Source organism: Niallia sp. WK069_GA_01 (genome assembly GCF_983173855.1).
In genome coordinates, this window is the sequence record NZ_OZ470138.1 from 3690971 (window position 1) to 3748641 (window position 57671).

General features: G+C 35.3%; 50 protein-coding genes, 3 pseudogenes and 1 CRISPR repeat array (2 of these 54 running past the window's edge). Of the genes and pseudogenes, 16 read left to right on the forward strand and 37 right to left on the reverse strand.

From position 1 onward, the window contains the following. The 9 genes from AC5LWL_RS17270 to AC5LWL_RS17310 all read right to left on the reverse strand — a co-directional run. Positions 1-920, reverse strand: the 5' end (the start) of a protein-coding gene (locus AC5LWL_RS17270; RefSeq protein WP_493435465.1) for a DEAD/DEAH box helicase. 1771 nt of this gene lie to the left of the window's left edge; only the first 920 of its 2691 coding nucleotides appear in the window; its start codon is at positions 918-920; the stop codon falls past the left edge of the window. A 228-nt stretch (positions 921-1148) separates the two neighbouring features. Beyond that, a complete protein-coding gene (locus tag AC5LWL_RS17275) occupies positions 1149-2147 on the reverse strand; it encodes an HNH endonuclease (RefSeq protein ID WP_493435466.1) in 999 nt (332 codons plus the stop codon). A 38-nt stretch (positions 2148-2185) separates the two neighbouring features. After that, positions 2186-2509: a nucleoside triphosphate pyrophosphohydrolase gene (locus tag AC5LWL_RS17280; RefSeq protein WP_493435467.1), complete on the reverse strand. Its 324-nt coding sequence runs from the start codon at positions 2507-2509 to the stop codon at positions 2186-2188. A gap of 298 nt (positions 2510-2807) precedes the next feature. After that, positions 2808-3911, reverse strand: a complete 1104-nt coding sequence (locus AC5LWL_RS17285; protein WP_493435468.1) for a DUF4145 domain-containing protein — start codon at positions 3909-3911, stop codon at positions 2808-2810. A gap of 1032 nt (positions 3912-4943) precedes the next feature. Next, entirely contained in the window at positions 4944-6401 is a 1458-nt protein-coding gene (locus tag AC5LWL_RS17290; protein ID WP_493435469.1) for an LlaJI family restriction endonuclease, read from the reverse strand. Next, the gene (locus AC5LWL_RS17295) at positions 6401-8227 is read right to left on the reverse strand and encodes a hypothetical protein (protein ID WP_493435470.1); all 1827 of its coding nucleotides are present in this window, start codon (positions 8225-8227) and stop codon (positions 6401-6403) included. Before AC5LWL_RS17295 ends, AC5LWL_RS17290 begins: the two co-directional genes overlap by 1 nt. Position 8228: 1 nt before the next feature. Beyond that, positions 8229-10025 (reverse strand): DNA cytosine methyltransferase, encoded by a 1797-nt coding sequence (locus tag AC5LWL_RS17300; RefSeq protein WP_493435471.1) that lies wholly within the window; start codon positions 10023-10025, stop codon positions 8229-8231. Between the two features lie 24 nt (positions 10026-10049). Continuing rightward, positions 10050-10265 carry a helix-turn-helix domain-containing protein gene (locus AC5LWL_RS17305; RefSeq protein ID WP_493435472.1) on the reverse strand — a complete coding sequence of 72 codons (216 nt, stop codon included), beginning with the start codon at positions 10263-10265 and terminating at the stop codon, positions 10050-10052. 345 nt (positions 10266-10610) lie between these two features. Next, positions 10611-11731, reverse strand: a protein-coding gene (locus AC5LWL_RS17310; protein ID WP_493435473.1) for an IS3 family transposase whose coding sequence is annotated in 2 segments (ribosomal slippage) — positions 10611-11482 and positions 11482-11731 — 1122 coding nt in all. Because the reading frame shifts where the segments join, the coding sequence is not laid out codon by codon here. A 160-nt stretch (positions 11732-11891) separates the two neighbouring features. Here AC5LWL_RS17310 and AC5LWL_RS17315 point away from each other — a divergent pair. From AC5LWL_RS17315 to AC5LWL_RS17330, 4 genes and pseudogenes are all read left to right on the forward strand, one after another. After that, complete coding sequence (locus tag AC5LWL_RS17315; RefSeq protein WP_493435474.1) at positions 11892-12392, forward strand: hypothetical protein; 501 nt, start codon at positions 11892-11894, stop codon at positions 12390-12392. A 1064-nt stretch (positions 12393-13456) separates the two neighbouring features. Continuing rightward, on the forward strand, positions 13457-13627 hold the full coding sequence (locus AC5LWL_RS17320) for a transposase (protein WP_493435475.1): 171 nt from the start codon (positions 13457-13459) through the stop codon (positions 13625-13627). Between the two features lie 175 nt (positions 13628-13802). Next, on the forward strand, positions 13803-14054 hold the full coding sequence (locus AC5LWL_RS17325) for an IS3 family transposase (RefSeq protein WP_493435476.1): 252 nt from the start codon (positions 13803-13805) through the stop codon (positions 14052-14054). Positions 14055-14120: 66 nt separating this feature from the next. Then, positions 14121-14423, forward strand: a pseudogene (locus tag AC5LWL_RS17330) (transposase); the annotation flags it as partial. 117 nt (positions 14424-14540) lie between these two features. Here AC5LWL_RS17330 and AC5LWL_RS17335 read toward each other — a convergent pair. Then, the gene (locus AC5LWL_RS17335) at positions 14541-15095 is read right to left on the reverse strand and encodes a thioredoxin family protein (protein ID WP_493435477.1); all 555 of its coding nucleotides are present in this window, start codon (positions 15093-15095) and stop codon (positions 14541-14543) included. 370 nt (positions 15096-15465) lie between these two features. Between AC5LWL_RS17335 and AC5LWL_RS17340 the strand changes: the two genes are divergently transcribed. Continuing rightward, entirely contained in the window at positions 15466-15783 is a 318-nt protein-coding gene (locus tag AC5LWL_RS17340; protein WP_493435478.1) for a hypothetical protein, read from the forward strand. Continuing rightward, the gene (locus tag AC5LWL_RS17345; protein WP_493435479.1) at positions 15780-16109 is read left to right on the forward strand and encodes a hypothetical protein; all 330 of its coding nucleotides are present in this window, start codon (positions 15780-15782) and stop codon (positions 16107-16109) included. Before AC5LWL_RS17340 ends, AC5LWL_RS17345 begins: the two co-directional genes overlap by 4 nt. A 123-nt stretch (positions 16110-16232) precedes the next feature. Here the strand turns inward: AC5LWL_RS17345 and AC5LWL_RS17350 are convergent, their stop codons facing one another. The 6 genes from AC5LWL_RS17350 to AC5LWL_RS17375 all read right to left on the reverse strand — a co-directional run bounded on the left by AC5LWL_RS17350 (position 16233) and on the right by AC5LWL_RS17375 (position 21751). After that, a complete protein-coding gene (locus AC5LWL_RS17350) occupies positions 16233-16715 on the reverse strand; it encodes a hypothetical protein (RefSeq protein WP_493435480.1) in 483 nt (160 codons plus the stop codon). Positions 16716-16747: 32 nt separating this feature from the next. After that, positions 16748-17242 (reverse strand): hypothetical protein, encoded by a 495-nt coding sequence (locus AC5LWL_RS17355; RefSeq protein WP_493435481.1) that lies wholly within the window; start codon positions 17240-17242, stop codon positions 16748-16750. 45 nt (positions 17243-17287) lie between these two features. After that, positions 17288-17797 (reverse strand): hypothetical protein, encoded by a 510-nt coding sequence (locus AC5LWL_RS17360; RefSeq protein WP_493435482.1) that lies wholly within the window; start codon positions 17795-17797, stop codon positions 17288-17290. Between the two features lie 28 nt (positions 17798-17825). Beyond that, positions 17826-18329, reverse strand: a complete 504-nt coding sequence (locus AC5LWL_RS17365) for a hypothetical protein (protein ID WP_493435483.1) — start codon at positions 18327-18329, stop codon at positions 17826-17828. 250 nt (positions 18330-18579) lie between these two features. After that, a CRISPR array of direct repeats spans positions 18580-19872; the repeat unit is 32 nt; unit sequence ATTTCAATCCACGCACTCACGAAGAGTGCGAC. A 398-nt stretch (positions 19873-20270) separates the two neighbouring features. After that, entirely contained in the window at positions 20271-20570 is a 300-nt protein-coding gene (locus tag AC5LWL_RS17370) for a nucleotide pyrophosphohydrolase (protein WP_493435484.1), read from the reverse strand. 89 nt (positions 20571-20659) lie between these two features. Next, positions 20660-21751 (reverse strand): DUF4236 domain-containing protein, encoded by a 1092-nt coding sequence (locus AC5LWL_RS17375; protein WP_493435485.1) that lies wholly within the window; start codon positions 21749-21751, stop codon positions 20660-20662. Between the two features lie 216 nt (positions 21752-21967). Between AC5LWL_RS17375 and AC5LWL_RS17380 the strand changes: the two genes are divergently transcribed. Together AC5LWL_RS17380 and AC5LWL_RS17385 are read left to right on the forward strand one after the other, a co-directional pair. Continuing rightward, on the forward strand, positions 21968-22270 hold the full coding sequence (locus AC5LWL_RS17380) for a hypothetical protein (protein ID WP_493435486.1): 303 nt from the start codon (positions 21968-21970) through the stop codon (positions 22268-22270). A gap of 65 nt (positions 22271-22335) precedes the next feature. Continuing rightward, positions 22336-22716, forward strand: coding sequence for an SLAP domain-containing protein (locus tag AC5LWL_RS17385; protein WP_493435487.1), 381 nt, complete (start codon positions 22336-22338; stop codon positions 22714-22716). Between the two features lie 77 nt (positions 22717-22793). Here the strand turns inward: AC5LWL_RS17385 and AC5LWL_RS17390 are convergent. After that, positions 22794-23204: pseudogene (locus AC5LWL_RS17390) on the reverse strand (alkaline phosphatase); the annotation flags it as partial. 278 nt (positions 23205-23482) lie between these two features. Here AC5LWL_RS17390 and AC5LWL_RS17395 point away from each other — a divergent pair. Continuing rightward, entirely contained in the window at positions 23483-24625 is a 1143-nt protein-coding gene (locus AC5LWL_RS17395) for an IS110 family RNA-guided transposase (RefSeq protein ID WP_493432573.1), read from the forward strand. A 204-nt stretch (positions 24626-24829) separates the two neighbouring features. Here AC5LWL_RS17395 and AC5LWL_RS17400 read toward each other — a convergent pair. From AC5LWL_RS17400 to AC5LWL_RS17415, 4 genes and pseudogenes are all read right to left on the reverse strand, one after another. After that, positions 24830-25387, reverse strand: a pseudogene (locus AC5LWL_RS17400) (alkaline phosphatase); the annotation flags it as partial. Positions 25388-25538: 151 nt separating this feature from the next. Beyond that, entirely contained in the window at positions 25539-26417 is an 879-nt protein-coding gene (locus AC5LWL_RS17405; protein WP_493435488.1) for a radical SAM/SPASM domain-containing protein, read from the reverse strand. Between the two features lie 429 nt (positions 26418-26846). Further along, positions 26847-27335 (reverse strand): TOBE domain-containing protein, encoded by a 489-nt coding sequence (locus AC5LWL_RS17410; protein WP_493436644.1) that lies wholly within the window; start codon positions 27333-27335, stop codon positions 26847-26849. A 386-nt stretch (positions 27336-27721) separates the two neighbouring features. Further along, positions 27722-28549: a TetR/AcrR family transcriptional regulator gene (locus AC5LWL_RS17415; protein WP_493435489.1), complete on the reverse strand. Its 828-nt coding sequence runs from the start codon at positions 28547-28549 to the stop codon at positions 27722-27724. A 98-nt stretch (positions 28550-28647) separates the two neighbouring features. Between AC5LWL_RS17415 and AC5LWL_RS17420 the strand changes: the two genes are divergently transcribed. Together AC5LWL_RS17420 and AC5LWL_RS17425 are read left to right on the forward strand one after the other, a co-directional pair. After that, positions 28648-31731 (forward strand): efflux RND transporter permease subunit, encoded by a 3084-nt coding sequence (locus AC5LWL_RS17420; RefSeq protein ID WP_493435490.1) that lies wholly within the window; start codon positions 28648-28650, stop codon positions 31729-31731. A gap of 584 nt (positions 31732-32315) precedes the next feature. Further along, entirely contained in the window at positions 32316-33461 is a 1146-nt protein-coding gene (locus tag AC5LWL_RS17425) for a phytase (protein WP_493435491.1), read from the forward strand. Between the two features lie 325 nt (positions 33462-33786). On the opposite strand, the gene AC5LWL_RS17430 is transcribed toward AC5LWL_RS17425, so the two are convergent. The 6 genes from AC5LWL_RS17430 to AC5LWL_RS17455 form a co-directional block, all read right to left on the reverse strand. Continuing rightward, on the reverse strand, positions 33787-34473 hold the full coding sequence (locus AC5LWL_RS17430) for a cytidylyltransferase domain-containing protein (RefSeq protein WP_493436645.1): 687 nt from the start codon (positions 34471-34473) through the stop codon (positions 33787-33789). A gap of 2 nt (positions 34474-34475) precedes the next feature. Continuing rightward, positions 34476-35264, reverse strand: a complete 789-nt coding sequence (locus AC5LWL_RS17435) for an SDR family NAD(P)-dependent oxidoreductase (RefSeq protein WP_493435492.1) — start codon at positions 35262-35264, stop codon at positions 34476-34478. A gap of 5 nt (positions 35265-35269) precedes the next feature. Next, on the reverse strand, positions 35270-36145 hold the full coding sequence (locus AC5LWL_RS17440; RefSeq protein ID WP_493435493.1) for an aldo/keto reductase: 876 nt from the start codon (positions 36143-36145) through the stop codon (positions 35270-35272). Between the two features lie 848 nt (positions 36146-36993). Then, positions 36994-38415 carry an NCS1 family transporter gene (locus tag AC5LWL_RS17445; protein ID WP_493435494.1) on the reverse strand — a complete coding sequence of 474 codons (1422 nt, stop codon included), beginning with the start codon at positions 38413-38415 and terminating at the stop codon, positions 36994-36996. A 261-nt stretch (positions 38416-38676) separates the two neighbouring features. Then, a complete protein-coding gene (gene allB / locus AC5LWL_RS17450; protein WP_493435495.1) occupies positions 38677-40065 on the reverse strand; it encodes an allantoinase AllB in 1389 nt (462 codons plus the stop codon). A 181-nt stretch (positions 40066-40246) separates the two neighbouring features. Next, on the reverse strand, positions 40247-40915 hold the full coding sequence (locus AC5LWL_RS17455; protein WP_493435496.1) for a GntR family transcriptional regulator: 669 nt from the start codon (positions 40913-40915) through the stop codon (positions 40247-40249). A 1134-nt stretch (positions 40916-42049) separates the two neighbouring features. Here AC5LWL_RS17455 and AC5LWL_RS17460 point away from each other — a divergent pair. Together AC5LWL_RS17460 and AC5LWL_RS17465 are read left to right on the forward strand one after the other, a co-directional pair. Then, a complete protein-coding gene (locus AC5LWL_RS17460; protein ID WP_493435497.1) occupies positions 42050-42997 on the forward strand; it encodes an L-lactate dehydrogenase in 948 nt (315 codons plus the stop codon). Between the two features lie 397 nt (positions 42998-43394). Further along, on the forward strand, positions 43395-43889 hold the full coding sequence (locus AC5LWL_RS17465) for a L,D-transpeptidase family protein (RefSeq protein ID WP_493435498.1): 495 nt from the start codon (positions 43395-43397) through the stop codon (positions 43887-43889). 71 nt (positions 43890-43960) lie between these two features. Here the strand turns inward: AC5LWL_RS17465 and AC5LWL_RS17470 are convergent, their stop codons facing one another. From AC5LWL_RS17470 to AC5LWL_RS17485, 4 genes are all read right to left on the reverse strand, one after another. Further along, positions 43961-44737 carry a CBS domain-containing protein gene (locus AC5LWL_RS17470; protein ID WP_493435499.1) on the reverse strand — a complete coding sequence of 259 codons (777 nt, stop codon included), beginning with the start codon at positions 44735-44737 and terminating at the stop codon, positions 43961-43963. Between the two features lie 639 nt (positions 44738-45376). Next, positions 45377-46030 (reverse strand): hypothetical protein, encoded by a 654-nt coding sequence (locus tag AC5LWL_RS17475; protein ID WP_493435500.1) that lies wholly within the window; start codon positions 46028-46030, stop codon positions 45377-45379. A 1090-nt stretch (positions 46031-47120) separates the two neighbouring features. Next, positions 47121-48353, reverse strand: coding sequence for a Bcr/CflA family efflux MFS transporter (locus tag AC5LWL_RS17480; RefSeq protein WP_493435501.1), 1233 nt, complete (start codon positions 48351-48353; stop codon positions 47121-47123). 226 nt (positions 48354-48579) lie between these two features. Continuing rightward, complete coding sequence (locus AC5LWL_RS17485) at positions 48580-49224, reverse strand: spore coat protein (protein ID WP_493435502.1); 645 nt, start codon at positions 49222-49224, stop codon at positions 48580-48582. A 671-nt stretch (positions 49225-49895) separates the two neighbouring features. Here AC5LWL_RS17485 and AC5LWL_RS17490 point away from each other — a divergent pair. Continuing rightward, a complete protein-coding gene (locus tag AC5LWL_RS17490) occupies positions 49896-50744 on the forward strand; it encodes a dimethylarginine dimethylaminohydrolase family protein (protein ID WP_493435503.1) in 849 nt (282 codons plus the stop codon). A 161-nt stretch (positions 50745-50905) separates the two neighbouring features. Here the strand turns inward: AC5LWL_RS17490 and AC5LWL_RS17495 are convergent, their stop codons facing one another. From AC5LWL_RS17495 to AC5LWL_RS17505, 3 genes are all read right to left on the reverse strand, one after another. Next, complete coding sequence (locus AC5LWL_RS17495; protein ID WP_493435504.1) at positions 50906-51316, reverse strand: DoxX family protein; 411 nt, start codon at positions 51314-51316, stop codon at positions 50906-50908. Positions 51317-51403: 87 nt separating this feature from the next. Continuing rightward, the gene (locus tag AC5LWL_RS17500) at positions 51404-52186 is read right to left on the reverse strand and encodes a DODA-type extradiol aromatic ring-opening family dioxygenase (RefSeq protein ID WP_493435505.1); all 783 of its coding nucleotides are present in this window, start codon (positions 52184-52186) and stop codon (positions 51404-51406) included. A 26-nt stretch (positions 52187-52212) separates the two neighbouring features. After that, a complete protein-coding gene (locus tag AC5LWL_RS17505; RefSeq protein ID WP_493435506.1) occupies positions 52213-52854 on the reverse strand; it encodes an alpha/beta hydrolase in 642 nt (213 codons plus the stop codon). Positions 52855-53071: 217 nt separating this feature from the next. On the opposite strand from AC5LWL_RS17505, the gene AC5LWL_RS17510 reads away from it, so the two are divergent. After that, positions 53072-53605: a helix-turn-helix domain-containing protein gene (locus tag AC5LWL_RS17510; protein WP_493436646.1), complete on the forward strand. Its 534-nt coding sequence runs from the start codon at positions 53072-53074 to the stop codon at positions 53603-53605. Positions 53606-53720: 115 nt separating this feature from the next. Here AC5LWL_RS17510 and AC5LWL_RS17515 read toward each other — a convergent pair whose 3' ends face one another. After that, positions 53721-54305 (reverse strand): LysE family transporter, encoded by a 585-nt coding sequence (locus tag AC5LWL_RS17515; protein WP_493435507.1) that lies wholly within the window; start codon positions 54303-54305, stop codon positions 53721-53723. A gap of 110 nt (positions 54306-54415) precedes the next feature. Here AC5LWL_RS17515 and AC5LWL_RS17520 point away from each other — a divergent pair, with 110 nt between their 5' ends. Further along, positions 54416-54970: a helix-turn-helix domain-containing protein gene (locus AC5LWL_RS17520; protein WP_493435508.1), complete on the forward strand. Its 555-nt coding sequence runs from the start codon at positions 54416-54418 to the stop codon at positions 54968-54970. Positions 54971-55515: 545 nt separating this feature from the next. On the opposite strand, the gene AC5LWL_RS17525 is transcribed toward AC5LWL_RS17520, so the two are convergent. Then, positions 55516-56838, reverse strand: a complete 1323-nt coding sequence (locus tag AC5LWL_RS17525) for a gluconate:H+ symporter (protein ID WP_493435509.1) — start codon at positions 56836-56838, stop codon at positions 55516-55518. Between the two features lie 446 nt (positions 56839-57284). After that, positions 57285-57671, reverse strand: partial view of a pseudaminic acid synthase gene (gene pseI / locus AC5LWL_RS17530; protein ID WP_493435510.1) — the 3' end only. 663 nt of this gene lie beyond the right edge of the window; the window shows 387 of its 1050 coding nt (coding positions 664-1050); its start codon lies off the right edge, out of view; its stop codon occupies positions 57285-57287.

Below are 57671 nucleotides of genomic sequence, written 5' to 3' on the forward strand. Positions count from 1 at the left end.
AAATGCATTTCGTCTATGATAATATATTTAAGATTTTTTAATAGGTTAATAATATGTGAAGAAGATTTATTGCCTCCTTGTACTTGTTTTAACAAGGAGAAATGAATCATATCAGGGTTTGTAAATAAAATTTTTCCATCTCTTAGCAACCTTTTTCGTGAACCAGGTTGGGTGTCTCCATCCACCCTACCGTAAGTAATATAGTTTGAATCCAGCTTTATTGTTCGCTCAAACCATTCATCCTGTTCCAAATTTTCATCTTTAACCATTTCTTCAGTCCAACGATAAAGTTGTTCCACTTGATCATCGGCTAGTGCCTTTGTAGGAAATATGTATAACGCTCTAGCATTAGGATTCTCTAATAACCCTTGTAAAACAGGTAAATTGAAAGCTAGCGTTTTACCTGAAGCAGTTTGTGTGACTAGGACAACATCTTTCTTTTCTCTAACCGCATTATAGGTATCTGCTTGGTGAGTGAATAAAGAGAAGATACCCATTCTATCGAGTGATTTAGTTAAACATTCAGGTAACTCTTCACTAATCTCTCCATATGCGGGCTGTGATTCTGGTATGGAGTGGATAAATAATTCAGCACGCTCTTTTTTACTTAACTCCATTAACTTATCAATGATTTCAACAGAATTAAATTCACCTGAACTTACACCTGGAATTCTTTTATCTATCAAAACAGGAATTTCTTGAGAATCTAATGAAAGCTCAAGATGACATTTAGGACAATAAACACCCTCTGGTTTCTCTTTTAACCATCCTGTTAAGTAATCAATGTTCTGCCACTGACCTGGTGCTAAAGCTGCTCCCACCCTGTACTCAACAAGTCGATACTCACCTTTAGATAACACTCGCCTGCTTAATTGAAAACCCTTTAATAAAGAGCCACACTGACACTGTAAAAAAGCCATTAAAAATTCCTCCAATTACAATATAGAGATGATATTTCTCAAAAAATAGAATATTCTATCAAATAGGCATATAATTCTATTATAGCAGAATAGGAAATTTTTTCTTATAAAAATCTCATTTATTTCCTGAATACTTTGATTTTATAGTTAAAGGTGCACCTAAATTGGTGCACCTTTCCTTGTTATATTACATCCTTCTTATTGCAAATAAGATTCACTCACGTAGACTCATACAATGATATTCTTCGGTCGCCAAAAATCTGTATACCCATTATCTATAGAATACGTATATAATTCATTAAGCTTTTTCTTGCTATATACTTGCATATCCGTTCTTAAAATGATTTTCTTTTTCTCTAGAAGCTGTTCATTCCGATCAATTAATCTTGTTAAAAATTCCTGTTCAGCTAGCCTATCATTCTTAGACAAATTGCAGACTGAACAGGATATAACCAAATTCCATAATTGATCGGCCTGCACAAAACTCCATGGAATAAAATGATCTACATGTGCAGCATTCTTCCTTTTTATTTCCTTCCCACAATAAAAGCAACAACCATTATAAAAAGACGATAAGAGCCTATAGAATATATCTAATGAAGCCCTTTTAGAAACATTTTCAACCTTCATAAGCAGATTAGTAGTATCGCCTTTTTCATTAAACTTTTCCAAAAATAAAGCAAGCTGATAATTGGTCAAATACTTTAACACTCGCTGAAATCGCTGCATAAAGGAATAAAAAGCAGGGTTTAGTCGAATGATTTCTTTCTTATTATCAAAATCATAAATAGTCTGACCCGTATCCCCGTATAAAGCCCCCATAACATTGAGCTTACATCTCCGCTTAACTTTTGATATAATTTCCACTTGTAATTCAGGAGAAAGTTTATCAAAAACGAATGTGCTAGGAATTGTATAAGCGGATTGAATATCTAAGAGAATATTCTGCACTTCCGCTTTTTTTCCTGTCATATTTATTTGATTAAGCTTATGGTGTATAACTAAATTCCAGTATATTTTTGCAAAACTTCCAAACAAACTGCCATAAGAAAGCTCCAGCCGATCGTTGACATTATATAAATTTTCCAATAGTGATTTGACAAGCACAAACTTATAAGTAGTAGAGTTTCGTGACTTACCGGAAAAGATATAATTAAAATGTCCCCATATTTCCTTATCCGTTAAATATTCTGTTTGCATTTCACCGACTTGCAATTTAAAACTCATTCTTATTCCCCTGTTTTTCTGTCGTTAATATGATTCCATTAATCTTCCACTGCAATTAAGTAAACCTTCTCCTTAAAGCCGCCTCTTTCTTCTGACTTCTTCTTTCTAATTTGTTCTATCTCTTCCATACTGGACTGATGATAAACCGCAAAAGCATTTACTATTTCCAACACATCCGCCAATTCCTCTAATGCATTGTCTCGATCCGTAGCTTCCATATACTCTCTTAATTCCTCTAAACTTTTTTCTTTCAGCTCTTTTATGTATTCTTCATCTGATAGTATTCTAGTTTTAAAATTCTTACCTGTTTTCTCAATGATTTCTGGTATTTTATCCCGTACAAGCTTGTTGTGAACTGGCATTTTCGTTCTCCTAACTTAATAGAGTCATTTTTTTGAATGACTGCTCTTACTGGCTTTCGGTTCTTCCGTATCCGCTTTGTATAGTAGAATAAGACAAACTTGGAAAAAATTGTTTGCCCCGCAGTTTCTCCGGAATTTATTCTATATTATAGACATTTTATTTATTTAGTTTATCTAATAAGCTTTTCCTTTAAATAATAAGGAATCGATGGCACCTTCTTCTTCTTGGTTTAAATCGCAATATTCTTCCCAGTTAAACTTACCTTTTAATAAAAAAGCACCAAATCCTCTATGTTCCTTACACTTGTTGCTTCATTTTCAACTGCTCAAACAATTTTTCAACCGTTCCTATTCCAACATTATCGTATTTTGCTAGAATAACAAGTTCTTTTGGTAGCTGATCAACATATTTAATGTCATTTTCGTTAAGTTGACGAAGTAGGCTAGGTATTCCTGTAAAATCCGATTCAGTAAGAGGTGTTTTGGATAATGCTTCTGTAACAATAATATGCTTTGATTTATAAAAGAAAAATAATTCACCTGATCGTTCTAATGATAACCTTCTACGAATCTTCTCTTCTTGAATAAACAGCTTTAACTCTTGAAAAAGATTTGCTTCGTTCTTTTCACTGTAACGCTTTACGTATTTGTGCAGCCCTTCTAGATTATTGGGCAATTCACTCATAATCCTTGCTTGCTGCTCCGCTCCTAATCTTATAAGAAATGTCTCTGATTTAGCAAAACGCTGTGGTAATAGAAAAGCATCACGTAAAAAATACGGTATTTCTAGCTTTTTATCTTTATATGTAAGTGTCCGAATAGTGGTAAATCCAGGAACTTCCGATTCTACCCTTAAAGCAGCAGCTGTCTCTTCATAAACTGAATCAACATCGGATTTTTTTAACGATTGAATTAACAATTCTTCCACTGCTTTTAAACGCATTTCAACTTCCGTGATATCAAGAGGTTGTTCTAAATTTAGCGACGGATCTTGATAATCTGGAACCATAATTTCTACTGGTCCATATACTTCAACAAACCATTGAACAACCGTGTAAAGAGCTTCCCACGATAAGAGCGCTTCTGAATAACGAAACATCCGCGAATCATGAGCAGCTTGATTACCGACTAGCCGTACGAAGTGTAAAGCATCCCTTATTTCGGTTGTCAAAAGTCCATGTTCATTTAACAAATCTATACTTTCTTTTAAATTCACTCTCGGTTCTACAGATAACTTTTCTGTTTGAATTACTCGTTGTAAGATACTTTCGACAAATACCCTCGCATGTGTTAGCATCGTCCGCGGACTTGTGAATATACTGTTTTCTAACTCACGCGCAACAAACGCTAATTCTTTTGATAAAGGTTCAATGAATTGATAAAAATAGGATTGCTTTTTCAAATTAATTTCCCACCTTGTGAATATTTTACTAGCCTGATTTTACCATAATAGACTACATTATTTTTAAATAACGAAAAGATTTAGTACCAGGGCAAGATCATTTTTACACCTTCCCCCTGGTGTTGACCTTCTTTGTCATAACAATCACAGTTGATTTAAAGCTGTTCTTTAATAAAACCATTAAATTACGTGCTCGGATTGAAAATAATTCAATTAAATTCATTCAAAAATAACTTGAAATAACAATTAATATTCGTTTTTTAGGATTTTTTAAAATATAATTGATAATTATTAGGCATAAAAAAACCTCCTGTATATTAGTTGCATGATCGGAAAGCAACTAAATTATACAAAAGGCTTATCTTTATTCTATTAAAAGGCTTTTCATTCCGCAAAAACTAGTTCATTAAACACCGAACAAGTGGCTCAATTCACCTGCAATAATCATCTATCACAGAAAATACTGTCCACCTTGAAAATACAAAAGTCCTTTTTAGGGGTCAGATCCCATAGCCATCAGAAAGTGATTTTTGATTTCTTAAAACTTTGATACAATTAGCCATCAAAAGCTTTCTTTTTTTGTATACGTAAATTACTGAAAGAAAAACACTAGGGCCTCGCATACGCTCCTGTGGGGTCTTCGTCTTTCTCGCATTCCCACAGGAGTCTACGTGTATTCAGACTGCTAAGTACTTCTTCCCCAATTTTCCACGTAAAAAACAACAACCTTTGAGAAACAGCCTTTCTAAAAAACCATAGAATAAAAAAAATATGGTTTTAACATCTTTAGCAACCATCTATCAGTCACTTTGGGTAGATGGTTGCTGTATTTCTATATATAAAATTAAAAAACTTATTATATTTTCACATCCTTTAGAGAAGGTGCACTAGCAAGATAACTATTCATACTATCTATTAATTTTCGACAGATTCCGGGCAGTCACTGTGATCAGGTATTAAGAGAGTCCGACATAGGTTTTGGTTGCTTATTTTTGCTGGTATACTCAGTTACATTGGCTCCTCATATCTCCTTTATAAATGAAGTAGCTCTATATCCATTCTTTCACTAGCTAGATAGTGTGAGTACATTATGTCTGCGGGTAATTGTCTTAGTAGTATACTCTGTAACCCGAGAACATCTAACATTTCCATATTGACATACCCCTTGACAATAATGCTTTGTTGTTCAGTTGGCATCAAAAAGCAATTCTTCACATCTTGAATTCCATGGTCATTAACAAATTTTTTATACGCCAACTGATAGAGGTACTGCTTTGTAATATCGCCAATTCCGGGTTGTCCTCGTAGTTCTCTTCCTTGCTCAAGTTGAATGTTATAATACTTGGCATCAAATATGATGAACTGATGTGAGTTATCCATCTTATGGATTGACACAAGGTCTGGAACTAGGGTTTCCTTGGCAATCTTTTGATATTCAGAACCGTCTTGCTTATAACCATTCCACTTTGGTTTATCTATTATTGATATGAGCAAGTCTTGAGGATTGTATCCGTTAGCTAAAGGAATAGGGAGTGAGCCGAGTGGAGTATGTAATTGATTGGCCAGCACTTCCGAACACAACTTTTCCCATACTAGATTAAAACTGTTTGTACCAAACATAGTGAAACAATCAGTATCTGCAAGACCGCTACTATGTGCAATATAGGCATATATCGTCTTCAGTAACAGCTGCTTTCTTGTATTAAACTGCAAATTCAATTCATTTTGTAAACGGTAAAGTATATAGTCTGTTTCCCCAAAATCATCTAGTTCTTCATCAGACACTTCAACAGGCAGTATGTCAAACAAATCCAACAAATCGGCATCTTGTAGTTCTCTTGAGCAAATACTTACAATAGATTCGTGGAGCCTTTTAAAGTAATCAAAATCATCATTAATACGTTTTTTCGTAAATAGTTCTATGTAATATGGGCGATTATTGCTGAGATAAGTAAAGTTCTCATTAATCGTCTTGTCCCACAGTATTTCACCAGAACCATTTGTTTCAATTATATCTTGTGTATTCGTATAAGCACCATTTTCATAGTAGTCATGCAACAGATAAATCATCACAGCGAGTAGATTAAACGAATTGCTTTCTCCACCATCATTATACATCCGAATAATTTGCTCCTTGGCATTGTATCTTTCCAAAACTTTTATGATTTGCTTTAATTCTGTTTTAGGAGCAACGTTACTTATATATTTCGGATAGCATTTTAAGATGCAACCAGAAACCGTGATAACACCCACAAATGTAAAAACATAAAGAAACTCATTTTCTCCAACCTCAACATCGATTACTTCGATATCTTTATCGATTAGGTCAGACATATCCTTCTGCACATCAGTTGCTTTTACAGCTTTCAAGACACCGTATTCCTTCAGTTTTTTTATGATAGCGACTGTCTTCTCGGCTGTACAATCAAAAATGTTTCGCAAATTATCTTGTGTATATCGTTTCTGTTCACGCACAAACTTGGATATCATTATTTATACTCCTCTGCAGATTCAGCAACTACTGCAATAGCCCTTGGAAATTTATCTCTAATCTCCTTACAGAAAATTTCTACACCACTCTTATCAAATTCCTCGCAAATTGAAGAATATTTCGTTGTGTCCTTACATCCATCAAATAGAGACGATCTTTTCTGTTTTGCAGCATCATCAAATAAATACATTAGAACTTTACTCTTGAAGGCAGAAATAAAAATATCAGCGTTAATTTCATTACCCATACGTGGAACTACAATTTTTCTTGAAAGGAAATAGGGTCCTAATAGCTTGTCCTCATTAATTTTATAAGAAGAAAGTGTATTATTTATTGCCTTACGCAGTTCATTCCATTCTATCTCACGATGATAGACCCCGCTACCCATTGTAACAAAATTCCCTTTAATGTCATTCTCATTATGATTTATACCAAGGTAGTCAAAATTCCATCTACGCTTGAAGGCCGTATCCATAGGAAATACTCCTTGGTCGGCACTATTCATAGTTGCCCATATAAACATATTATCTGGTATTTTGATTTCAGAATACTCTAATGGCTTACCACCTAATTCTTTAGCAAGATATTTTTTAATATCCTCAGATGTTTGGATAGCATATTCACTTACATTATCGTCATCACGGTCTAATAACTGGAATACATCACCAAATACGGCTGCAACATTCGCTCTGTTGATTTCTTCAACAATTAACAAATATGGCTTTGGATTATCTGTTTGAGCATTTTTAAGTGCTTTAACATATGTCCTCATAAATGGACCAGGGACGTATTCATATGCAATTTCACTAACAGGTTTTTTATTTGAAATCAGATTTACATATGGTCTAATCGCACGACCATGATTTCGTTCAACGCTATTATCACCACTAGCATCAGAGCCATCTTTTTTCTTAGTTTTAAACTTGTCATCATTATATAATCCCAGTAAAACTGGCAAGCGAGTTAAATCGCCATCTTTAAACTTGTCATATAGCAAATCATATTTATCTTGAGCCGTTTTATCATCCATTAGAACAGATAAAACCCCCTTCTCATCTTCGCTTGCAATCAGATCATTTACATGATCCACCATCGTAGGCTTGTAAGTTCCCACAAAGTTAGCATACGAATAGTCGGGATGGAAAGTCACACGCTCGTACTCGCCACCATTTTTAAGCAAGGTTTCCTTATCTTGATTTAGGTCATAACTCTTACCTGTTCCAGGAGCACCAAAGATAATTCTATTATGATGGAAATCAGACTCTATGCCTGTCTTGTAATTAATCTCTTCGTTTTCAACCGGCATGACTTCATCAGAATTTCCCTCTGCATTTGCCACATAATTTACATGAAGCTCAATATTTATTAGTATCCCGTTATCGTCATCTCTTGTAAAAACAATATCCGTTAGTTTGGGTAATGCAATCTTTCTAAACAAGGTCTTAAAAACATTTTCTTCTGCACGTACGTAGTACCGAGAAGAATCTGTATGCTTAAGCAAAACACAAAAGAAATCATTTTCAGCCATTGCTTGAACTTCATTATAATTGCTGTCCCAAAGTTCCAAATCAACTTCTTTATATTTATGAATTGATTGATAGGAATACTCTATCTTCACTTGTTCCAAGTATTCTAACAAATTATTCTTATCAAATTTATACTTAACATCTTGATTATCAAATGCAAAGAAATCATTGTAAAGTTGTTCATTTCGAGTAGGTCCAACGAAAAGTTTTGCCTCACCTGCCCCTCTTTCATGAGCCAGTTTTAATCTTCTGCTCACAAAACTACTAGGTAAAGCTTTTACAACTATAGGATCATACATCTCATTTTTCCTCCTGAATTAATTTGGGGTAACTTTCTATAATTTTCCCCATAATTGCCATTAAAACATCTACAACTATAGAATTACCTGCCTGTTGGTACATTGAAGTATCAGATACAACAATGTCGAAACTATCGCAAAAACCCATCAAACGTAAACATTCTCTAGGTGTCAATTTGCGAAGTCTCCCTTCCGTAGTAACATAATTATCCACACCAGCACGATGCATTTTATGCATAGTAGTTAGTAAAGGTCTAGCTATTTCCAAATCTGTTCGAGGCTTAGAATAGAAACTCTTGGTTCCCGTTGCCATCACATATTTCCGTACTTTTTCCGATAAAAAATATTTTTCCAAATCCTGCATTGTTTTCTCTTTGTCATGGTTTTCTTCAACAAAAACAAAATCGCCATGCCAATTAAACTGTTGATTTTTCTTCTGACATAACTGGACGGTACCATCAATTTGAGTAAAGCGTTTAGTAAGATTTTTATCTTTTGTAACAAAATCAACACCTTTTTTAGGTAAATAATACTTACCTGATACATTATCTAAAAGAAAATCCTGCATGGTTTTTTCTAATTCAATAGGCTCAGGAAACGAAAATTTTTCTTCTAATTTCAAATCATTTCTAAATCCAACCACAAACACTCTTTCACGATTCTGCGGAATACCATAATCTTTTGCATTCAGTACATCCTGATACCAAGTATAATCTAAATCAGCGAAAACTTGCTGCATAGTTTCCCATGTTCTTCCATTATCATTAGTAAGTAAAGCTTTTACATTTTCATAAATAAACACTTTAGGCTTGATTTCTTTAACTAATCTAGCATACTCATAAAACAAAGTACCTCTTGTATCTTCAAGTCCTCTTTGCTTTCCAACTAGACTGAAAGATTGACAAGGGCTACCACCAACAAATAAATCTACTTGGTTCCTATACTGTGTTCCATCAAGGAATGAAACATTCCAATGGAAATCTTTTTCGTCAATATCATAATTAGCCATATAACTTTGTTTCACTTTATTTTGACTTTCTTTACCGGCATATAGATTATCAACATATTTTTTCTTCTCTTCATAATCTTCTATGCTATCTAATTCTTTAGTTATATGAAATGTATTAATTCTCTCATGTAACATCGAAAGGCTCTCTGCAATTGCTTTTATTCTCTTAAAAATTTTCTTAAATTCTTTTTCCTCTGACACTAAATACAATTTAACTAATTCTTCATATACTGAATGCCAGGATATATTGTCCTTACTTTCAAGCAAGACTTCCGGGTCCAATTCTTTCAGTAATTCTACGGGATTATCTTTTGTAAAATCGCTAATAATTTTTATACCATACCTTATTGCTAAAAAGGTTCTATCAACACCAACTCGTTGTTCAAGTTGTTGTAAAAACTGATTGTACTCTTTTAGCCTTGTTTTTTTAACTTTTTCATCTTCGCAAATTCTGAGTAATATTGTCTTTTCTATTTGAAGAAATGATGTATCAACATGAGTAAAAAGTTCTCTCTCTTTATCAAACTTTATAACTACTTTATTATAATCATGAACAAGTTCTTTAACATAATCCTCATCTTCAGAACTTTTTATATTTATTTTTCCTATTGTATCTTTTAGGGAAATTATCTCATGTTCGACACTATTTATGTCAATATCAACAGACTGAGATAATATATCCACATCACCAGTATCACAGGCAAAAACAATTTTATGGTCTAAATTCATTCTTTCTAATGCATGTTCTATTGCACCAATTCCGCTAAAACTTGTTGCTAATCTTATCATGGTTGTTCTCCTCATCTTGGGTAATCATATGCCTTTATCCTTCGTACTAATCTCCATCACATCACCAATATCGCATTGAAGCACCTTGCAGACTTTTACGATGGTCTCGATAGACACAGGTTCATTTTTTCCCATTTTGGCTATTGCATTGCTACTAATTTTAGCAGCATCTTTAAGTTGAGTTTTATTCATATCTTTGTCAATCAATAACTTCCAAAGTTTGTTATAATTTACTCCCATCTATATCACCTCTCAATATTAAACAACGGGTACAACGCAAGCATATACTATAGATAATACAATAAATTCTTTATTTTATCAAAAAATTATTTATAAATATCAAGATTTTGTAAATAAAAGTTGATGATAAAAACTAGGGGAAAAGTGCCTGTTCCTCAGTATGTTAAAGCATTACTGCACCGGGGGTCAGGCACTTCTCATGGAAGTATAATTTAAAGTATTAAATATCCTATAGAGTCTATATATAAAAGCATAATAGCCTTACTAGCATTTATCTGTGATAACTAAATGAACTACTAGGCATCTTATTTTCTAAAAAAAACAATTTGGTATGTCAACACAAAACTAGACAACTTTTTTAAGGTGTTCAAGTTTATATTCAATTGGGCTTAAATATCCCAAAGTTCCATGAATTCGTATGTAATTAAACCAATTTACATAGTCGTATAATTCCCTTGATAATTCTTCTAAACTAGTAAAATGTCTTTTTCTTATAAACTCTGTTTTGATGATTTTAAATGTAGCTTCTGCTACAGCGTTATCATAAGGGCAGCCTTTCATGCTTAATGAACGCTTAATCTTAAATGTTTCGAGTGCTTCGTCTATTAGCTTATTTTTAAATTCATTTCCCCGATCGGTATGGAAATATTGAATCTTGCGTAAGTCCCTCTTGATCGATGAAAATGCACGATATACTAGAGCTGCATCTTTGTTAGGGCTGCAACTATAGCCAATAATTTCTCGATTAAAGAGATCAACAAATACACATACGTATTGCCATTTTTTATCGACTCTTACGTATGTCAAATCACTTACAATCACCGTCAATTCTTCTTCTTGGTGGAATTCACGATTTAATTCGTTTTGCTGATTAGACTCGTTACTCTTGGTAGAGTGCGGTTTAAACTGCGCAACCGTATAGGAAGATACCAAACCTTGTTCTCTCATGATACGGCCAATTTTTCTCCTGGAAACGATATACCCTTGTTTTTTTAACTCTACTTTGATTTTACGGGTGCCGTAGTTTTGACGGCTTAAATGAAAGATTTCGCTAAACTTTGAAGTCATTTCGTCCTCTGACGGGCTTTCTTTTGCTTCATAATAATATGTGCTTCTTGAAAGTTGTAGGACTTTGCACATTGCTGATATCGAGTATTTGTGCTGATTGTTTTTGATCACATTTACTTTTATCCTAGTATTAGCGCTGCTTGCTTTAAAATATCATTCTCCATCTGTAGCTGTTTTAACTCTTTACGAAGTTTATTTAATTCTTGTTGTTCAGGAGTTAAATTATCACTTTCCTTGAATGAGCAAGATGTTTGATGTTGCTTAATCCACTTGTCTAACTCAGACGGTGTTAATTCATATTCATGAATAATATCCTTTCTTCGCTTTCCATTCAGATATAGTTGCACCATTTGTTGTTTAAATTCCGCAGTAAAAGTTCGGAGTGGTTTTTTGGTCATCGTAGATTCTCCCTCTAATTTTCATATCTGTAGTCTATTTGACCTTAAAAATTTCTGTCCAACTAAGTGTAGCCTATCCAATTTATTTCTCCAATTGATTGTAATCTACTAGAAAATATATAATTAAAATGGTTTCTATTTATAAAAAAGGAGAGAGTGTATGTATATAGTTAATGCAGTGGACAGTTTTTGTGATATGAAACTTACTTCAACAAGTGGGAATGGCGAAAAAAAATTATATCTTTCTCAAGCTGACTCACTAGATTTTGCTCAAAACTACTTAGGAATAAACATTGCAAATGGAATCAACTTCTACAAATATAATGACGAAGTACGTGCAAGAACTAGAGGTTATAGAGGTTATATTAGAAGGTCTAATTTACAAGATGTATTCAATAGGTCTGCTACAGAATATCTAAACACTTTTAAGTATAGAACTAACTTAAGTGCACTTAGAGCTTCAAATCAAAACTTTCTAAACTCTATGGACGATACGGCACATTTTCAAATTGATTGTAGTATTTCTCAAGGGCGTATTTACATTGGATCACAAGACCCAAATTGGCTTGCAATACCATCATTCTGTATTCCTCGAGAAAGCCAAGTTAGAATTACTAATCTTAATAATTCTAGGGAAATTGAATTTATTATTCTTTATTAAATTTGAAGAGGATGGAACAAAAGGCTTTCAGCAACTAAAAAGGTCGAACTATTATCAAAAATGCTAACACTGCGTTCTATAATAGTTCGGCTTTCTGTATTTAGAAAATAAAAAAGCGAATGATGAAGATCGTTTTCTTTTAAAGTGTCAAAAACCTCCGAAAACGATGTAATTTCAATACTTTTTGCATTTTTAAGTGTCAATGATGTAAGAATAGCATATAACTTTTATTTTGTGAAACTGTTAATTCTGCCAAATTGTTAAACCCTATCCGCAAAACTGTACCTCCTTTTTCTACTTCTCCATCACTCACAAAGCCAAAATTCCCCTAAAAACACACTTAAAATTGCGCCTACATCTCAATTTTCACAATAAAAACAACCCTCATAAATGCCGTCAATAAGCCATTTCCAAGGGTTCCAATTATTATTTCAACTCCAGCAGTGCGACTGTCTCCACGTGGCTTGTATGTTTCATACAGACAAAATGCTAAAGGGTGACTATATCTACTTAAATTATAGTCAAAGCGGAGGCAAAATAAAAATGGCAAACACAATTGATGAATTGGAGCTATTTTGACGGTGATAGATTTATCCTTAGAGGAATTGTAGGACACGCAATTTACGGTGTATATAAAGCCGATAACATGCGCTCATTAGCTAGATTAATTCATGATGATGAGTCTTTCAGCTTTACCATTGACCACGATAAAAATATTATAATACCAGTCGAACTAAACAAACGAATTAAACATGAATTGAACATGATATTAGACGAATTGAATAGTTAACTTACTACTCATTTAGCATACGCTATTTATAAGAAAGTTAATATACTTTTTGACTTAATACAAAATGGTATATATTAACAATAAAGGTGAGGAGGTTAAATAATGCATTCAAAAGAAATATGAGAACGAGTGAAACGCATGTCAGAGATGACAGGTCATCCTTTACCAAAGCCCGAAGATGTCCATGTTTCAGAGAATGGTAATATTGATGCTAGACTAAAAAGTAGACACAGATTGTTATAATATAAATACAAAATATAATGAGGTGTGTCTAATGGCTAGAGGAAACGGAAAACGTTATGATGAAACTTTAAAAAAAGAAACAGTAAAGTATATTGTAGAGAACAATAAACCAGTAGCACAAGTGGCAAGAGAAACAGGCGTAAATACGAATACTTTGCATGGATGGATCAAGAAATATGGTCATCAGCCAGAACAGAAGTAAAAGCAGTACAAACATTTTCTAGTCCTGATGCTGAAATGAGAGCTTTACAAAAACAGTTACATGATTTGAAGGAGGAAAATGAAATATTAAAAAAGGCAATGCACTACTTCGCGAAAAGCCCTCGGTAAAATATGAATTTATTCATGAAAACCGCTCCCAATTCCGAGTGGAGAAGATGTGCAGCGTTCTAGGAGTTTCCAAAAGTGGTTACTTCAAATGGTTAAAACGGCCGAAAAGTGACAGGCAGAAACAACGTGAGAAATTATCACAAGAGATTTTACAGACTCACTTAGAATTCAAGAAACGTTACGGCAGTGTCAAAATCGCTAAAACACTGAATAGACGTGGCGTGAAAGTAAGTGAGCGTACAGTCTCTCGCATTATGACAAAGAACCAATGGAAGTCTTGTACTGTCAAAAAATACTAGGCTACGACTAATTCGAAGCATCAACATCCAGTAAGTGAAAACGTCTTAGATAGACATAAACTAAACCAGTTGTGGGTAACGGATATCACTTATATTCCGACGAATGAGGGATGGCTGTATTTGGCGACCGCAATGGATTTGTATTCTCGTAAGATAGTAGGTCGGGCAATGAATAAAACCATGACAAAGGAATTGGTTATCTCCGCATTAAAGATGGCTTACAAACGTCAAAATCCTGGAAAAGGTGTTATTCACCATTCAGACCGAGGTGTTCAGTATGCCTCCTATGAATATCAGAAACTATTAAAAAAGTATAATATGACAGGCAGCATGAGCCGAAAAGGTACCATTCAAAAAAGCAACATATAAAATTAATGGAATAGTCGCCCCTGTTAACATATCTGTAAATATAGCATAGCAATGCATTAATCGAACCCATTTAAATAGATAAAAGCAGAACAACCATTAGCTGCTCTGCTCTCAAACTTACCCTTGCAATTTATTTTTCAGACTCGCGTATACGTATGCCCACATATCCTTGTTATTCACATATGCGTCCACGATTTTCTCATGAACGACTTGTTGCTTTGCTGCAAATGTTGGATCATCTTTCGCAGGTAGATCTGAACGAAGCTCCATTACAAACGCTTGTACTTCAGGTGCTCGTGGTCCCCACACTGCTTGCTCTTTCCCTTCTTTATCAATAAAGACGAAGATTGGAATAGCACGTGCGGTCCCGTTTGTTAAATATTGATCCATCAGTTCTAAGTTGCTATCTCTTAAAAGCACACTTGCACGAATCCCCGCTTTTTCTGCAAGCTTTGCTAAAATCGGCATGTTCATCATGGCATCTCCGCACCAATCTTCTGTAAGCACAATAACGCGCAGTTCTTTTTGGCGCAGCTCATTAAAAAATGCCTCATCACTTGGAAGTTCAAAGCCCTCGTAAATTTTTTGCAGATTTTCTTTGTTTGTTGTCATTGCATCTATGTATGCTTCAATCGTTGTACCCTTGTCATACCATTCATTTAATGTTGTCATGAAAATCCTCCTAGAAATTTTATTCTAGACCTACTATACCATATTGAAAGGAAGTGATTGATGAAAACGGTTACTGGCATTCCAAAAGAATTTTCCTTACTTTTGTCCATATGAGGTACCTGGTACTCGCATCTGACACCCCTATCTATTTGAAGTTAAAGAACCGCCCCTTCGCTTTCCCTTGAAAAGTAAAAATTAGATATAACTTGATTGCTAATATGATAAAGAACTACCCTTAAGGAGGAGCATGATTGAAACCGTCGCTAAAAGTCCGGATTAAAGATATAATAAATAAAACTAATAAAAGAGGGGTTCCAAAATGGAAACCTAGAAGTGATCTTATCATTTTCATAAAGTGAACCTTCCATCAGTGGGGGTTTTACTGCCCGTTAAGTGTGGGATAAACGAAAGAACAGAAAACAGAAAACAAATACCAGATGACTGGGAGCTTAAAGATTACAACAACTTGATTATGAATATAATGAATACTGCAGATAACGATATTCATCTCTATCACTTGCAAACTTTTAAGCAGGAATACTTTGTTTTTGATGATGATTATTGGATCGTGATTATAGGTGCTAACGGAATAGTGGATACTGCTTTTTCTAGTAAGAACACAAAAAATTATTTACATCCAAATAAAGGTTATAAATATTTAGGAAAAGGAAGGGAGGTATTTAAATGAGCATGTATAAGCAGGATATTCTTAATTACGGTGAAGATGTAAACGATTTTGAAATCAGCCCATTTGAAAGTGTACAGATGTTGCACAATAGAAGTGAAATTCAAATGGTGTTTCATGAATTAAGCTTAGAAGAACAACAACTTCTCGCTGAATATGACGCACGCCTATTCAAGAATGTACACAAGATGTACCGACATATTAAGAAAGCGTATGATTTTAACTTATCCAATCAGCCTAATGACGAATGGTGGTGGCATTTGGATAAAGTGATAAACGGGACCATTAAAGTCGGATTAACAGCAGGAATTAGTGGAAATGTTAGGTAAAAAACCATCATTAGTTGGCTCTTTTGGCTTTGCCTTCTATTTACGATAAATGTGAAAAAGAACGTTTTAAGAAAACAGTGAAGAATATCCTCAATTTTCCTAAAGCTTTCTTTTTTTGTCAGGTTATTCTTTAAACTCTTCAAATTCCCTATCTTCTCCACCCGAATCAGCCAAACTATAAGAATTTTTTACAGAATATACTATTTTTTCACCGTTTAAAGAGTTGATATCTATTTCTACAACTGTCTTCTCAATACCACCATCAATATATGCAAGAAATGCAGTGTACTTCTTTCCATTTTTATGATAAGAAGCCATCACATTGTAATCAGAATTGGGTGGTACTGACTTGATATTATAGAAAAGAGTTTCACCATTTCTTAGCTTTGGAAACTTGAATAATGGAATATTATATTCACCTTCTAGATATACTTCTAATTCTGGAGTTTCTGATTGATAGAGATTTGTTACCGAGATATTTATTCCATCTCGGTATGAGTCATACTCGCTTTCATCCAAATGAAAGACTTGGATTACTGCTAGTGCTAACACAATTAAAAAAATTGATATTGCTAAAAAAAGATAAATTTTGTTTCTTATTAACATGTTCAACCCGCCTACAATTGTCTAATTTCCTCTTATTGCTCTTCGTAATTCTGATTACTTTCTTCATTAAACGAATCTCTATATTTCTTTTTAATAATGGTAAAAAGAAATACTACCATCGAATTTAAAATAAAAAATGTATATATGTTAAGGAATAAGGTATTTGTATATTGATTAACCCATGAAAGACCATAGATTCTTGAGGTCTCTTTTCCTACAGGTCCACCCAATTGATCGATTAAGTTTACCGCATACCGATATTGCAGGAAACAACCTATCAAAAAAATTGCCAATGATCCTAGGCTAACAATTTTCCAAATATGAAGCTTCCAATTTAATCTGCTCAGTATTTTCCATAAACAGTTAGACAGCTGTACAAAAGTATTCGCTGCAAAAATAACAAAAAATATGCCTAAGTTGCCATTGTCCGATGTTACCTCAGGGCTGGGAGTAAGTAGTGCAACAAAATAAAGGATACGATATTTAAAAGCAGCAAAATTACCGCACGAAACAAAAAAATAGCCCAAAGGATCTCCTTTGAACATCTTTCTTAATTACCATTATTAAACCCATTAGTATTTTTTACTAGGTACTATTGCATCTCTAATAAGCATTTCAACTACTGTTCCAATACTTTCATATTGATGTACATCAATACGAGGCGTTTCCATTTTATTTGAATATTCAAATTGAAAATGAAAATCAGGATGATTAGGTACATTTTCAACCGTATCAAAATGAATGACATATTCTGCACAACCATTATTATTCGATTTTGCAAACGTGATAATGGACGTTTCTACGATACATTCATTATCCTCTACTCTAAAAGTTTGAGCTAATGACAGAATAGAGCCATCATGGAAACGTATATAATCACCCACTAATGAATCTCCAGTTTTTAAAAAGGCATAGGATTTTGTTGTAAAAGAGTATCTGCCTTTCGATATTTCGGCAATACACAAGATGGAAGGCAAGCTATTAGCATCTCTAACATAATTTTTATATCCACTTATACAATTACATACATACTGTTTATATAAATAAGCAGAACCATTGTAAATAACGCGTGTATCTAGCATCTAACTCTCCCTCAATATACAATACTTATTATTTCTTTAGAAATCCCTCTAAAATCTCCCATCTTTTTAATAAAGCTCTAGAGTAATTTTTCACTTCCCCTTCATCAATTGCATGTTTAAATTCATCCACATTTTCATACCCACTCGAATCTTGGAGCATTTTGATATCCTGCAGAATATGATCCAAATTATAAGATGGTATATTTTCTTCCGTTTTTATAATTGGTGTTGCATTCGCACTTGAGTTCTCTACAAAGATTTTTGCGTTAGAAGAACTTGCTTCTTTCACTATTTGAGCTGCTTTCTCTAAAGAATACTGATACCCATTTGAATTTTTTATTGATTGATTTATTCTTTTCATATAAGGAGATGATTTTTTTGCTTTTGTTTTAACAATCACAAGACCCTCTGATGTTTCCACTACAGCACTTGTTGACATTTGTTTATTTTTTCTATAATCAGAAGCATACCTATTTATTTGTTTTTTAGCTGTTCCATCTACTCTGTGCTTACGATATAAACCTTTTGTCATCATCATCACCTCTTTTTAGATTCCTTTATTCCTTTATTATATCACCATTCCTTCATTTATAACGTTCACCCATGTTCTTCTCCATTCTTTTTTTACAGAACCTCTCTAGGGCCTAAGATTTTAAGTGCCTAAAAATGTATTTTTATGGTGCCTTTTCTTTTACAAAACCTCTATTTCTAAACAAAAATTAAAGTCGCACTCATGAAGAGTGCGACGGCGTTCTATTTACTCTACTATGGGCGATATTCAAATTTCAATCCACGCACTCATGAAGAGTGCGACCCGAAACAATCTTTGCAGATGGGTACAATCCAACAATTTCAATCCACGCACTCATGAAGAGTGCGACGGCAAAACAGCTTTAGCAGGAAGATAACCAACAATTTCAATCCACGCACTCACGAAGAGTGCGACAAACATTGATTTCGCTTGATAGAGTTAGAGCATTTATTTCAATCCACGCACTCACGAAGAATGCGACCGCACCAGATACCGTTTGTTTCATTGATTCCAAAATTTCAATCCACGCACTCACGAAGAATGCGACGATCTCCAACTAGAGGACTTAAACAGTCTCCAGTAATTTCAATCCACGCACTCACGAAGAGTGCGACATCTACTCCTTTTCTCTACATATTAAATCAAAAATATTTCAATCCACGCACTCACGAAGAGTGCGACATCTCCATCGAATAGAGACCTAACCGAAATGCTATTTCAATCCACGCACTCACGAAGAGTGCGACTTTGCTAATTTATTTATGTTACCTGGCTTATTTATTTCAATCCACGCACTCACGAAGAGTGCGACGTGGAGGATGTTTAGAGATAAGGTGTGATACATATGATTTCAATCCACGCACTCACGAAGAGTGCGACGTTACCAAAATTTACAAGGTTACGTTTTTTAGAATTTCAATCCACGCACTCACGAAGAGTGCGACCGGAGTAAAACCTTCCGACGGAATGCCCTTCGGAATTTCAATCCACGCACTCACGAAGAGTGCGACAATATTTGCTTTAACTGGCTTGAATGTAAAGGATGATTTCAATCCACGCACTCACGAAGAGTGCGACAATGGTGGTGACGAGAGCATGAATATAGATTATGAATTTCAATCCACGCACTCACGAAGAGTGCGACAAAATGAAGGAAAAAGCCTTTAAAACTTTGGGTATTTCAATCCACGCACTCACGAAGAGTGCGACTAATGCTAGCGGAAAAAGTAATATATTTAGTGCTATATTTCAATCCACGCACTCACGAAGAGTGCGACAACGGATGAGCAAAGAGAGAATTTTACACAAGAGATTTCAATCCACGCACTCACGAAGAGTGCGACGAGAGTTTTTCTTAGAAGGAAAAGATGTCGTATTTATTTCAATCCACGCACTCACGAAGAGTGCGACTACATCCCAAAACTTTTATATCTTTGGCAGATATATTTCAATCCACGCACTCACGAAGAGTGCGACGGAAATTATGTTAGACGATTATATTAGATACGATGATTTCAATCCACGCACTCACGAAGAGTGCGACAGCGAATTTTTCATCAAAAGAAGTAATTTTTCACTTTTTCGACTAAAAAATCGCTATTTTCCTTGTGAACCAAGGAACAATATTGAACATTTTAAGTATTTAGTAGTAAATAGCAATAAATTTCAGGTGCGAATCTCCTAGAAAAATCGTGTGAGCTTTACATTCGCACCTAGGTAAGTATATTAATGGATAAATAAAAACTTCCCTTTAAATTGCTATTTTGTTTATGCCTTCATATTTGACATTATTCTAATATTAACTATTATTGCCAACTTGACTAGTTCCTTTAAATAAATCATTAACAAAGCCACAGTCAATTTTAACTGCCTATTAAGAGTCGGCTAAAGCCCAATTCCTTTTTTTACAATTTTACAGACCTTCCCACTTTATACTCTACCTTATTTCCCCATAACCGGATACTTCTCCCGATTCTTCACCATCTTTGCCAATCCTTCTTTCTCTAAATCAATGTCTAGTTTATCCGCCAATTGAATTAAATAGATCAATACATCTGCCATTTCTTCTTTGATATTTTGGAAATCATTTTCTTTTGCTTCTTTGCTTGTTTTCCATTGGAAGTTTTCTAGCAATTCGCTTGCTTCTAGGACAATGGAGATAGCTAGATCTTTTTCGTCATGGTATTGTTTCCAATTTCGCTCATCTCGGAATGCTAATACATCTTTTATTAATGCGTTCATTTTGTAAACCCCTATTCTTATTTTTTTATTAATATGTATAATGAGCTCTTTTATTTTTCAACTTGAGGTGAAGCTGCAAAAGTCTTCTTTCACAACCTTTCAACTGCCTCAAAGCCCTTTGTTTTCTTAAAATTCATCTTATGTTCAAAAGATTCTATTGCGTCAGAGCAGTCGATGTTTGCAAAATTCAGCCTGTTTAGTTTTTCTTTCTCTAGTTTTACAGAAAGAATCGTTATTTTTTCGTCATAGCCTGTTGCAGTATTTAGTCGATGATCGGCTGCATGTATGTAAACTGTGTTTAATGGCAGCAGGGCAAATAGATCACGGGCGATTCTTAAAGCGCAGCTGCATACATAATCTTGTTGAATATCAAAAAACTTTCCTTTTGGCATTTGCTTTCTGGAAAGTTTGCCTGTTTTCGTTAAAGATAATTGCTCGTTTGGAACAACGTTTTCTGCATTTACTTCAAATTCAACTTCCATTACTTTGGAATTTTCACAAACGAGTTCAAAGCCACTGCCGAATTCTGTAAGGTCTTCTAGTGGTGCAAATGCTTCGATCACTTGAAAATACGTATCGATATCGCCAGCCAATACGTTTGCCGCAATGGTTGCATCCCTCTCCCATGCTTGATAATCTTGTCTATCCTTTTCTCTTGCTACTAATACTTCTTCCCGTAATTTTTGTTCTTCTGATTGCTGATTTTTAAATATCCTTGATAGTAAGCCAGGTTTATAGTTTTGTAGTTTATGTAGAGCTATTTGCTCATTCGGTCCTATTTCTGCTATATGCATATTATAGGGAGGAACAGAGCTTCTTATATTTCCCCAATTAACCGGTTCATCTGCTTCTATATGAATGGAATGAATTCTATCGATTGTATTTTCATATGCTTCCACAGCGAGCCTTGCCTGTTCCAATTCATTCATTTTTTCTATTTCCCGTTGTCTTCTCTTTATATCTGCTTGCCTTTGATAAGCAGGCGACTTTCTGTTTCTGCTCCCGGAGGTTGAATAGGATAATCCTGTCCCCGGAATACCGGCAGTTACTCTGCTGCCTGTCCGAGAGTTAACACTATACCGAAGTCCTTTTACACCGGCACTCATGCCAACGCTTTTGGAACCAACATTTAGCCGGACACCAGGAGCAATTTTAAAACTTTTCCGAAAACCAATACCCATGCTAATAGCCCTCCTTTTTTCCATATTATAGCATACTAAAAAAGGGGAATTTTCAAAAAAAGTTTATTAGGCCCTAATAAACGAATGTCCATATGTGTGCTATTTGCTACTTTATTCAAAATTAATTTTTATTTAATAAAATTCTAATCTCCTGCTACAAATTATACATCCAACTATTTATAATAAGAGGACAGATACCTGAAAGGATTGTTATAAATGATTAGAAAAGCAGATATTTTAGATAGATTAAAATCATTAATTGGAAAAGAACTTACTAGCGAAAATTTACATGAAGCGGTATTTTGTGAAGAAAAGCATAAAAAAATCCTGCGCCGTTTTCACACAGGTACACATACATATATCCATTACACCGTTCACACGAAGGTTGATGTGGAATGGCAAACCGTAGCAGACATTACGATTCCTGGCAACCCGTACACGTTTCAAGTTGGCATTGAAGAAATAAATGGACAAGTTATTATTCATTCTGAACCAAGAATTTCTTTTGCTTATCTATAATAGGTGACATAAATTTACTATCATTTGTTTCTGCTATTATTCCATCAAACTTAGGAGACATTTTCATGCAAAAACTAATCTTTGAATCCGCTTGGGACAAAACAATCTCACAAAAGGATCGCAAAGCAATTGAACAAGCATTTCAGAAGGCAGACATCATTGAAACCGCTGCTATCCCGATTACTCCCCTTTGGCAAGCGATCAATCACAAGGGAGATTTACTTGCGACCGTTATTATTCATAATATAAACAATAAAGATCTATTTTTAAATCATACTAGACTAAATTATTTTGAAGAGAATACGCTTATTGCTGAATATGCATTTAAGGTGTCAGCTATTATTCTACCGCCAAAAACAAGTATGCCTTGGACATTTATTTTCCCAAAAGAAAGCTTGATTCAACAGCCCTCCCTTCAGAACGGATATTTGCAAATAGAAGAATGATGTAAAAATGACCAGGAGCGCAAATTGGCTTATGCGGTCCTGGTCATTTTAGTTTACCCCCACTGAGGAAGTTTAGTTTATTTCTTTAATCCCATTGCATTTTTTATAGCATCAAAAATATGCGTATTTTCATAGCTTCCTGCCAATAATTCAGCGTTCGCTCCTGTTGCTGTTAATGGAACGGTAACTCCACCATGTCCGCTAGTTGTCCAATCAACCGTAAATTGATTATTGCTTTTTGCTACTTTGAATGGTCCATCTTCTTTCGATATTCCATCTCCTGATTCATCGCTTGAGCTTACATCTTCAATCACCAGACCGCCGCATTCATGATCGGCTACAACGAGTACTAATGTATCACGATGTTTTTTTGCATAGTCTTTGGCTATTTTCACCGATTTGTCCAGCTGTTGTCCTGCTTTAATCATTTTTTCGGCATTGTTTTCATGAGAGAATTCATCTGTTCCCTCTTCCTCTACCATTAAGAAACACACATGATTTCACACTCACACCCCGGCATGAAAATTTTTTCTAAGCCGGGGTTTTACTTTTTTGTCCATTTTTCCATACTGATTAATGCTATGGGAAGTAATCTTTACGTGCGCTTTTGTGGTGGTTCGACCCTGTATAAGAAACTGTTTGGAATTTGCCTTGTGTACACCCCTTTGTTGACTCTTCAATTTTTGAGGATGATCACGTACAGAAAAATGCTGTTTGACCAAGCTTATTCCACTTTCCATAGACACTACTTTGGAGGTTGTTTTATTTGGACATTTTATTAACCCATTGTGCCGGAATGGATGTTCATCAAAAAGAGATTGTAGTTTGTGCCCTAACTGGCACTAATAATGAATCCATTCAAAAAGAAACCAAGACTTTTTCCACTTTAACCAAAAGTTTATTTGATTTATTAAAGTGGTTAGAAGAAAAACAAATTACACACATTGCTCTGGAAAGTACCGGAATCTATTGGAAGCCGGTATACAACATCCTTGAAGGATATTTCGATATTACTGTGGCCAATGCCCAACGTATTAAAAACGTTCCTGGTCGTAAGACCGATGTTTCAGATGCAGAATGGATTGCCAAGCTTCTTCGTCATGGATTGATTGAAAAAAGCTTTGTCCCTTCCCAAGATCTTCGGGAATTAAGAGATTTGAACCGTTTACGCAAGAAATGGGTTGGTAACTTAACAGCTGAAAAAAATAGAATTTCAAAGGTCCTCGAATGTTCAAACATAAAGCTTGGTTCAGTTATTTCTGATATCTTTGGGGTTTCTGGACGTAAACTTTTGAAACAGTTAGTCGATAATGGATACCTTGATAAGGCTGATGTTGATGCCAATATCCATCATTCTCTCCGCAAGAAGGCTGATACCATTTCCGATTCTCTTTTCGGAACATTAAATGAACATCAAATGTTTATGATTAAAAGCTCTTGGAATCATATCATGTATTTGGAAACTTCCATTCAAGAACTTGAAAATAGGATAGATACCCTGCTTCATTCCTATCAAGAAGAAAAAGAAATACTTTTATCTATCCCAGGTATAAAGGAACACACAGCTGCTGTTATTATTGCGGAAATCGGAACAGATATGAGCCAATTCCCTTCATCAAGACATTTAGCTTCTTGGGCTGGTGTATCACCTGGCAATAATGAAAGTGCTGGTAAAAAGAAAAGTTCCAAAAGCGTTCAAGGAAACCCACATATAAAAGCTGCTCTTTGTGAGGTTGCTTGGGCTATATCAAGGTCGAAAAATACCTCAATGTCAAATGTTTTTTGGTCTCTATCTGCAAGAAGAGGAAAGAAAAAAGCTTTACAGGCTATTGCACATAAAGTTTTAAGAATTATATATACCCTATTTATTAATAAGCAACACTTCTCTGAACCACGTCTAGCTGGTTAGACGACCTTCCATTACAATACTCTATTAAGGTTGTGATTTTTTTAAAAAATTGAGGTCACACCCTTTCTTTACTATTGTCTTTTTTCTAGAAGTCCACGCTTCAAGATTTTCTTTACACCAAAATCCTGTACCCGCCCTATCAAATAGAACACGTTACTGTATTATACAGATACCCAGAATAGCCACTCGCCCGTTTTATTTTCACAGAAAAAAGCCTTTTTTATTTTTTGATAAAGTATCAATCGCTTTTTTCGTCATATCAGGCAAAGGAACGACTGGATTATATAAATTACCTTGTCCCTCTTCTCTTTGTTCAAACATTTCTTCATTGGCAAACAACCCTAAGATTTTGCCGCTGTTTGCTTTATCCAATTCCTTTTTATTTGTTACATATTTATATCCTAGTTTTTTCGCTTTTTCAACTAGATTCCCCTGTGTTCCTTTGCTTTTTTCCGATGGATCTTTAGCAGGCTCGTCCTCATACTTCCCAGCATTTCCAGCAGGATACCAGAAATCTTCGCCACCACCCAGCAATACATCCACTTTGCTTTTTTCTAAATATTGTTTAGCAATCTCGCTTTGTTTCGAACGATCGGCAACATGTGAGCCAAATGCTGCTGGTGTAGCATCCGTAATCTGGCTTGTTGTAACCAAACCGGTTGACTTTCCAGCTTTATCTGCCATTTCCAGAATCGTTTTTACTGATTTTTTGTTCGCATCCACTCCAATTGCTCCGTTATAGGTTTTCACCCCAGATGCCATAACTTTAAAGGACAAGTATTATAGAATTACATATTATTTGTAAATATATGGTAAAATCAAGATGACAAAAAAGTGTTAGGCACCCATAAGGAACAAATGTCCTTTTGCAGCCTGACACTTTATCTTCTAACAAAGTTTTTCTTCGCCCTATCTATTTCCCAAACCGTTTGCGATACCCGCACTTCCTGCATAGTTCTTCGACTGCGACTCTTCTTGAAAAACCATCCACAATGTTTTTTGCTCTATCTCCTTCGATAATATCAGAAAAGGAGGCATCATTAATATTTCCAAGGTTAATTACTCCCTCTCCATCTAAACAACAAGGGATCACGGTTCCATTTGCTAGTATTCCTGCTTGATTTCGAAGACCATAACAGAAGCCTTTTCCATCATCCTCTTCTTCATGCAGAGCTGGCCACTGAAACTCGTAATCTTGATTAATAAAGATGCGTTCCGCAATTTTTACGCCACTTCCTGGTGTTACCTTTTCTTCAATTTTATAGTCTAAATCAAATTCTTTTTCAATGATTTCAAGTAATTGCCGATTTCTTTGTTTTTCCAGATTCGTCATATTATCTTGTGTGAGATTCCAAAGTCGTAGTGAAACAATCATGTCAGATTGGCTTGTTGCTTCTTTAATGAAGGAAAGAATACTTTTCACATATCCTTCCTTATCTGTAGAGCCCTCATGTCCATCAAAGCTATGCAGAGAAAAATTCATTTGTCTTAATGCAGGTTTGTTTATTATTTTTTGCTTCTTCTTATTAATTAATGTTCCATTTGTTGTAATATTAACTTTAAATCCTTTTTCATGACTTACATCTAATAATTGTTCTATTTTAGGGTGCAGCAGCGGCTCCCCCTTAACATGTAAATAAATATAGTCTGTGTGCGGTTTAATTTGGTCTAAACGCTTCGAAAAATCCTCCACAGAAATGAATTGCTTCTGCCTTTCTGTTGGCGGACAGAAACTACATGCAAGATTACATACACTTGTAACCTCTAAATAAAACTTCTTAAACTTCTTCAACCAAAATCCCTCAATTCCTTTACTACTTAGAACAGCATAAAAAAATTGTTCCTTTCTTATTACAGCATAAGTTGGAGTAAATAGAAACATGATTATTCGAGGAAATAAATAGCTAAATGATTAAAATTGAAACAAAATGACCTAAAACTGAAACAATAAAACAGAAAACTAAAACAATGATTGAGTAGATGGAATGATTTCCACCTATAATAACGCTTTTATCATAGAATCACTGCTCATTCGGACACTTTTTCATAAAAATAGTGCGTATACTTCCATTTTTTTCGATAACAAAACTTTTTTTTAGTCTAAGCGAAGCAAAGTGCGCTATTCGGCACTCCGCTTCGTTAATAATTCCTAGTATTATAAAAAGAATGCAACAGTAATCTCTATAGCTTTAGCGAAAATATTTTTCTTCCTTTTCAACTATCACCTAATAGCTTCTTCTGTTTCTATGTCAAAAAAATGGGCTTTTTTCATATTAAATGCTAACTGAATTGCATGCCCGATTGTTTGTTTGTTTCTTCCCTCTACTCTTGCAGTTAGGACATTACCGCCTACTTTCACGTAGAGATACGTTTCAGAACCCATATCTTCTGCTAAATCAACTATTCCCTGTACAATGGTTTGTTGTGATGCTGTATTCCCTTCTTTATTTGCCAGAATATCCTCTGGGCGAATACCAAGGATAATTTCGTGTCCAACATAGCCTTTCGCATAAAACACTTTGCTTTGCTCCTCTGAAATCGGAATCGAAAAAGCATCTGCTTGAAAATACACGCCACCATGTGCTTCTACCAATTTTCCATCTATAAAATTCATGCCAGGTGAACCGATAAATCCAGCAATATACTTATTAGCTGGATAATCATAAATGTCTTTTGGTGGCGCTACCTGCTGGACAACTCCTTCATGCATCACAACAATACGATTCCCATTGTCATGGCTTCTGTTTGATCATGTGTTACATACACAAATGTTTTCTCTAAGCTCTTATGTAATCTGCTAATTTCCTAACGCATTTTTACACGTAGTTTGGCATCTAGATTGGATAAAGGTTCATCCATTAAAAATACTTTAGGATTACGTACGATGGAAATTAAACCAAATCCCATCCTTGCAGCTACCCGTGGAGGCTATATTCCCATTATTATATGAGGGAGATAAAATTGTCTGCAACTTTAATCATTTATCACTTAAACATATTTATTCCAACACAAAAGACGAACAACTTAACTTTAATTAAGTTGTTCGTCTTTTGAAATATAAACTGCAACTATGCACAAAACCGACTCTTATTTTATTTATATTTTAAAATAACTGCGCAGCAAGTAGCTAATCCATCTGCAATTAGGATTCGTTCTTATATTTTCCAACAACCCTTTTATGATAGCTGGACTAAACGTTCGTTCAAGTAACTGCTGTTTCAATAGAATTAATGATTCCTGTTCAACGGATTCTTCCATCTCTTCTATTTTCTTTTGAATATTTTCGATGATTTCTTCCTTCATTTCTTTATCATTTATCATCTTTTTACTTTTTTGATATAGTTCCTTTGTTAAAAATGTGGTATTAGTATGCCTAGCCAGCAAATTTGTCTTTTCCACAAGTGATTGCGACAATACTTCCAAATCAAAAGGTACATTAGAAAATAAAAATAGATGCGAATATATATTCAAAAATCCTTTCATACTGTAAACAATATCATATTTTGTAATTAAATCGCTTCCATATAAACGTTCAATTAAAAAAAGAATCGTTTTCTCAAGTAAGCTGTCATAATAGTGAATCTTTATAATAAATTCTTGATTAAACGAATGTGTCTGCTCTTTCATAAAGAGTTTGGTGAAATCAGAGTACTTATAAAAAGAAGAAAAAATTACATAATAAAACTCAAATAAAAGATCCTCTTCCTTTTTTTCTTTGACTACACGGTCAATATCTGATGTAATGCGCAGCATAAAATGGTCTATCAGTGATAAAATCAATTCATCCTTCGATTTGAATGATAAATAAAAAGCACCTTTTGAAATACTGCATTGTTCTGTTATTTGCTGAACGGAAGTGGCTTCGAAGCCTTGTTTTGCAAAGAGCTCCAGTGCTTTTTCCATAATTAGTTGTTTTTTCATCATTTTGTTTTCCACTCCTAGGCCATGTTGTTGACAACTGACTCATTAGTCACTATTATAAATAAATAAGCTTTAATAGTCAATTAAAGGAAGGTGTAATAGTGAAAGGTATAGTAAATTTTGTCCTGAAAAATAAGTTGGCAGTATGGCTATTGACAATTATTATTACTGTCTCTGGAATTTATTCAGGTACACGTATGAACATGGAAACAATTCCCGATATCACAATTCCTTACTTAACAGTAATGGACGTATATCCTGGGGCCACTCCAGAAAAGGTAATGGAGGATATATCCAAGCCTTTAGAGAAAGCCGTGGAAAATTTAGAAAACGTGAAAGCAGTCTATTCAAATTCTTATTCTAACATGAGCAACGTTCAAGTGGAATACGAATATGGAATAGATATGGATGAAGCTAAACGTGAATTAAAATCAGCATTAGATGGAATAAAACTTCCAGAAGGTGCACAAGAGCCTACTGTTACACAAATCAGCATGAACATGATGCCAATTGCTGCATTAAGTGTTAGTAGTTCTAAAGAAAGCATTGTAGATTTAACTTCAACTGTAGAAGATATAATCCTGCCAAAAATTGAAAAAATTGATGGTGTTGCTTCTGCAACTATTTCCGGTCAGCATGTGGAAGAAGTAGATTTAACGTATAACAAAGAAAAAATGGCTCAACTTGGCTTAACGGAAGACAAAGTCAAGGAAATGATTCAAGCAAGCGACCTAGCAGTTTCATTAGGACTTTATGAATTTGACGAAGGGGAAGAAGCGGTTGCAGTTGATGGTAAATTCATGACAGCTAATGAATTGAAAAATATGCTAATCCCAGTAACTCCGTCTGAACAAAACCCATCACCATTTGTAAAACTTAGCGATATCGCCAAAATCGAAGTGGTTGGTAAAGTAGAATCCGTTTCTCGTACAAACGGCAAAGATGCTATTGCGATTCAAATTGTGAAAAGTCAACAAGCAAACACTGTAGATGTTGTAAATGCAGTGAAAGACCTTGTGAAAGATGAAAAAGCTAAAATCGATGGTCTTTCCATTGATATAACAGTGGACCAAGGAGCTCCAATAGAAGACTCTATTTCCACTATGATTGAAAAAGCATTATTTGGTGGTCTAATCGCCGTATTAATTATTCTTCTGTTCTTACGCGATTTTAAATCAACCATCATATCCATCGTTTCCATACCAGTATCCATTTTTATGGCATTCATTCTACTGAACTGGATGGATATAACCCTTAATATTATGACCCTAGGTGCTATCACCGTTGCCATCGGTCGTGTAATCGATGACTCGATCGTAGTAGTTGAAAATATTTATCGTCGATTGCATCTAAAAGAAGAGAAATTGACCGGCCAGGCACTTGTTCGTGAAGCAACAGTTGAAATGTTTAAACCAATCTTGTCATCAACTTTAGTAACGGTTGCAGTATTCGCACCACTTATTTTCGTTGGTGGTATGGTCGGTGAGCTATTTGCGCCATTCGCATTAACCATGACATTTGCACTCGGTGCTTCCTTACTTGTAGCGATTACCATTGTGCCTGCATTATCTCACTTTTTATTCAAGAAAAAATTATATAGTGAAAAAACAGAAAGCAATCACAAAGAAACAGGCAAATTATCTTTATGGTATAAAGGTGTTCTTGAAAAGGCGCTTAATCATAAAATAATTACCTCTATCATCGCTGTTGTTTTATTAGCAGGAAGCTTAGCTTTAACACCATTAATTGGATTCAGCTTTATGGGCAGTGAAGAAGATAAAGTCATGTATTTAACTTACACTCCAGAAGCTGGCGAGCTAAAAGATGAAACACTAAAAAACATTAAAGTAGTAGAAGAAAAAATGCTTAAACGGGATGATATTAAGACCGTTCAATTATCCTTAAATGATGAAGCGGATCAAATGTCAGCAATGATGGGCGGCGGTGCTGGCGGTGCGCTAATGTACCTAATCTTTGATCCAGATATGGATAATTTCCCTAAAGTTCGTGAAAATATTGAAAAATACGTAAAAGATATTGGTCAATCTGGCGAATGGAAAAGCCAAAACTTCACTTCTATGTCAGGCTCAACAAATGAAGTCAGCTATTCCTTCTATAGTGAAGATTTAGATAAATTAAATCAAGCTGTCAATATGGCAGAAGATGTCTTGAAGGAAAATAGCGGTTTGAAAGATGTTAGTTCAAGTGCAGAAGATGCATATGTAGAATATACTTTCAAAGTAGAACAAGATGAGTTATTGCAGCATGGCCTAACAACAGGTCAAATTGTCATGATGCTAAGCCCAACAAGAACTAAAGATGTTTTAACAACGGTTGAAAAGGACGGCAACTCTTTAGATGTGATCGTACAGCAGGAACAAGCTGCACAGCCAAAATCAATCGATGACATTTTAGATACACAAGTACCGACAGCACAAGGTACATCCATACCACTTTCAGAATTAGTAAAAGTAGAAAAAGGCACAACTTTAAATACTCTTGCACGCAGTAAAGGCGAATACTATGCATCTGTTTCAGGAACCATTACTTCAGATGATATTTCAAAAACAACTTCTGAAGTAAGTAAAAAAATGGATAAATTAGATTTACCTAAAGGAGTTTCACAAGATGTTGGCGGTGTATCTGCTGACATGACTGAAACCTTTACACAGCTTGGTGCAGCAATGCTTGCGGCAATCGCAATCGTGTACTTCATCCTTGTTGTAACATTCCGTGAAGGAGTCGCGCCGTTTGCCATCCTATTCTCGCTTCCATTTGCGGTAATTGGTTCATTTGTTGGTTTATTAATCGGCGGTGAAACCATTTCTGTATCTGTTATGATGGGTCTATTAATGTTAATCGGTATCGTTGTTACAAACGCCATCGTACTTGTAGACCGTATTATTCACATGGAACGTGATGGCATGAATATGCGTGATGCGGTTCTAGAAGCCGGAGCAACACGCTTGCGTCCAATTCTTATGACAGCAATCGCGACAGTCGGTGCGTTAATTCCATTAGCTATCGGATCAGGCGGCGGCGGTTTAATCTCAAAAGGTCTTGGGATTACTGTAATCGGCGGTTTAATAAGCTCCACATTATTAACATTAGTTGTTGTACCAATCGTTTACGAAATATTATCAAAACTATTTAAGAAAAATCGTAAAGTAGTAGAAGAAAACTAATAAAAAAGCCGTGCAAGACACCCTTGCACGGCTTTTTTATATAGAAGATTAAATTTAAGGCAAGGAACCTTTCTGAAAATAGGCAAACAAATGCAAAAAGCTTATTTGATTCAAAAACAAGAACCAACTCCACAGCTTACTGTGTGGAAATCGCCTATTTTTTCGTATACTCCCTCCTTTTTCTCACGCTTCTCCCATTAATTCCGCGTTCCTTCCGTTTTTTCCGCGCTTCTCCGATTAATTCCGCGTTCCTCTCCTTTTTTCCGCGCTTCTCTGATTAATTCCGCGTTCCTCTCGTTTTTTCCGCGCTTCTCTGATTAATTCCGCGTTCCTACGGTTTTTTCCGCGTTTCTCCGATTAATTCCGCGTTTCTCTCGTTTTTTCCGCGTTTCTCCCATTAATTCCGCGTTCCTCTCCTTTTACCCGCGTTCCTCCGATTAATTCCGCGTTGCGTTCCTTTCGTTTTTTCCGCGCGCTTCTCCCCGCGCACTACTTGAAATATGAATACTTACACTCACATAATATACACTTAACAAAGAGATGCTAAATTTAAACTGTTCAAACTACTACATAGGGGGATAAAAATGAATTTAGCAAAATCTATACTTACATCTACATTAACTTTTGGAATTTTAACTACTTCTTTCACAGGAGCTACTCATGCACAAACAACTACTAAAAATTTTGCCGTGACAGCAACAGCAGAAACACAGCCTGTTCAATCAACTGATGATGCCGCAGATGACCCAGCTATTTGGGTACATCCAAGCAACACAGAAAAAAGTAAACTGATTACAACTAACAAGAAATCAGGATTAAATGTTTATAATTTAAAAGGGAAATTAATACAATCCTACCCTTTTGGAGAATTAAACAATGTTGATTTACGTTATAACTTTAAACTTAAGGGGAAAAAAATAGATATTGTTGGTGCAACAAATCGATCAGAAGGAAAAAATAACGTGGAGATTTATTCCTTTGATGGCAATACTGGCAAATTAAAAAATATCGTGGATCCAAAACATCCTATCCTTTCTGCTGTAAGTGAAGTTTATGGATTCGGATTTTATCATAGTCAAAAAACAGGTAAGTTTTACGCCATGTTAACTGGAAAAGACGGAGAATTTGAACAATATGAACTTGTTGGCAATTCGAGCGGTAAAGTGACAGGAAAAAAAGTACGCTCCTTTAAACTAAACACACAAACGGAAGGGTTAGTAGCAGATGATGAGTATGGCAGCTTATATATTGCAGAAGAAGATGTAGCTATTTGGAAATTTAATGCAGAACCAACCGGCGGCAAGAAAGGAACAATTGTAGATAAAGCAAATGGAAAACATTTAAGCGCAGATATTGAAGGATTAACCATGTATTATGCGCCGAATGGAAAAGGCTATTTAATGGCATCAAGCCAAGGGGATAGCAAATATGCTGTATATGAACGTCAAGGAAACAATAAATATAAAAATGATTTTCAAATTGGAAATAGCAAAAAAATAGATGGAACAAGCCATACAGATGGAATTGATGTACTAGGCTACGGGCTTGGCAAAGAATATCCTTATGGTATTTTCGTTGCACAAGATGATGAAAATATGGACAACGGAAAAAAACGCAATCAGAATTTCAAGATTGTTTCTTCAGAAAAAATCATCAAACCCTTAAACGGAACACTCGATAAAAAATACCAGGTCAATCCTCGTAAACTGGTTGACCGCTCGAAGCATTAATTCTTAATATAGTGCTTTTCCCAAATTACTTTAACGTACGAGGGAAAAGCATATCTTCTTTATAAATGAAAAAGAATGGATAAACGCCCTATAACATATTAGCTGAAATTTCGAATCTGCTTAAAATTAGTTCATTCTCCTTTTTCCTTTTACAAACACTGCAAATCGAATTTCCATCTGTATAAACAAGAAGCGCAGCAAATAAGTTCATGCTTAGCTACGCAGGTTACTAGTAAATAGATTATGGTGCAACTATAATAAAAGCCACGTTCAGTTGCAATATCTAGCTTTAGAAAATGTCATTAGCAATAATTAAACGAACCTCTTAGTTATCTAAAATGATACTTAACGCTTTATCTAAATAGTCTGAGACGTCCACTTTTTTTTCTTCGAGTATTTTATAAATAGAAACCAACTTTACATAATCAGCAAGTGTATCAACGCTAACTTCCATTGACGCTTGTTTTTCTGTATATTTATCTGTTAGAAATTTCACACTGAATTTCTCTTGATTATGATAATAATAAGATGTCACATGTTCTTTATCATAAGAAGTTAAATCAGCTGATTGTGCCAGCTTCATAAAACTTTCCCGTGTAAAAACTTCTACGCCAGAGCCTTTTGGAACTTTCCTATACCCAATATAATCTATATTACTATCACTATTTATAAAGCAGGAAACTGCTTTATCAATCAGCCTCGGCTCCGTCAACGGATTGTCTGCCGTAATTCTAACGACTAAATCAGCATCTGTACTAGTTAATGTATGATAAAAACGATCTAACACATTATTTAAACTGCCTCGAAAACATTTAATCCCCATTTTTTTTGCACTATTTTCAATTAAATCATCTTCTATTTGATCTGATGTGGCAATCCATATCTCATCGATTTTAGTGGATAATCTTACACGTTCTACTACTCTTTCTAAAATGGTCTTCCCTTCTAAGTCAAGCATTGCTTTAGCAGGGTTTCGATTGGATGAAATGCGCGCTTGGATAATACCTGCCACCTTTACCAAATCGTCCATCCTCCATCTACACAAATGTTTTGTCCAGTCATGTAGCTCGATGCATCTGATGCTAATAGTACGGCAATCCCTTGGAGTTCTTCCGGTTTTCCTATTCTCCCCAACGGAACTTTATTACTAAGTTGATCAATAAAGTCTTTTTGCTTTTGTGTATTTTCATTCGGAAATGGTCCAGGTGAAATACAATTAAAACGTATCCCATCCTTCCCATAATGCCCAGCGAGGTATTTCGTAAAATGGATGATTGCCGCTTTCGCAGAACCATAATGAGGAGGACTATTTTGTCCTGATTCTCCATATATATCTGGATTTGCTGATACAACACCATACATGGAAGCAATATTAATAACGCTTCCTGATTGTTGACTAATCATGATTGGCAAAACTTCTTTTACTACCCTATAAGTAGAATGGATAGACCCATCAAAGGAAGACAGCCAATCAGACTCCGTACAATGCAGCATCTCACCTGTTTTTCCATTATAAGAATTGTTTACAACGACATCTATTTTCTTCTCATTTGACATAATATATTGCACAGCTTTTTTTACAGATAAAGCATCTGTCGTATCCATTTTTAAATAAAATACATCTGTTTTATATTTATCTGCTAAATACTTGGAGAAATCCCCATTTTTTTCCGTGTTACGGCTTGCTATATAAACTCTTCCGCCATACTTAACAAATGCCTCTGCCATGGCAGATCCCAAGTAGCCTGATCCCCCAGTAATAAGTATGACTTTCTTCTCGAGTGAAAATATATTTCCCGTCATTTTTTTCACCACTTTCTTGGATCAATCATGTTTTCATTCTCACAAGCGTATTTCATAAAATCTACACAGCAGCCTTTCGTCCCTTGAATTTTTTCATAATCACGGTAAATTTGTTTTAACTGACTTACATTATCGACTCCTATAATGGCTTGATCAATTTCTTCTATCGAGTCAATAAAAGATAAGGCCCCTTCTACTTTTGTTAATTGATTATTCTTCAAATCTGTAAAATAATTTGTTAATAAAGGCGTCAGCTCTTTGAATTTATTCGTTAACATTGAGGTTTCATTTAACAAGATTCCTTGTAAAAAAATAGATCTGGCATGAATTTCTATCTTCTTCTCCTTTAATCTTTTTAATGTCCCACTTTTAACTAAACGTTGATCGAAAACATTAAGTGGAACCTGCACAATATCAAAGGAGTATTGATTTGTTAACAACTCAATTTCTTTTTGACTGTAGACAGAAATCCCTATTTTTTCAATATATCCTTGTCTTTTTAATTCATGAATCTTATCAAATAATTTATCTGCTCCTTGTTTAAACATATCATTTGAATTATGAATCAATAATCCATAAACAGCAGGCAATTTTAGCGTATTTAACGACTGGAAAAACACGCTTTCAACTACTTCAATATCTGCTTGAGTGATATTGTCTTGATGAATATGGGGTGTCTTCGTTACAACATTAAACCCTTCCATCATATTTATTCCGAGAATATGCTCACTAGTTCCATACGAAGGAGCTGTATCTATCACCGATATTTTACCTTTTGCGTAATCTAATATTTTAGCTACCTCTTCACTAGAAGTCTTTCCAAATTTATTGGTGACGCCGTAATCTATGCCAAATTGCACGGTACCCAACGCTAACTTCATCCCTATTACCCCACTGTCTTAAATATATCTACTTCCGTCCTACACGCTTCCAATTCAATATACTTCATGAATACATATGAGTAGTATACGTATGAATTACCTTTAATGAGTGAGAATCCAGCCTAAATTTGGTTAAAAGGCTCTTACTAATTAACAAAAAATAGATATTTAAAATCAGCAAAATTAAAAAACATTTTAACAAGCGTGTTGATTAACCAATAACTCCCTAAAAGAGGTTTTTTTACATTCTGGAGCCTGCCCCCATTATGGTAATGCTTTTTGTGCATTATGATTGGTTTTTTGTCCTGATTCATCCTATTCGAATCTAAACAGGTAAAATGTACTTGTTAAAAAAGCTACTTACTGTTTCACAGGATAATTCTGTCTAATTTTGGATAAGCAACACGCTTAATATTTTAATAAAGTAAACTTCCATCAGTGCGGGGGTCTTACTGCCCGTTAAAAGTGGGATCACTTCCCCCAAATATCTCAAAGCCATATATTGGCCAATTCAGCTTTTTTATTTCGCTACTTTCTATTGAATATTTTATGTTTATTGAATGAAAAAAAGGCAGCAATTTTGTATTTTTACAAAATTGCTGCCTTTTAAGAAATTCATTAGTTGATTGTTGTAGTTTAAGCAGAGAGCAGCCTGCATATACGAAGACTCCCGCGGGAATGAGAGAAAGACGAGACCCCGCAGTGAACGAGGAGGCTCGATGCTCGCCCGTAGGAAAGCGAAGTATTTGCAGGCTGCGAACTCATTGAGAGTCCATTCCTATTTTCAAGGAAGCCAAACTAAAAAACATCCAAATCCTCTAAAGTAATAGAGACTTCTTTTTTACTAATCATCCTATTTTTTTACTAGAACGAACTTCATTCCTCTCAAAAATTGTACCTTGTTTAAACTTTGAATCTTTGAATGCATATTTCATTAACAGAAGATAAGAGATTCCTGCAACAACTACACCGATAATCCACGCCAGCTCTACCTCGATAAAAGCAGCTCCTGCACCAATCACCATGGCAAGGATGGCACATGGATTATAGCCTGCGAATGGTCCGTTTTCTTTATACAAGTCTGCTACATTTACTTTTTGTTTCCTAATTACATAATATTCTAACAATATTATCGAAACAATCGGCCCTAAGAATGCAGAGTAAATTAGAATAAACATACCTAGTCCTTTTGCGGAAGAATCTTGTACAAGCACCCATGGAAATGATACAAGTCCTAGCAGTCCTGTTACCACTACCGCTGGTTTGTATTTTAACTTCGTCAACATCGTGATGACATAGGTTGGTGGGATAATATTTGCCACCATATTAACTGCAATTGCACCCATTACGATAAACGCTGATACAAAAAATGTAATATAAGAGTTATCAACGATGATTGCAAATGCTTTTACCGGATTAGAAATTCCTGTTGCAGATGCAAGCATTGCTCCAATTGCCAGCACGAACCCATATGCTATCAATATAGGAAAAAAGTATAATGCCCCACGTTTTTTGTTGCTGATGCCAGATTTTAATTCTCTGGAGTAGTCAGCTGCACTTAAGAAAATCCCTGCATAATTACCCATAAACACCATAATAAATGCAAAGAATGGCAAGCCCCACGAACCTTTTGTATGTACCCATTTTTCAGCAATAACGTCACTATGAGAATTTAAAAGTAATCCAAATACATAAACCAATGCCAACATTATGACAATAGATGCTAGAGATTCTACCCATTTAATAGCATGAAAACCATAAAGAGAAAGTACAATTTGAATCACTTGAAGCACCACAAAACAAATTGCAACACTATCAAAGGCGCCTCCTGTTATAATCTTGGCAATTTCATTCAAGGCAGTACCACCAATCCAGCTTTGAAACCCATACCATATAATTGCTGGAATTCCGCGTAATAAGGAGGAAATAACCGATCCTTTCAACCCAAATGACATTCGAAGCTGAACGACATAAGGAATTCCTGTTTTATATCCAACCCTGTCGTTTAAAGCAAAAAAAGTAGAAATAATCGCTATTGCAATGATAGCAGCGAGAAATGTCTGAAATACATTCAGCGTTGCTGCTCCCGCCACAATCAAACTAGCTCCAAGTGTCATATTTCCTAAATTAATCCCATCGCCAATCCACATAAACATATACGCTAACGATCCTACCGTTCTATCCTTTTCTGTTTTCGGCTGCAATGATTCATCCACATTTGTGCTTGTTTGCGTTTTTGTTTCTTTTACGGTTCCCAAATTTGTCGCCATAATTCCACTCCTTTTTAATGTTTGTATTTTTTATATTCTGGCTGTCTTTCCTCTTTGATCTGCTTCTAGAAAAAAGTCAGCCCACAATGAATAATCGTTTAATTGTAAATATTCCGTCATTACCATATATAACTAGATTCTATTAATCTAGTTTCATTACACCTCAACTCACCATCCACACAGGAAGATGCCCCGTGGTAAAGAAAATTCCACTTTATAACGACAAGGATGTCGCTGTTATTTCTTTAACTTTTTTGAAATTTAAGATGTCATTAATTCAACTTTTTTATTGTATGTAACCAACTGTCCAACAGGCTCATTCAGTATGCCTTCATTTACATCAAAAACAAGATTTCCACGGACGAATGTTTTCGTTACACGGCAATTAATTTCTCTGCCGATATATGGACTGTGTTGATGGCGATAATATAAACTCTCTTTTTGCACCACATATGATTGATTAGGATCTAGAAGAATAATATCCCCGTCCTTCCCGACTGCAATCTCCCCTTTCATCGGCAAATGAAAACGCTGTGCAGGATTATAGCTAATCATTCGAGTAAAATCAGTAATTGGGATGTTGCGCTTCAAAACAGCCTCATCAAACATAAGGTCAACATTATTCTGGCAGCCTGTAATACCACCCCATACTTCAAAAATATTATTTGTTGCACTGTATTTCATTTCAGGTGGACATGGTGAATGATCAGAAGTCAACATATCAATTTTTCCTTCTATTAACTTATTCCATAGTTTTTCTTGCTCTATTTCATCTCTTAATGGCGGAGAGCATTTTGCCAACGGACCAATTTCCTCAAATTGCGCAGTCGTAATGGTAAAATAGTGTGGACAAGACTCAACGGTAACATCTTGGCCTTCGTTTCTCGCTTTCATAATTTCCTCTACAGCTTCCTCTGTGCTAATATGAACAAAATGCAGTTTACATCCCGTTTCTTTAGCTAAAAATAACGCACGTTTCACGGCATCCACTTCTGTAAAAACTGGACGGGACGCCACATAATCCGCTGCAGTTGTTTTTCCTTTTTCCACCATACATTCTGCCATCCGATCCGTAATTAAAGCATTTTCCGCATGAATAGACAACATATGTCCAAGTTCGGCTAAGCGCTTCATCCCTGTATACAATGTGTAATCATCCACATTTGTAAAGTCTTCCGGCATGTCAGATCCGCATGTTGCCATAAAACATTTGTAGGCAACTACTCCTTCATCAGAAAGTTCTTCTAATTGATCGAGATTGCCTGGTACAAGCCCGCCGTAAAATGCATAGTCCACATAGTTTTTCCCTTTTGCCGCTTCTCTTTTTAATTGCAGCGATTTGCGGTCGACTGTTGCTGGCAACGCATTTAACGGCATATCTACATAGCTTGTCGTTCCACCAGCAGCTAATGCTTTCGTTCCTGTTACAAACCCTTCCCATTCCGTTCTCCCTGGTTCACAAATATGAACATGTGTATCAATCATTCCTGGCATCACATATTGACCGCTAGCATCTACTATCTGATTTGCAGCTCCATCAATCGTTTCCGCAATTGTAGATATTTTTCCATTTTTCACTGCGATATCAACCATTTTTATATCATCTCTGAAAACTACTTTTCCATTTTTTATAATAAGATCATACTCCATGTAAATTCACTCCTATATTCCATTGATTTACCCTGAAAAAAAGCTTTAGCTCTCTCAATAAGTCCGCATCCGGTATACACTTCACTTTCCATGGAGGTCTCGCCAGTCTCGCAATTCTGCTTCTTCATGAGCTATGATGTGCATTGTGCTGGGATGGATGTCTGTGCTATTAAAATTGCTTCTATTGTTGAAAGATATCGGATAAAGAAGTTGAAATCTGATTTTTTTCATCGAAATGGAGGTTTTCTTCCATTTCTAACAGATGTTTGATAGCTAAATTTTCAGCTAGATCTTCATCTCTTTGTTTTATTGCTTCATAAATATGTAGATGATGAAGGCATGCATGTTTCTCTTCATGTTTTTTTCCATAAATAGAAATAATGACATGTGTTAAGGAAATTAAGTCTTCAAGGTATTGATAAAAATAAGAATTACCTGCCAATTCGGCTATTTTCAAATGAAAATCACCAGACATTTGGATGGACTCACTGTAATCCATTTCTTCATATGAAGTTCGTTCTTCTTCTACCATTTCTTCGAGTTCACTCAGCTGCTCTTTTGTTGCTAAGCGACATGCTTTTCGAACTGCCTGTGCTTCTAGGACTCGTCTCATTTCAAATACTTCTTTCGCTTCTTCCATAGAAGAGGAGGTGACAAAAGCCCCCTTATGTTCAATAATTTTCACCAGTCTTTCATAAGATAATCTGCGAAGTACATTGCGGACTGGAGTTCTGCTTACTCCAAATGACTCCGCAATTTCTTTTTCCACTAATTGTATATTAGGTCGCAGTTTTTGGAGAATAATGGCTTGTTTAATCTTTTGGTAAATTTCTATTTCTTTTGCATTCATTCGAATTTCCCTTTCTTTTTTACAACACCAAGTGGGATATATGGTGGTATACAATTTTGATGAGTTTGTATTTTTGTTTGGATACTAGATTGTATACAATATTTATATGTTATAATTTACTACATATTATTTTGATTTTCAATAATTTTCTGATAAATAGTTATTTTTCCTTACTATTAATGTCACATCTTCTAACATAACTTTGTGTTTCCCTAGTTTTTCACTGTCCCACCACTCTTGTCTTCTATGACTAATTCGTTAACAAATGAAACATATAAGAAGATTTTTAAATAAAATTTGAATTTGTAATCGTTTTCATTTATAATAAGAACAGGTTGGGTGGCATCAGTGGCCATCAGAGTATTGAGCGCAGGATGGAGCTAATACTTATTTTTACATAAGAAAATAAACTTATCTCAAAGAAGTTCGCTTGATCTTCTAAATCGAAATGAACCATCAGTGTACACACTGGTGGTTCATTTCGGTTCATAATAAAGAAACACCAACTTTACATTGGAGTCTCGTCTGTACGAAAAGCGTGATTGTAATAGTAGTAAGATGTGATGTATTTTTATTTGGATTCGTAAAGGAAGTAAAAAACTATTGAATATGTCCGTTTGGTTCTCTTCTTTCGATATGCAGTATCTTGGTTCTTGGAACTTTATAAGTGATCGTTTTTTTTCCTTCTTTCATTTATGGTCAAATTTCTTGTTACCTTAGTAATTCCCTTCTAATAATCGTGAAAAGAACAGAATAAGTTTTGTTTTAAATAAAACTTATTTATCTTTCAAGACGATCTCCACTTGCTCATTATCATTATTCAAAATAAAACTTAAATTACTCATTTCATTAAAAGAAAAATGTCGTCATTGCTCGAAATATAACGAAAAAAAAGACTAATTGTGACAAAAATGTGAACAACAACTCTTAAGAAAGCGTTTCAATTGTTCGATTCACATTTTTGACATATATTTGTGATGAAATTCACAATAAATTATGTATAATAAAATTATCAAAAGCAAACCTAAGATAAGCAAAATAAAAAACAATATAAAGAAAATATAGCTTTTGATTATAAAAAAACTATTAGTATTACATTTAATTAATCAAAAGATACATAAGGAGAGATATACAATGACAAAACAAAATATTAATCGTGTTGTATTAATTGGTACAGGAGCAGTTGGTTGTAGCTTTGCTTATTCTTTCATTAACCAAGGTGTAGCAGAAGAATTAGTTCTAATTGACGTAAATGAAAAAAGAGCAGAAGGGGAAGCAATGGACCTTAACCATGGTATGCCATTCGCTCCATCACCAGTAAAAGTATGGAATGGAAAATACGAAGATTGCGGACTTGCTGATTTAGTAGTTATTACTGCTGGATTACCACAAAAACCAGGTGAAACTCGTTTAGATCTAGTGGCAAAAAACACAGCAATCTTCAAACAAATCATTAAAAGTGTTATGGACAGTGGTTTTGATGGCATTTTCTTAATCGCTACAAACCCAGTGGATATTCTTACTTATGTAACTTGGAAAGAATCTGGTTTACCGAAAGAAAGAGTAATAGGTTCTGGAACTACTTTAGATAGTGCTCGTTTCCGTTATATGCTTGGTGAATACTTTAATGTGGATACTAGAAATATCCATGCTTCTATTATTGGAGAGCATGGCGATACAGAATTGCCAGTATGGAGCAAAGCAACTGTTGGTTTAGAAAGTGTTCAATCTTTACTAAACAAAAAACCTGAATACAATCAAAAAGACTTAGATGAAATATTTGTAAATGTTCGAGATGCAGCATATCATATTATTGAGAGAAAAGGTGCAACTTTCTACGGAATCGGTATGTCTCTAGTTCGTATTACTAAAGCTATTTTAAATAACGAAAACTCTATTTTACCAGTATCAGCTTACCTTGATGGTCAGTATGGTCAAAGCGATGTGTATGTTGGTGTTCCAGCAGTTATCAATCGTGATGGTATTCGTGAAGTAGTAGAGCTTGACTTAAACAGCGAAGAGAAAAAACAATTTGATTATTCTGTTAAAGTACTAAAAGAAACAATGGCTCCTGTTCTTTAAGAACAAAACATCACAACAATTAAAGAACCCGCCCAATTAACTCATAATTGGACGGGTTCTTTGATTTCTATTAACGCAATAATTGTTTAGCCACTTCATATTCTAATTGACTTCCTTAGCATTATTTTTAAAAATTTCGATGTCTAACATACTAATCTGTTGTGGATGTGTTGTTATTTTTTTATCTAGTTACATAATATGGAAAATAGATGTGGTTAGGAAGGCAGATTAGCTACAATTTATTGATAGTATATAAAAATCCCCTAACACAAATTTTGATAAAAAATGCTCCGTGTATTTTCCAATGCCTCTATCCGCTCTTTTTCCTTTTATGAATCACTTTCCATAATAGACATAGACTGTACTATAGCAGCTATAACCTATGGAGGTGTCGAATTTGATTCATACAGTCAAACCAGGGGAAACACTCGGACAGATTTCAAAAGACTACCGTACTTCCTTATTAAGCATTATTTATGCTAATCCTGGCATAAATCCTGATATTATTTATCCAGGCCAATCCATTGTGATACCAGGTTTTCCTCTGCCCGAAAGCATTCCATATAAGATTGATGTATCCGTTAATAATCGTTCGTTGAAGTTACTAAAGAATAATGTTCTGCAAAAGCAATATCCTATTGCCGTTGGAAAAATATTATCAGGAACACCAGTTGGAAATTTCATTATTATCAATAAAGCGCCAAATCCCGGTGGTCCATTTGGTACGATGTGGATGAGTTTGTCCAAACAGCATTATGGAATTCATGGAACAAATAACCCCAGTTCCATTGGGAAATCCGTTTCAAAGGGCTGCATTCGCATGTTTAACAAAGATGTTGAGGAATTATCAAGAATCATCCCAATAGGAACCTCCGTTTCTATTCATCCATAAAAAGCTGGTAAATGCTTGCTTTGGATATTTTTTCATAATAGAATATAGCCAAAAAATATAGGAGAATAAAATTAACGAAAAACACTCAGCATAATTTCCATTCTAGAAATAATGTCCAAAAAATCATTAAAATCTTCATAGACATATTCTTGCGAGTGGGCTGTGTTATTCCTTAATTCTTCTATTGCTTTAAAAAATTGTTTAACTTCCGTTTTAGAGCGAAACTCTAAAATATCTAATAAAAAAGGTGTTTTTTGAATGATTTCTCCTTTATCAGATAACTGTAAACAGTCAATCAAATCTAGCCCTTCATTTTTATTTTTTCTCATTCGAAAAATGTCCATCGCCTTTTGGATTCTATTTTCATTTAAACAAGCTTTCCATTGTTCATTTGGGTAATTTTTTTTAATTAACTCTACTAAATTCATTTCTAACATGGAAATTAAGCCAAATACGAGCATGCGAATCGGATGCTTTTGTAAATCTGCAACTGTGATCAGCTTTTTTATTTGGTTCTTTTCCAATACAAAAACAGGATGCTTATCTCGTAAAATTTGTAATAGCTCCAGCAAAGAAGTCGAATCAGATACAATATACTCCATGTCGAAAGGATGCATATATTGGGAAATCAGTCCATCCTTTAATTCAGATTGAACAATATACCCAATGATCTTGTTGTCACTTTCGACACCATAGTAATCAAAATCCAGCTCTTGCAGATGGCGTTTTACTTTAATTGCATCATTTTCTAGAGAACAAGCTAATAATTCTTCTGCGATTAATGCTACAGAAAGATTGTTTGAATAAATTTCCCGAAGTATATCAAGATTTTTCTTTGCACTTTTCATTGCTATAAAACCTTCCTTATCTGCATTTATATTTACTTCCTATTCTATAGTTAATTTCCAATAATCACTATCCTCAATCTTTTTTATTTTGCTGATTTCGAATGGAAGGCTGCTTTTGATATCAAACAGAGGCTGAAACATAACGAAATAGATAATAGGTATAGACGAATATTCTCTAATTTAGCTTGTAAATGGTTACTTCCCTATACTGGTTATTTAATCTAGTTAAGTATAAAAACTATGTTGTTCCATTGCGCTACACACACTCGTTTTCCGCGGGAAGTAGAATGTCTGTAGCTCCATTTCACTTCGTTTTTAAAGGTTATTTTCTAAAACCTAATTCTTTTACCAAGAAAAAAAGGAAATAGATTGGAAAATGGAGCAGCCTGCATACACGTAGACTCCGGTGGAATTAGCGAGACAGCTGAGACCCTGCAGGCCAAGGGACGAAGCGGCTAAAGCCGAGCCCCACGGAAAGCGAAGTGTATGCAGGCTGCGGGTGATTACCACAAACCTTCTTTTTTACATCAATAAAAAACCCAAACCATGATACGAAATATTTTTTCATCTTCGTATCATGGTTTGGGTTTATCTTCGGCTGGAATACTTATGTCCCAGCTTCTATAAGAAACCTCTAATCTATGCTTTATTTTGATTATCCCCAATCGTCCTACACCTAAATTGCTCATTTTTTTTACTGCATGGGATTTCCTTCTCTTCTAGCAATGCAAGAATTTTTTCTAAATGCTCAAGTTTTTCCACTACCATATAATTTGGCTGAAACATTTTCTTTTTCAATTTAAATGTCAATTTGAATCCATTATTCACACGGGAATGTAAACCATATAGGGAATGCCAGCGAATAATTTGTTCAACATGATAAGACTGGATTTCTTGTGAAGAATAGAATTTCCCGTTAATAATGAGACCCTTTTCTAAAATAAATAAATTCCCTTGATGCTTGATTGAAAAAATTATCACAAAAAATAAGTAGGCAACATTTAAAGAATAGGAAGCTAACCAGTTCGTTGAAATTACTAGGAACAATAGTATAGATAATAAAATAATGGCAGCGGCCGTTCCCCACATCACAAACTGGTACGACTTTGCAGTTTTCGAAAGATGTTTCATCTCTTTCCATTCATTTGGCACCAAAATACTGCTAAATTCCTCTTCTTTTAGCGGATAAACAGCATCTTTTGCCATTTCTGCAGCTTTCTTTCTATTAAATGCTTCCTTTAGTAAATAAAAAACGCTGATACTAAATATAAAAACAAAAAAGATATTCAGCAAAACCCCACCTCTTTCTTCCTTTACAAAGGAAATAGCTAATCCGATTTGGTTATATTACTATACGATTATTGATGGAAAAAGTTTCAATTTTTCGTATATACCATTAAGATGGTTTGAATGATGCAAGACATATTTACCAAACGAGGTGGGCAGATAACTAAAAAGGTGATTCTAGTACTTATCAACTCAAACTTCGATGTTATAAATTGCTCTTCATGTATTAGCATAACTTGGTTTAGAGCAATGAGAAATGGATGATTGATTCGTCTTTTAGGATGTTTTTTTGCAAATATTATTCCTTATAAATAGGGGCAATATTCTCGTTTCAGGATGCTCGCTTTCCGTGGGGCTCGCGCTGAGCCCACAGGAGTCTCGCACCTTCCACTCCAATCAAGCCGTTTTGATTCATTAGTTGCTGCCGTTGAACTAGTAAAAACACCCATATTATAAAAATAGACTAAAAGTGCACATTTTGGGAGAACAACGTTGAATAAGAAAAGCACAAGCTCCTTGCTCAGACCCGAAGAAAAATGTTCATATGACTCAAAAAGTGCTTTTTACTTTTAGAAGCATGGGGCAATACTCACCAGGGCTAGGCGCTGACCGGCTAAATACGCAACGTCCTTATGTTTTCGCCGGCACTTGTACATCCTGTACGGCGAAGCTAGACACTCATTTAAGTTCAAAAATTTTATCCTTTCTTATCTTCAATCATCGCCCCATTGTTTAGCCGTCATACCTTGTAATGAAATTCGAAGACAAGAACTTATTCTAAAACAGGTTGCTTGTAACGGAGGGTGTGAAGACTCCTGCGGGAAATGTGGGAAGGCTAAAGACCCCGCAAGGCAAAGCCGAGGAGGCTCAGAGCTCCCACCCCGCGGAAAGCGAAGCAACCCGTAGTGGAAAGCAACACCCACACTAAAAAACAAGCCTCTCATTTTATTGTTCTAAGCCGAGTAATATCAAGACTTGCAAACGAATTTGATGGTACGAAGTTTGAGTTATCAACAACCTAATTTCAACAGTACCATACAAATAATAAAGCGAGCATCCTAGCAATTCATCAACAACAACAAAAAAATGGAGGAACTTATCCCTCCATTTTCACCTCTACTCTTTGTTCTGTTTGCTTCTTCTTTTTTATTAATTTTATAAAGAAAATGGCTCCAATAAAGGAAGTAGTAAATAAAACGGCTCCCATTGGTACAGCTGTCGCCTCATTAATGCCAACAAGAGGAGATACAATCGAACCGATTAATAATGGCAGCATGCCAAGTACAGCACTTGCGCTTCCCGCACGATGCCCTTGATGTTCCATTGCTAATGTAAAGGAACTGGTTACGATCATTCCCATAGCTGTCATGTAAATAAAAATAGGAATAACGAGCGTTGCCAACGGACCTTTTACTATCGTCATGATTAGAAGAATAAAGGTTGCACAAACTGCCATCATTACGCCAGCTTGAAGTAATTTTTTCTCATCTATAATCCCGCCATATCGACCGATAATCCAGCTTCCTGTAATTATAGCGATCCCATTAATCCCAAATAGAATGCTGAAAACTTGTGGGGATACATCGTAAATACCTTGATACACGAATGGAGTTCCTGCTACATATGCAAAACTTCCTCCATGAATAAATCCAACAATCAATGCGTAGCCAATAAAGGAGCGATCCTTCAGCAAACTTCCCATTGTATGCAGGGAATGTCCGACCGAGCTTGGAATTCTTTTCTCTTGTGGCAACGTTTCTTTTAATTGCATGGCAACAATCAATACGATTAGCAGCCCGAGCAAAGCCAAAAAGAAAAAAATCGTATTCCAGTTTGAAAACGGCAATAGTAGGATGGCTCCACCTGTCATCGGCGCAGCCATTGGTGCTACTGCATTAATAACCATTAATAACGAAAAGAATTTAGTAAGCTCTCTGCCACTAAATACATCACGGACGATAGCCCGGGAAAGAACAAGTCCTGCCGAAGCAGTAAGCCCCTGTAAAAATCTTGCTATTACTAATGTAGTAATATTTGGTGCAAGTGCGCAGAGAAGGGATGATAAAGCAAATAAAAATATAGAAATTAATAACGGTTTTCTTCTCCCTTTGGCATCACTAATTGGTCCAACAATAACCTGGCCAATTGCAAGACCAATTAAACAAGCAGTTAAACTGAGTTGTACAAGCGAAGCGGAGGCCTTTAGATCCTGAGCAATATCGGGAAAACTCGGTAAATACATATCAATATTCAGCGGTCCTAATACCCCAAGCATTCCAAGTAGAAGAGCAAATACTAAACGCTCTTTTCCTGTTGGGTTATGAATCATAAATGTCCAACTCCTTTCTTCTTTCATTAATTATTGTTTCTTTATACCACAATAAAACTATATTTTCACTATGTATATAAAAAAAAGTCCATAGATAGTGAAATTTCTTTATTTTACACTATTCATTTATGTTTTTCTGAAAAAAAGTGCTTAGATCATGCACATCTCTCTGCATAATCTAAGCACTACCCTGCTATCCTTGCTTATTTACCACATTTCCATCTAATTAATGCATATTATTATTACTTATTTGTTGCTGCGTTGAACTTGGCACAGCAGGTGCATAGGAGTTCAGCACTTGCTGCATATCCTGTGCGGCAAGCTGTGGTACTTGATAATAATGATGTTTGTTTTGCCATAATGAAATTTCATATGCCATTTCAATACAGTTTGGAATAGATGCTGCAATCACTCTGCGAACAACAGGATTAGTCGTTTCTGTTGCTGCCATTGTTCTCATTGATGCAGAAGCCTTCGCAGCGTTAAGCATCGCAACCGCTACTTGTTGATCTGTCATCTCTGATACATTTTGAATGGGCTTCGCTGGAGGCATTGGCACAAAACCAAAAACAAAATCATTATTTACTTGCATCATATACGGTTCTATTCTTTTGGCAGGATGCTGTCCTGTTTTAAAGCTTTCTAGAGTAAGATTATACTCTTCTTGAATAAACTGATATTGTCGATCTAAAATATCACGCAATTCGGGATCTGTTACATGTGCTTCCATAAGCTTATACATGTTTAATGTATTGATAGTACCCGTTAATACTTCATGCACATCGAACATTTCATGGCCACCGTGATTTAAATTTTGAGGAACTTGCCCCGTTTGTAAATTTTGATGTACTTGATTTTGTCCATTTTGCAACAAATAAATCCCCTCCATTTTTCAGAAAAACAATAACAGAAATAGTATGTAAAAACAGAAATAAATTATTCACAGATATAGTCATAATAAATAAAATATTAGAAATGATAAACATATTGACTTGCTCACTAGTTCCATCATCCGATAAAAATGCACCTTAATTCATTTCAACAACATTCATACTACACAAACAAATCATTAAACAGGTGTAAAAGCAGACAACTAATCTTCGGACATGGTAGTATTTAGAAAAAGAAATGTTTTTCCCTCTTCACCTGAAAAGGTAATGCTAGCTCTCAATTGGTCCGCAGTCGGAATACACTTCGCTTTCCATGGGGCGAGCGGTGAGCCTCCTCTGAGTAAACTCCTGCGGGGTCTCACCTGTCTCGCTAATCCCATAGGAGTCTTCGTGTATTCCGTCTGCTCCCTGGTTCAAACTCTTTTCGTGTGCTATGGTGTGAGTCTTTATCAGCATGGGTATCCATTTTGTTTTAACGAGCTGTTTCTTCTGTATTCTCTTTTCTAAGTTTGAGAGTACAAAATAATGTATGATTCTTATGTTATTTTCGAGAGAGCCCAAAAAATCTTACTACAGCGTAACTTCATAACAAAATTCATTTAAGATAACAACACTTAATGGAATAAATATAAATCAAACGAGGAGGTTTATTATGCGTGATAAAAACATAAAAATTGGCTGCCCAAGTGAATACCATCCACTAAAAAAAGTTATCCTAGCACCTCCAACCTATATGACCATTCAAGAACCTATTAATACAATTCAAGAACAATTTTTTCAACAAAATATCGATACCGAAAAAGCACTACAGCAGCATACTATCTTTGTTGAGAAATTGAAAGAACAAGGAATGGAAGTCATTCTTCTTGCCCCATTAAAAAAATATCCAGAACAAGTCTTCACAAGAGATATTGGCTTCATTATTGGCGATCATGTATTTGTTTCCGAAATGGGACATGTTATAAGGAAGGGCGAAGAATATTCTTTCCTAGAGTGGCTAGAGAATGAACATATCTCCTTCACTAAATTCAGCGGAGAAAAAATTGAAGGTGGAGATGTGGTGCTTGACCGAAATTCAATTTATGTCGGCTTAAGTAATCGGACAAGTAAAAAGGCGATCATGCATTTGGAAGAATCATTATCCAACAAAGAGATAATTACGGTCCCATTTAACGCGTCCTTTTTGCATTTAGACTGCGTGTTTAATATTTTATCTCCATCTGAAGCACTTATTTACCCAGATGCAATTGATAAAGAAGTTGTAACACTTCTAGAAGAAAGGTACAGCTTAATTAAAGTATCCACGAAAGAACAAGCAACATTAGGAACAAATGTATTATCAATTGGAAACAAAAAAGTATTTAGCCTGCCAATGAATACGGAAGTAAATCAAGAGCTTCGAAAACGAGGATATACGGTGATGGAAGTAGACATTTCAGAAATCATCAAATCAGGCGGAGCTTTCCGGTGCTGTACACTTCCTTTGGAAAGAGAAGGATAAAAAGACTTGTGCTTATTGCGATACACTGCCACCACCCGAGAAGTTTTTGACTTTACTTCAAACTTTCGGGTGGTGACACAGGCACCGCTACATACGGAAGAATCAATCACATTGCCACTATGAGTAAGATAAACAAATAAGCTATCTAAGCAGCAGTCACTTTATACATCAAATGATGAGGTCTCTTCTTTCTCTTTGAAAAGAAGTGCATCAATTGCAAATGCTCTTGAACCAGTTATTGCGATTGAAACCGCCATTACAAAATAGGCTACTTCTAATTCAAATCCATTTAAAAAGCCTGCTGATAATTTTACCGTTACAATAGCACTGATCATAATAACCGCCAATAATAAGGAAACGATTCTACTTAACAACCCAATAATAAGAGCAATTCCTCCTACTAGTTCTCCACCTGCTACTAAATAAGCTAAAAACCCTGGAAGTCCAATACTCTCAAACCAGCCGGCTGTGTTTGTTATTCCTGCTTGAAATTTAGCCAAGCCGTGAATAAAAAAACTAATTCCTAAAACAATTCTTAAAACAAATGTTCCTGCTTCATATTTATTTATCATGTTGATCTACCTCCAAAATAATTTATTATAATTTCCTATTTTAATCAGATGCAAAAGAAACATCCTTTGTTCTTTAACAAAACGAATTTAAGAAAATTGCCAAATACTATGACTTAAATTACCGTATTGATAACTACGATAAAGCAGCTTCGCCTTTTTATTCGAATCTGCAGCACCCATTGCATAAAAGAGCGGAATAAAATGCTCTCTTCCATAAGAAGGTACAGCTAATCTAGCAGAAGGTGCTAGTTCCTCATATTGAAATAAAGAATCTGTATCCCATTTTTCAAGATGTTTTTGTAGCCAAAGATCAAACTCTAATGCCCAGTTATCCACTTCATTCTGATTTTCCAGCATTTTTAATTTTCGTAAATTATGAACAGTTCCTCCACTAGCAACAAGAAGGATCTCTTTTTCTCTAAGAATGGATAATGATTTACCTATCTTATATTGCTCTTCAGGTGTTAAACGGGCATTAACAGACATAGCTATAACGGGAATATCTGCATTTGGATAAAGAAAACGCACCACCACCCATGCTCCATGGTCCAAGCCTCGATTAGTATCGGTAATGGCGGAAATTCCTTCTTTTTTTAAAAGCGCTTGTATTTCCCCTACAATGGTACTTTCTCCTTTGGCGGGATAAGTCATTTGATATAACGCATCTGAAGATCCTCTAAAATCATAAATGGTCTCATATTCCATTACATCACCGATTTTTTGAATCAAGGACTCCCAATGAGCGGAAAATAATACAATCGCTTTTGGTTTTGGGATTGTATTGCCAATCTTTTCTAAAAATTGCGTATAATCATTATTTTCAATAGCTAAAGACGGTGCACCATGTGCGATAAAATACGTGGGCAGCATCAAATTCCCCCTTTCTGCTTGCTATATTAGATAATCTCTGCACGCAGCCAATTCATAAAGTCAGCTTGATTGCTTAAGGAAACAGTATGACCTTCTTCATAACTTTTAAATAAGACATTGGCACCTAATTTTTGATACTCTTCTTTAGCTGCCTCTCCCCATTCATACGGAAGAATATTGTCATACACTCCATGTGAAATGAAAACAGACAAATTTCCAAGCGGCTGTCCATTATATTCTTCTTTTACAAAAGCAGGTATATATCCACTAAGTGCAACAATTCCCTTTATACGATTTCCTAAAGTTAATCCAAGGGACATCGAAAGGATAGAACCCTGACTGAATCCAAGAAAATAGAGATTGTTATGATCAATGGGATACTGTTGTTCAGCATAATCGATAAAGCAAGTTATTTTTTCGATGCTTTGATCAAATATTTCTCTATGTGGCTTTCCATAACCTTGAATACTGAAATAGGCATAACCCACCCCTTGTGATAATGGACCGCGAATACTAAAAATAAAAAACTGGTCTTCTAATCCTTCAACAAGCGACAGCATATTTTGTTCATTACTCCCCATTCCATGAAGTACAAATAATGCTGGATATGATTTAGTCGGATCTATCTTCATTGGTTTGCGTAGTTCGTATACCATTGGAGCAATCATTCATCTCTTCCTCTCCAGTTTATTATTGACCTGCTTATAAAAATACCAATAAGAATAATTAATTCATATTAGAAAACTATTGAGCAAAATAAAAAAGTTCATTTATAAGAATATTTATTGTTTATAAGATAACAAAATAAATAGTGGATTGTCAACAGTTTTTTTGCTAATATAAAACTATATTCTCTATAAGAATACTTTTTTCGAGGTGAGTAAACTGGATATAGGTAAAAAAATACGAGCGGTTAGAAATAGAAAAAAAATAACGATTGCCCAAATGTGTGATGCGACAGGGCTTTCTAAAGGATTTATTAGTAATGTGGAAAATAATAATACATCTCCATCTATTAATACATTAAGTACGATTGCAAAGTTCTTAGATGTTCCTCTTCCATACTTACTGTTAGATAAGAAACAGCATTTGCATATTGTTAAAAAAGAAAATCGTTCCGTCACCTCTTATAATGACTTAAAAATTGAACATTTAACATCTAAGGCTGGCCTTCGTATGATGATTGTAGAATTCCCCCCGGGAGCTTCTATGGGCGAACCAAATGCCCATGAAGGGCAAGAATGTCACTTAGTATTAGAAGGAAAGGTCTTAGCGGAACAAGGAGAAGATATCGTTATTGTCGAAAAAGGCGACTCCTTTAGTTGGAACGCCAGTGTACCTCATTTTGTCCAAAACATCGGAGAAGAAAAAGCCGTCCTATTAATCTCTATCTATTCCGATACAGAACTAGACTTTTGAGAAGCGTGCCTATTAGAAGAACGTGAAATGCAGATAATGTCTTATGCCTAAAATCATATCTAAATAGAAGCCACCCGCTATTTTAAGGTATAACGGGTGGTGACAGGCATCTTGCTTATTTCATTACAATCGATAATGCACTATATACTAATAACAAAGCCATGAAGATATTAAACAGCTTTCTATATTTCGCCAGGAACTTCTGAAAGATCGATCCGAATACACTCCAGCACATAGTAGACACTATTCCTACGAATCCTAATAATAATGAATACAATAACAAGCTGAAATTAGAAGCATGATAAGGAATGATAAAGGCAGATACAACCGTAATTCCATATAGAATTCCCTTTGGATTAATAAATTGCAAGAACATTCCTGAGAAAAAATTATTATGATTTCCTTCGTTTTCCCCTTCTTCATCTGAAGTGCTCCACCCTATTTTCACTGCTAAATACAACATATAAACTGCACCTATAATAGACAAATATATTTCTATTTTTGGAAGGAAACTTTTAAGCAATAGATTAAAATAACTACAAATTACCATGATAAAAAAGAATCCAGCGCCTACTCCTATACAGAATTTTATCGTTTTTTTAAATCCGTATTTGTTTGCAAACACTAATGCCATAATATTATTGGGACCTGGTGTAAAACTGGTTATAAAAACATATAACAAAAAAGGTACTAACGGCAATTTCATTCCTCCTTATAAAATATGTTATAATGATCAAAAAAATCAATATAACGACCAATCACAATATATTGTATAAAACTGACGTTATATTGTAAATAAGGAGTTTTTTTATGGAAGAAATAAATAGTATTATTGCGAAAAACTTAAAGGCCTTTAGAGAAAGCGATAAACTGAGTCTAGAGAGAGTTGCAGAGTTGACTGGTGTAAGCAAAACAATGATTGGGCAAATCGAAAGAGGGGAATCAAGTCCCACTATTACAACAATTTGGAAAATTGCTAATGGCTTAAAGATTTCTTTTACCTCATTAATTAATAATCCGCAGCCCGAAACAAAAGTTGTTCAAAGAAAGGAAGTTCAAGTTTTAACGGAGGATAATGGAAAATATCGAGTGTATCCCTACTTCCCTTTTCAAGATGATAGACGTTTTGAGGTGTATAGCGTGGAGATAGATATAGATGGGTTTCTAAGTGCTGGCGCTCACCGGGAGGGAACAGAAGAATTTATTACCGTATTTGATGGAGAATTAACCGTACAAGTGAACAACAAGGACTATACAGTCAGCGCTGGCGATTCGATCAAATTTAAAGCAGACAGACCTCATACCTACCATAATGCAGGAAATACATGGACGCGTTTAAGTATGACTATTTATTATCCTGCTTAAACAGAATCCTTCAAAAACACAAAAGAGTGCGTAATGAAAGGGAATGTTCCAAAACCTGCCCTTCTTTTCTTTTAGCTACGGGGTAGATTAACTGAGGAATTATATTAACGTTTTAATGAACAAGGAGTCGAATGGAGGAAATGTCTTCTTTTTCAAGCAATATTTCAAAAACAGCTACAACTACATAAAAAAAGGCTTATTAAACGTGCACTTTACGAATAGACAAAAAAAGCTGACGAAAGAAGAACAAAATGATGCACCACTTTCGTCAGCTTGATGGCTACCGTGTTCTTGCCGCCCGCCCCATGGAAAGCGAGCAGTAAGCCTCGGAAAACCTAGCGCTTCCACTCGTTTTTCTTAAAATTTCAAATATATTGATGTTTCACTTGGTGACTCTGCTTTTATCCCACTCTTAACATGCAGTAACTCCCTCACTGTTGAAAGGAAAGGTTCACTTTATGAATCTTACGTTAATGTCACTGGGTTCCATACCTCATAATCATCAGAATCCTAATCCTATCTTAAGAAGCATCTCTCTTCTCTATTCACATAAAAACACTTAAAATTAATATCATGCCAAGTGATACAAGTGAGCTAATTAATGTCATCATTGACCAGGTTTTTATTGTCTTTCCAATCGATAAGTTGAAATATTCTTTAAAGATCCAAAAGCCAGGATCATTTACATGGGAAAAGGTCATACTGCCTGCTCCGATGGCGAGTACCATCAACTCTGGATGAACGGTAGAAGCTGCTGTCAAAGGAAGGACAATGCCTGATGCCGTAACCCCTGCTACTGTTGCGGCACCTAAAGTAAGGCGCAAGGCAGCAGCAATAACAAAACCAAGTAAAAGAGGACTAATGGAAACATCCTTCATCACTTCTGCTATATAGTCGCCCGTACCGCTGTTAATAATTACTTGTTTAAACGCTCCGCCGCCTCCATTGATTAATAAAATCATCGCAATCGAAACAACAGAGGATTCGATGCTTTTCATGATAGATGCCAATGTCTTTCCTCTTCTTAAGCCTAATGTATAAATGGCGATAATTAATGTAATCAATAGTGCTACTGCAGGATCGCCTAAAAAATGAAATAATTCCATAACGTTTGAGTGAGGAACGGTCAACTCTAATACAGAACGACCTCCCATTAGCAGGACAGGCAGCAAAGCCATAAGCACACTAATCCGGAAGCTTGGCAGTTGTTCTTCTGGCATAACAATTGGATTAAATAGCTGCTTTGGCACCGTAACATCCAATTCTGTTTGCTTTATAAAAAATTTCGGATAAACGATTCCGGAAATAATAATAGCTGGAATAACAACAATCATTCCTATTAAAAGAATCATACCAACTTGCGCATGAAAGATATCGGCAATCGCTGTAGGACCCGGATGTGGCGGAAATAATCCGTGAACGGTAATGAGCGCAGCAGAAACTGGCATTCCAATATACAAAACAGGAAGCTTTGCTTGTAAGGCAATCGTAAAAACTAATGGTATTAATAGAATAAAACCGGTATCAAAAAACAAAGCAACTCCCACGATGAATCCTGTTAAAAGACCTGCCCACTGAATATTCTGCCGTCCAAATCGTTCAATTAACGTGGTGGCAATACGCTGTGCGGCACCGGAGTCTTCCATAAGTTTGCCAATCATCGCTCCAAATCCTAAAACTAAAGCAAGCGATCCCAGCATTCCGCCAATCCCTGATTCAACAGATTGCACAGCTTCAGCAGGATTCATTCCCATCAATAGTCCAACAACTAGTGATACAATGATTAAAGACACAAATGCATTGCACTTCAAGCCGATAATCAAAAGCAATAATAAAAGAATACCGATTCCAATAATAATAAGTGGCATACGGTTTGTTTCCCTCCTCCCTTTTCTGACACAATTTTGTCAAACTTTCTTCATTATACAAATTTAATACGTTCTTTTCGAACGATTTGATTGAAAATGTGCAAATATGTTCTCGATATGTAGGAACATCTGGATCATTTTATAAAATAAACACACATCACTAAAAAAAGCGCACCCAGTGAGCTTTTCTACTCTCCCGTTTGCGCCGGCTTAATCTTTTGTTTCTTTTAAAGTGCTTTTTCAAAAAGGAGGATAAAAAGGACCGAGAAGTTCGAGGCGGTTTCACCTTTAGCATCACCCTTTCACAGGATGTGATGACTTCCACGTTGCTCACAGGACGTGAGCGTTTTTAGTGGAAGAACCTCTAGTTAATACGTGAGAAGCGGAGAAGCAAACCAACGAAAAAATTCGATGTGTCATTTTTACCGGACCTTTTGAACAACCTCTTAAAGTAAATCCCATTTTAATGGAGTTCCCCTTTTTACATCTTTCCCTACTTTTTTCCCAAGGAGTATGTCTAAATATTTCGGAGGTAAACCAAATCCAGGTCTGATCACTTTTACATGATCCTTTGTCAGTATTTCTCCTGCTTTCATATCTTTGACTATATATAAAGATCGTCTGAATTTTTTTGAAGGTTTTTCCTTGCTTGTTGGTCCGTAAGAGATTGTTCCTAACGCTTGCCAAGCACGCGCTGATTCTTCTACCAATGTCTTCATTTCATTTGGCTCCATCGAAAAGGAGGAATCCACGCCACCATCTGCCCGCGACAAGGTAAAGTGCTTTTCAATAACAGCCGCTCCTAATGCAACACTTGCCACCGCTACTCCTGT

What these genes read in the sequence shown, in the direction of transcription:
- AC5LWL_RS17380 (WP_493435486.1), top strand. Translation starts at nt 21,968, where the DNA reads ATGATTAGAAAAGCAGATATTTTAGATAGATTAAAATCATTAATTGGA.
- AC5LWL_RS17325 (WP_493435476.1), top strand. Translation starts at nt 13,803, where the DNA reads ATGTGCAGCGTTCTAGGAGTTTCCAAAAGTGGTTACTTCAAATGGTTA.
- AC5LWL_RS17505 (WP_493435506.1), bottom strand. Translation starts at nt 52,854, where the DNA reads ATGATTGCTCCAATGGTATACGAACTACGCAAACCAATGAAGATAGAT.
- AC5LWL_RS17345 (WP_493435479.1), top strand. Translation starts at nt 15,780, where the DNA reads ATGAGCATGTATAAGCAGGATATTCTTAATTACGGTGAAGATGTAAAC.
- AC5LWL_RS17525 (WP_493435509.1), bottom strand. Translation starts at nt 56,838, where the DNA reads ATGCCACTTATTATTATTGGAATCGGTATTCTTTTATTATTGCTTTTG.
- AC5LWL_RS17460 (WP_493435497.1), top strand. Translation starts at nt 42,050, where the DNA reads ATGACAAAACAAAATATTAATCGTGTTGTATTAATTGGTACAGGAGCA.
- AC5LWL_RS17305 (WP_493435472.1), bottom strand. Translation starts at nt 10,265, where the DNA reads ATGGGAGTAAATTATAACAAACTTTGGAAGTTATTGATTGACAAAGAT.
- AC5LWL_RS17495 (WP_493435504.1), bottom strand. Translation starts at nt 51,316, where the DNA reads ATGATAAATAAATATGAAGCAGGAACATTTGTTTTAAGAATTGTTTTA.
- AC5LWL_RS17470 (WP_493435499.1), bottom strand. Translation starts at nt 44,737, where the DNA reads ATGAAAAGTGCAAAGAAAAATCTTGATATACTTCGGGAAATTTATTCA.
- AC5LWL_RS17455 (WP_493435496.1), bottom strand. Translation starts at nt 40,915, where the DNA reads ATGAATGCAAAAGAAATAGAAATTTACCAAAAGATTAAACAAGCCATT.
- AC5LWL_RS17375 (WP_493435485.1), bottom strand. Translation starts at nt 21,751, where the DNA reads ATGGGTATTGGTTTTCGGAAAAGTTTTAAAATTGCTCCTGGTGTCCGG.
- AC5LWL_RS17440 (WP_493435493.1), bottom strand. Translation starts at nt 36,145, where the DNA reads ATGAAGTTAGCGTTGGGTACCGTGCAATTTGGCATAGATTACGGCGTC.
- allB (WP_493435495.1), bottom strand. Translation starts at nt 40,065, where the DNA reads ATGGAGTATGATCTTATTATAAAAAATGGAAAAGTAGTTTTCAGAGAT.
- AC5LWL_RS17300 (WP_493435471.1), bottom strand. Translation starts at nt 10,025, where the DNA reads ATGATAAGATTAGCAACAAGTTTTAGCGGAATTGGTGCAATAGAACAT.
- AC5LWL_RS17295 (WP_493435470.1), bottom strand. Translation starts at nt 8,227, where the DNA reads ATGTATGATCCTATAGTTGTAAAAGCTTTACCTAGTAGTTTTGTGAGC.
- AC5LWL_RS17335 (WP_493435477.1), bottom strand. Translation starts at nt 15,095, where the DNA reads ATGACAACATTAAATGAATGGTATGACAAGGGTACAACGATTGAAGCA.
- AC5LWL_RS17315 (WP_493435474.1), top strand. Translation starts at nt 11,892, where the DNA reads ATGTATATAGTTAATGCAGTGGACAGTTTTTGTGATATGAAACTTACT.
- AC5LWL_RS17415 (WP_493435489.1), bottom strand. Translation starts at nt 28,549, where the DNA reads ATGATGAAAAAACAACTAATTATGGAAAAAGCACTGGAGCTCTTTGCA.
- AC5LWL_RS17480 (WP_493435501.1), bottom strand. Translation starts at nt 48,353, where the DNA reads ATGATTCATAACCCAACAGGAAAAGAGCGTTTAGTATTTGCTCTTCTA.
- AC5LWL_RS17320 (WP_493435475.1), top strand. Translation starts at nt 13,457, where the DNA reads ATGGCTAGAGGAAACGGAAAACGTTATGATGAAACTTTAAAAAAAGAA.
- AC5LWL_RS17365 (WP_493435483.1), bottom strand. Translation starts at nt 18,329, where the DNA reads ATGACAAAAGGTTTATATCGTAAGCACAGAGTAGATGGAACAGCTAAA.
- AC5LWL_RS17520 (WP_493435508.1), top strand. Translation starts at nt 54,416, where the DNA reads ATGGAAGAAATAAATAGTATTATTGCGAAAAACTTAAAGGCCTTTAGA.
- AC5LWL_RS17360 (WP_493435482.1), bottom strand. Translation starts at nt 17,797, where the DNA reads ATGCTAGATACACGCGTTATTTACAATGGTTCTGCTTATTTATATAAA.
- AC5LWL_RS17425 (WP_493435491.1), top strand. Translation starts at nt 32,316, where the DNA reads ATGAATTTAGCAAAATCTATACTTACATCTACATTAACTTTTGGAATT.
- AC5LWL_RS17350 (WP_493435480.1), bottom strand. Translation starts at nt 16,715, where the DNA reads ATGTTAATAAGAAACAAAATTTATCTTTTTTTAGCAATATCAATTTTT.
- AC5LWL_RS17385 (WP_493435487.1), top strand. Translation starts at nt 22,336, where the DNA reads ATGCAAAAACTAATCTTTGAATCCGCTTGGGACAAAACAATCTCACAA.
- AC5LWL_RS17290 (WP_493435469.1), bottom strand. Translation starts at nt 6,401, where the DNA reads ATGATATCCAAGTTTGTGCGTGAACAGAAACGATATACACAAGATAAT.
- AC5LWL_RS17280 (WP_493435467.1), bottom strand. Translation starts at nt 2,509, where the DNA reads ATGCCAGTTCACAACAAGCTTGTACGGGATAAAATACCAGAAATCATT.
- AC5LWL_RS17410 (WP_493436644.1), bottom strand. Translation starts at nt 27,335, where the DNA reads ATGCATGAAGGAGTTGTCCAGCAGGTAGCGCCACCAAAAGACATTTAT.
- AC5LWL_RS17500 (WP_493435505.1), bottom strand. Translation starts at nt 52,186, where the DNA reads ATGCTGCCCACGTATTTTATCGCACATGGTGCACCGTCTTTAGCTATT.
- AC5LWL_RS17445 (WP_493435494.1), bottom strand. Translation starts at nt 38,415, where the DNA reads ATGGCGACAAATTTGGGAACCGTAAAAGAAACAAAAACGCAAACAAGC.
- AC5LWL_RS17490 (WP_493435503.1), top strand. Translation starts at nt 49,896, where the DNA reads ATGCGTGATAAAAACATAAAAATTGGCTGCCCAAGTGAATACCATCCA.
- AC5LWL_RS17275 (WP_493435466.1), bottom strand. Translation starts at nt 2,147, where the DNA reads ATGAGTTTTAAATTGCAAGTCGGTGAAATGCAAACAGAATATTTAACG.
- AC5LWL_RS17435 (WP_493435492.1), bottom strand. Translation starts at nt 35,264, where the DNA reads ATGACGGGAAATATATTTTCACTCGAGAAGAAAGTCATACTTATTACT.
- AC5LWL_RS17370 (WP_493435484.1), bottom strand. Translation starts at nt 20,570, where the DNA reads ATGAACGCATTAATAAAAGATGTATTAGCATTCCGAGATGAGCGAAAT.